We start from the raw sequence: 57,671 nt of genomic DNA on the forward strand, positions 1-57,671 counted from the left end.
CTCGGGAGTGGGTTTCGTTCCTTCGGCCGTAAGATCATCGTAGGTATAGGAAAAAGTTTCCCCGGTAGCTTTGTCATACCGGCGACGACGTCTTACGTGGAGATAAACAGGTTTACCACGCAGAGGAAAGTCCTGAATCATTTTCTCATCAGTAAAACCATGTGAGATCACGGTTCCACTCTTGTAATCTGAACGTTCCATGTAGTGTTTTTCATCAAGCCAGACTTCGATTTTGACAGAGTCGTCATGCCAACCGGAGATCTCGAAATACTCCATTAAAACTTCGGGGAAGATGACTCGTAGTAACTTATGTAGGTTGCGATTGGAAGGCATTGGACAGATGGTTTTAATTTGAACGCAAAGATAGTGCACTTTCGAGTATTAACATAACATACCAACAGGTTTTTGGGACTGACCCGGTTTTTGGACTGACCCCGAAAATCCACTGACCCCAAATCACCACAATAAACAAAAAAGTCCGAAGAAAAACCTTCGGACTCCTGCGCTTCAAGATGGGCTTGAACCAACGACCCCCTGATTAACAGTCAGGTGCTCTAACCAACTGAGCTATTGAAGCAGTGATTGCGCATCATTTCTGAATTGCGATGCAAAGGTAATGCGTTTTTCTGAAACACGCAAACTTTTCCGCAAAAAAATCGTCGAAACATATTATTTTTTTATAAAAAAGAAGCCAAACAGGTTGCTGTTAGAGTATAAACATGTAATTTTGCGCCAGCAAACATATATACTTAGTATAGTCATTCAATATAATAATGAAAATGAAAAAACGATTGTTTCTCATCATGCTCGCCTGTATGACACTAATACCGGGACAGGCACAGAAAGGCAAGAATCATAACTTCGAAGTGGCGAAGAACATAGATATATTCAACGCCATATACCGGAACCTCGACCTCATGTATGTAGACACGCTCGACCCGGCAATGGTAATAGGCAACGGCATCAACGCCATGCTGAACAGCCTCGACCCATACACAGAGTATTATCCTGAGAGCAAGTCGAAAGAATTAAAGATGATGCTCACCGGAAAATACGCGGGTATAGGAGCAGTGATACGCTACCATCAAAGATTGAAACGGGTGGTGATAGACGAGCCCTATGCCGGCATGCCGGCGGCTGAAGTCGGATTGAAAAAGGGCGACATCATACTTGCGATAGACGACAGCATCACGACAGACAAAAACGTGAGCTATGTCAGCAGCCATCTGCGCGGTGACGCAGGCACGAGCTTCGTACTGAAAATCGAGCGCCCGTCGACCGGCAAGGTGATGAAGTTTAAAATCACGAGAAAAAGCATCAAGATGCCAACCATTCCATACTACGGGATGATGGCTGACGGAGTGGGATACATCAACCTGAGCGACTATACTGAAAACAGCGCTAAAGAGATGCGCCGGGCGTTCGTTGACCTGAAAAGACAGGGGGCGGCCAAACTGCTGCTCGACCTGCGCGGCAACGGAGGCGGCTCGTTGCAGGAAGCCATCGACATATTAAATATGTGGATACCCAAAGACATAACCCTTGTGGAGACAAAAGGCAAATTGGCGAGAGCAAACAAAGCATACAAGACGAGAATGGAACCCACGGACACGGTGATGCCGATAGTCGTGCTCGTGAACGGGGAGACCGCGAGCGCGGCCGAAATCACATGCGGCTCGCTGCAAGACCTCGACCGCGGAGTGGTGGTCGGCACCCGGACATACGGCAAGGGCCTGGTGCAGGTGCCTATGGAACTGCCATACAACACAAACATGAAACTGACCACGAGCAAATACTACATACCCAGCGGCCGCTGCATACAGGCCGTGAACTACAAGCACAGCGGAGGAGGATATACCGAACGGGTGCCCGACAGCCTGACACACGTGTTCCGCACAAAAGCCGGACGCGAGGTTCGAGACGGCGGAGGCATAAAGCCCGACATAGAGTCGAAGCCCGACACGCTGCCAAACATTGCCGTATATCTCGACAGGATCGACACGATGGAGGTGATGTTCGACTTCGTGGTAGACTACATAGCCAAGCACCAGACCATCGCCCCCGCAGAGAAATTCACGCTGAGCGACGACGACTTCGAGGATTTCAAGCAGAGAGTGATAAAGAGTGGCTTCACATACGATCCCGTGACGGAAAAGAAACTCGACGAGCTGGTGAAGCTGGCCCGCTTCGAGGGATACTACGAAGATGCCAAGGATGAGTTTGACGCGCTCAAGGCGAAACTCAAGCACGACGTGGCAAAAGACATTGACCGCCACAAAGAAGTAATAAAAGAGATGATAGAGCGGGACATTGTGGCGGCATATTACTTCCAGGAGGGAACGATGAAAGCCGCGATGAGGTACGACAAACAACTGAAAGAGGCCGAGCGGGTGCTCAACGATGAAAAGGGATACCACCGGTTGCTCTCCGCACCGAAAGGCAACGCGCCAAAAGAGGAAAAGCAACAGGCGAGAACAAACCTGCAAGCAAGCACGGACACCCACCCGACACCGGCAGACAGGCCTTCAATCATGGCAGCCTGACGGTCTTACGGCCTGTTATACTGCATATTAATACATTTTTTCCGCCAAATACTTGGCAGATAACGGAATTATGACTAACTTTGCACCGTTCGGTGGAATGAGGGGCTTCTCGAAAGCTCCTCATTTTATTTTAATAACATCTATAATTATATGATAGATAAAAACGTAGTAAAGACGATTGTCGAAGAATGGTTGCAGGAAGGCGAGTACTTTCTTGTTGACGTGGTGATGACACCAGACTACCGCATAGTGGTAGAGATAGACCATGCCGACGGAGTGTGGATAGAAGACTGCGCGGCACTCAGCCGCTTTGTGCAGGAAAGACTGGGCGACGAGCTGGGCGACTACGAGCTGGAAGTAGGCTCGGCCGGCCTTGGGCAGCCTTTCAAGGTTGCTCGCCAGTATGTCAACCACATCGGCAAGGAGGTCGAGGTGCTCACGTCCGACGGCAAGAAAGTGCAGGGCGTGCTGACAAGCGTCGACGGCACGGCGTTCACCGTGACAGTGAAGGAGAAACAGAAAGTGGAAGGCAAGAAACGCCCCGTCATTGCCGACGTGGAGAAAGCTTTCGACATGAATGACGTGAAATATACAAAATACTTATTAAGCTTCAAATAGAATATGGCAACAAAGAAAGACGAGAAAGGTCCCAGCATGATAGAGACCTTCCAGGAGTTTAAGGAGACCAAAAACATCGACCGCACAACGATGGTCAGCGTGCTGGAAGAGAGCTTCCGCAACGTGATAGCCAAGATTTTCGGCAGCGACGAGAATTTCGATGTCATCGTAAACCCCGACAAGGGCGACTTCGAGATACACCGCAACCGCATCGTTGTGGCCGACGGAGAGGTGCAGGACGAGAACAAAGAAATATCGCTTACCGACGCACAGAAGATAGAACCCGACTATGAAGTGGGCGAAGAGGTCAGCGAAGAGGTGAACTTCACCAAGTTCGGACGCCGCGCCATCCTCAATCTTCGCCAGACACTGGCATCGAAGATACTCGAACTTGAACACGACTCTCTTTACAATAAGTATAAAGACAAGGTGGGAACGATCGTCAGCGGCGAAGTATACCAGATGTGGAAGCGCGAAGTCCTCATCGTCGACGATGAGGGAAACGAGCTGCACCTGCCCAAAAGCGAGCAGATACCGTCGGACAGCTACCGCAAGGGCGAGACCGTTAGGGCCATCGTACTACGAGTGGACAACGAGAACAACAACCCGCGCATCATCCTGAGCCGCACCAGCCCGATATTCCTCGAAAGGCTGCTCGAAGCCGAAGTGCCCGAAATCAACGACGGACTGATCACCATACGCCGCGTGGCCCGCATGCCGGGAGAACGTGCCAAGGTGGCGGTAGAGAGCTACGACGAGCGCATCGACCCGGTAGGAGCGTGCGTCGGAGTGAAAGGAAGCCGCGTACACGGCATTGTCCGCGAGCTGTGCAACGAGAACATAGACGTGATCAACTACTCGAGCAACGTGCAGCTGTTCATACAGCGTGCGCTGAGCCCGGCCAAAGTGTCAAGCATCACACTCGACACGGAGAACCACAAGGCCGAGGTGTACCTTCAACCGGAAGAAGTATCGCTCGCCATCGGCCGCGGAGGTATGAACATCAAGCTCGCTTCCATGCTCACAGAGTACACCATCGACGTGTTCCGCGTCGTGAATGAGGGCGAGGCCGACGAAGACATCTACCTCGACGAGTTCTCCGACGAGATAGACCAATGGGTCATCGACGCCATCAAGAGCATCGGACTCGACACGGCCAAGGCCGTGCTCAACGCTCCGCGCGAAATGCTTATCGAGAAAGCCGACCTCGAAGAAGAGACCGTCGAGCTTGTATTGCGGGTACTGCGCGCAGAGTTTGAGTAAATGGAACCGTGTGTGTGAATTACGAATTTGAAAATGTTGAATTCGTAACTCTCAATTCAGCATCGGGCGTCGGACCCGGCAATTCGTAATTTATAATTCGTAATTCAAAATTAAACAGAATGGGTGTCAGATTAAATAAAGTATTAAAAGAACTGAACATAGGACTTCAGACGGCTGTCGATTTCCTGAAAAACAAAAAAGATCTCGGCGAGATCAAAGAGGATGCCAATGTCAACACCAAGATAACGGTAGAGCAATACAACGCGCTTGTGAGTGCGTTTAAAGGCGACAAGGACATCAAGAGCGAAGCCGAAAAGATATTCGCCAAGAAAGCCAAAGACAAGAAAGCCGAGAAAGCCGAACGCAAAGCCACGAAAGGAGAAGAGCTGCTCGAACAGCGCCAGTCGTTCAAACCGCTGGGAAAAATTGACCTCGACAGTGTGGGCAAGCGCCCGGCAGCGCCAGTCACGGAAGAGAAAAAAGAACCGAAACAGGAAGAAAAGACCGTGGCTGAAACCAAAACACCGGAAAAGCAACCGGAAGTGAAGATCGAGCCGAAACCTGAAAAGCCGGTGACGGAAGCCCCGAAAGATGAAAAGAAAGTAGAGGCGAAAGCCGAACAGAAAGCCGTGAAAGATGCTCCGGCAGAAAAGCCCATAGAGCGGAAGCCTGAAAAGCCAGAGGCCCCGAAAAAGGAACAGGCAGCGAAACCGCAGCAAACACCGCAGCAGCTCAAAGCCGAGGAGCCGCAACAGCCTGCTACGGCAAGTTCGCCGAGCATCTACACGCTGAAAAGCGAAAACACCAAGGCACCGCAGGTGAAAGTGCTCGGCACGATAGACCTTGCCGCACTGAACCAAAGCACACGCCCGAAGAAGAAATCGAAAGAGGAACGCCGCAAGGAGCGCGAGGAGAAAGCCGCCCAGCAACGGCCGGCCGGCGACCGCAAGAAGCGCGTACGCATAGGCAAAGAGCGTGTGGACATAGAGGCCGCCGCCAACCAGCCGGGCAACAACCAGAACAAGAAAAACAAGAACAAAGGCGGTAATAACGGCGGCAACAACGGCGGAGCGAACAACAACCAGGCCGGAAACGCCGACAACCGTCAGGGCAAGCGCAACCGCAAGAACCGCAACCAGCCGAAGCCTCTGGAAGTGAACGAAGAGGACGTGGCACGCCAGGTGAAAGAGACTCTGGCCCGACTGACGAGCAAGAACCAGAACAAGAAAGGCGCAAAGTACCGCCGTGAGAAGCGCGACGCCGTGCAAGAGCGTCTCAACGAGGAGATGCGCTCGGAGCAGGCAGAGAGCAAAACACTGAAACTCACTGAGTTCGTGACCGTGAGCGAGCTTGCCACCATGATGAACGTACCTGTAAACAAGGTCATCGGCACGTGCATGAGCATCGGCATCATGGTGTCTATCAACCAGCGTCTCGACGCCGAGACCATCAACCTGGTGGCAGAGGAGTTCGGATTCAAGACCGAGTATGTGAGTGCGGAGGTAAGCGAGGCCGTGAGTGAGGAGGAGGACGATGAGAACGATCTCGTGCCGCGCGCGCCGATTGTCACCGTCATGGGTCACGTAGACCACGGAAAGACATCGCTGCTCGACCACATACGTAACACCAACGTGATCGCCGGCGAGGCGGGAGGAATCACCCAGCACATCGGAGCATACAACGTGACACTGTCCGACGGACGTGAGATCACGTTCCTCGACACACCGGGTCACGAGGCGTTCACCGCCATGCGTGCCCGCGGAGCCCAAGTGACCGACATCGCCATCATCATCATCGCGGCGGACGACAGCGTCATGCCCACCACCAAGGAGGCCATCGCACACGCACAGGCCGCCAACGTACCTATGGTGTTCGCCATAAACAAGATTGACAAGCCGGGAGCAAACCCCGACAAGATACGCGAGGACCTCTCGCAGATGAACCTGCTCGTGGAGGAATGGGGCGGCAAGTACCAGTGCCAGGAGATATCGGCGAAAAAAGGACTCGGCGTCGACGAGCTGCTCGAAAAGGTGCTGCTCGAAGCTGAGATGCTCGACCTGAAAGCCAACCCGAACCGCCGCGCCACCGGCTCCATCATCGAGTCGTCGCTCGACAAGGGCCGCGGCTACGTGTCTACGGTGCTCGTAAGCAACGGAACGCTGAAAGTGGGCGATATCGTCATCGCCGGAACGAGCCACGGACGCATCAAGGCCATGTTCAACGAGCGCAACCAGCGAATGGAGAAAGCCGGCCCGGCAGAACCCGCAATAATACTCGGACTCAACGGAGCGCCCACCGCCGGCGACTCGTTCCACGTGATGGAGACCGAGCAGGAGGCACGAGAGATTGCCAACAAGCGCGAGCAGCTCCAGCGCGAGCAAGGCCTGCGCACGCAGACACGCCTCACGCTGGCCGACATAAGCCACCGCATCGCCCTCGGCTCGTTCAAGGAGCTGAACCTCATCGTCAAGGGAGACACCGACGGTAGCGTGGAGGCTCTGAGCGACTCGTTCCTCAAGATGTCTACCGAGAAAATACAGGTCAATGTCATCCACAAGGCCGTGGGTCAGATTTCGGAGAACGACGTGACGCTGGCCGACGCGTCAGATGCCATCATCGTGGGCTTCCAGGTACGGCCGTCGTCGGCCGCACGCAAGCTGGCCGACCGCGACGGAGTGGAGATCAACACCTACTCCATCATCTACGATGCCATCGAAGACATACGCTCTGCGATGGAAGGAATGCTCGACAAGGTGAAAAAAGAGATCGTCACCGGCCAGGTTGAGGTACGCGAGGTATACAAGATATCGAAGGTCGGCACGGTTGCCGGAGCGCTTGTCACCGAAGGCAAGGTACACCGTGTGGACAAAGCGCGCCTCGTGCGCGACGGTATCGTGGTCCACACAGGAGCCATCAACGCCCTCAAACGCTACAAGGACGATGTCAAGGAGGTACCCGCAAGCTTCGAGTGCGGTATCAGCCTCGTCAACTTCAACGACATACAGCAAGGCGATATAATAGAGACGTTCACCGAAATAGAGGTGCAGCAGAAGCTGTAAACAATCCGGACGACCGCCAAAACGCGGCACGCCGGAACGGGAAGCACAAAACGTTCATGCCCCGGAGAAATATTCCGAACAACGACATAACGTATATAAACGGAGATACAGATAACGATATTCCAAAATCAGAAACCCTGTATCTCCGTATTTTATTGTAAAGTCACAATCCGTTCGGCTGCCATACCGGCATACTCATGCCCATATTACCATATTTTTGATTATAAAATCATCCTTCATTCGTCAGGCATACCGATGCGAACCAATCCATATCTTCATATTTTCATTATAAAATCACACTGTGAACAATATTTACAAAAAGAACTTTAAAACTGGCCCTTTTCAAAATTAAAATCCAATGGCCGGAAATAAACGGATTATGGACCGTTTTCCGCAAGTACCTGTGCATCAACTCAATACACCAATCATACCTATATCTCCGACCAACCCGACTCCACCTGCCAGAAATCTTCTTTCCGTTTAGCGCCCCGTTGGCCTGCGTTTAGCGTCTAAATGGAATGCAACGGGACGCTAAACGCAACGCGAACGGTAACCAAACGGCTTGCAACGGGCATCCCGTTGCAATAAAAACACCGATTTTCACTAATGGCGAAAAGCGGCATATCGAGTCACGTATATCGGTGTATATCGCCTTCGCTTTCTATTTCAACGGAAAACAATGTGCTAAATATGTGACTTTATTATTACAATATAGTTTTTGCGGAAATATTCGCAAGCAGATCAGTATTAAACCGCGGATTTCCAGGAAACAACAGGAGTAAAAGAAGCCTAATTCGGATTAAAGGTAAAAAAAGGACTTTTAAAGATATTTTTTTGCTCAAAGCACCATTATTTCGTAACTTTGCATTCTCAACAGCATTCCGGCCGTGCGCCGGCAAACAGTGAAAGAATGGCAACAGACATCAAGGATAATGACAAGGAGATGACAGACGGCGGAAAGAACCGGTTTGTCAGGGAAGTGGCCGACAAGAAATACGAGTTCGGATTTACGACAGACGTTCACACCGAGATAATAGACAAGGGACTGAACGAGGACGTGGTGCGGCTCATATCGGCCAAGAAAGGCGAGCCGGAGTGGATGCTCGACTTCCGCCTGAAAGCCTTCCGCTACTGGGAAAGCCAGACACAGCCCTCATGGGCACATGTGCACCTGCCCGAGATTGACTATCAGGCGATATCGTACTACGCCGACCCGATGGCAAAGAAGAAAGACGAGGGCAAGAAAGAGATTGACCCCGAGCTGATGAAAACATTCGACAAGCTCGGCATCCCGCTCGAAGAGAGGCTGGCACTGAGCGGCGTGGCGGTGGACGCCATCATGGACTCGGTGTCGGTGAAGACCACGTTCAAGGAGAAACTGGCCGAGAAAGGCATCATATTCTGCTCGATAGGCGACGCCATCAAAGACCACCCCGAACTGGTGAGAGAGTATCTCGGCACGGTGGTGCCATACCGCGACAACTACTACGCGGCGCTCAACAGCGCGGTGTTCAGCGACGGCTCGTTCGTGTATATACCCAAAGGGGTACGCTGCCCGATGGAGCTAAGCTCATATTTCCGCATCAACGCCCGGAACACGGGGCAGTTCGAGCGCACGCTCATCATTGCCGACGACGACTCATACGTGAGCTATCTCGAAGGGTGTACGGCACCGATGCGCGACGAGAACCAGCTTCACGCCGCCATCGTGGAAATAATAGTGAAGGAACGGGCTGAAGTGAAGTACTCGACAGTACAGAACTGGTATCCCGGCGACGAGAATGGACGGGGCGGAGTGCTCAACCTCGTGACCAAGCGTGGCGACCTGCGCGGAGCGGGCAGCAAACTGTCGTGGACGCAGGTGGAGACTGGAAGCGCAATAACGTGGAAATACCCGTCGTGCATACTGCGGGGCGACAACTCGGTGGCCGAGTTTTACAGCGTGGCAGTCACCAACCACCACCAGGAAGCCGACACGGGCACCAAGATGATACACATAGGCCGCGACACCAAGAGCACCATCATATCGAAAGGCATCTCGGCGGGCAAGAGCCAGAACTCATACCGCGGACTGGTAAGGGCGGCCGCCACGGCGGATAACGCACGCAACTACAGTTCGTGCGACTCGCTGCTTCTGGGCAGCGAGTGCGGCGCGCACACGTTCCCCTACATGGACATACACAACGACACGGCAATAGTGGAACACGAGGCCACGACAAGCAAAATCAGCGAAGACCAGCTGTTCTACTGCAACCAACGCGGCATACCCACGGAGCAGGCCGTCGGCCTGATTGTCAACGGATATGCGAAAGACGTGCTCAACAAACTGCCCATGGAGTTTGCCGTCGAGGCACAGAAACTGCTCGCCGTATCGCTCGAAGGCACGGTGGGATGACAGTAATACGGAAAAATAAATACAAAGGAAGAGTTAACAGAACGACGATATTATGTTAGAAGTAAAAGACCTTCATGCCAGAATAGGCGACAAAGAGATACTGAGAGGAATCAACCTCACGATAAAAGACGGCGAGACACACGCCATCATGGGACCCAACGGCTCGGGGAAATCAACCCTCAGCGCCGTGCTCGTGGGTAATCCGCTCTATGAGGTGACCGGCGGCGAGGTCGTTTTCAACGGCAAGGACCTGCTTGACATGGCTCCGGAAGACCGTGCCCACGAGGGCTTGTTCCTCTCGTTCCAGTACCCGGTGGAGATTCCGGGTGTGTCGATGACCAACTTCATGCGCGCCGCCATCAACGAGAAGCGCAAGTATGAAGGCAAGGAACCGCTGTCGGCTGGCGACTTCATAAAGCTGTCGAGAGAGAAGCGGAAAATCGTGGAGCTTGACTCCAAACTGGCGAACCGCTCCGTCAACGAGGGTTTCAGCGGGGGAGAGAAAAAGCGCAACGAGATATTCCAGATGGCGATGCTCGAACCCAAGCTGTCTATCCTCGACGAGACCGACTCCGGACTCGACGTGGATGCCATGCGAATAGTTGCCGATGGTGTGAACAAGCTGCGCACACCTGAGACGAGTTGCATCGTAATCACCCACTACGACCGCTTGCTCGACATGATAAAGCCCGACGTGGTACACGTGCTATACAACGGACGCATCGTCAAAACGGCAGGTCCGGAGCTTGCCCGTGAGATTCAGGAGCGGGGCTATGACTGGATAAAAGCAGAGGTGGAAGACTAAAACAAGGCGAAAACATGCAGAGCGAGAAACAATATATCGACCTTTACACCGATTGCCGGGAAATGATTTGCAGGCACAGCGCCGAGCCGATGAACGCTGTTCGCGACCGCGCGCTCGATGATTTCCGACGGTCGGGCTTCCCCACACGCAAGGTGGAAAGGTATAAATACACCGAAATGGCAAAGCTGTTCGAGCCTGACTACGGACTGAACATCAACCGACTCGACATCCCCGTAAATCCATACGACGCTTTCAAATGCGACGTGCCCAACCTGAGCACATCGCTCTACTTCATCGTCAACGACTCTTTCCATACCAAGAATATGCCGAAAAGCCAGTTGCCGGATGGTGTGATAGTTGGCTCACTGAAAGAACTGGCATCAAAAAAGCCCGATTTCATCGCCAGATACTACTCGAAAGCGGCCCGCACGGAGGATGACGCCGTGACGGCTCTCAACACGATGCTTGCCCAAGACGGACTCGTGGTGTATGTTCCGGAAGGTGTCAGGGTGGAACGTGCCGTGCAGGTCATAAATATCCTGCGCTCGGATGTAGACCTGATGGTAAACCGCAGGGTGCTCATCATCGTCGAGCCGAGAGCGGAAATCAAACTTCTATTCTGCGACCATGCGGCCGACGACCGCCGTTTTCTCACCACGCAAGTGGTAGAGGCGTATGTGGGCGAAGGCGCGGCACTCGACCTTTACTGCCTCGAAGAGACACACGAAAAGAACGTCCGCGTCAGCAACCTGTATATAGAGCAGGCTGCCGGCAGCCGGGTGAACCACAACATGATAACGCTGCACAACGGGACGACACGCAACCGCACCGATGTCACCATGACCGGACAGGGAGCCGAGTGCCGCATGAACGGCTGTGTGATAGCCGACCGGAAACAACGGGTAGACAATAATACGCTGATCGTACACCAAGCGCCGAACTGCAAGAGCAACGAACTGTATAAATATGTACTCGACGGACAGGCGACGGGAGCATTCGCAGGACGTGTTCTCGTGATGAAAGACGCACAGAAGACCGCCTCGGTGATGCGAAATCAGAACCTGTGCGCCACCAAGGAGGCCCACATGTATACACAACCGATGCTCGAGATATACGCGGATGATGTCAAGTGCGCGCATGGATCAACCGTGGGACAGCTCAACGACACAGCCCTTTTCTACATGCGCCAGCGCGGAATATCGCTCAAAGAGGCCAAGCTGCTGCTTCAGTTCGCCTTTATCAACGAGGTGATAGATTCCATACAGCTCGCCCCCCTGCGCGACCGCCTGCATCATCTCGTCGAGAAACGCTTCAGGGGTGAGCTCGCAAAGTGCGACGGATGCAAGTTGTGCAAATAATAATATACATTGAACTATGAGTTATGATTTAGCCGCTGTACGCGAAGATTTCCCCATTCTATCGAGAGAGGTGTATGGCAAACCGCTCGTATATCTCGATAATGCCGCCACGACACAGAAGCCGTTGTGCGTGCTCGACGCCATGCGCGACGAGTATCTGAACGTCAATGCCAACGTGCACCGTGGCGTACACTATCTCTCACAGCAGGCCACCGACCTGCACGAGGCGGCCCGCGAGAGGGTGCGCGGCTTCATAAACGCCCGCGGCACGAGCGAGATTGTCTTCACACGGGGCACCACCGAGAGTATCAATCTCGTGGTGTCGTCGTTTTGCGACGAGTTCATGAAAGAGGGAGACGAGGTGATTGTCACCGAGATGGAGCACCACTCCAATATCGTACCATGGCAACTGCAGGCCGCCAGGCGGGGCATTGCCATCCGTGTGGTGCCAATCGACGATAAAGGAGAGCTTGATCTCGATGAATTCGAGCGTTTATTGAATGACAAGACGAAGATCGTGAGCCTCGCCCACGTGAGCAACGTGCTCGGAACGGTAAATCCCGTGGAACGGATAATAAGTATCTCACACTCCCACGGGGTGCCGGTCATGATCGACGGAGCGCAAAGCACGCCGCATTTCAAGGTAGACGTGCGGGCGATGGATTGCGACTTTTTCGTGTTCAGCGGGCATAAGATGTACGGTCCGACGGGTGTCGGAGTACTTTACGGTAAAGAAGAATGGCTGGAGAAGCTACCCCCTTACCAGGGCGGTGGCGAGATGATAGAAAGCGTAAGCTTCGACAAGACAGTGTTCGGCAGCCTGCCGTTCAAGTTCGAGGCCGGAACTCCCGACTATGTCGCTACCCACGGCCTTGCCACGGCTATCGGATATATGGAACATATCGGTCTTGAAAACATAGCGGCGCACGAGCAAATGCTGACCCGATACTGCATGGATGAGATGAGAAAAATCGATGGAATGAGGCTTTTCGGCGAGTCTGAGCACAAGGACGCGGTGGTATCTTTCCTCGTGGGAGACATCCACCACCTCGACATGGGCACCCTGCTCGACCGTCTCGGAATTGCCGTCCGCACGGGGCACCACTGCGCCGAGCCGCTGATGCGCCGTCTGGGAATACAAGGTACGGTGCGCGCCTCGTTCGCGTTATACAACACAAAGGAAGAGATTGATGCCCTTGTGGCGGGAGTACGGCGGGTCAGCAAGATGTTCTGACACCGTCGTTCTTGCATTTCAGCAGTGCCGAGAGCAGCCAGAAGAGGAATAACAGGCGTACGACAAACGGGCACGTGACAGGCACTACGGTGCAGAAGAATGCCAGTTGGGCGTTTAACAGGTGCAGCATCCGGCGTATTCCTACGGGCTGTCCAAGTACGTATGAGTAATACTTGCATACCATACCGAGTGCTTTTACTGCCAATTTGGCCACTGTTGCGGTGTTTATAGATGCGCCTTGTGCCGCCGGGCGACCTGCCGTGAGTGTCATTTCATTTTTCATATAGCGTTGTTTTTAAATGTTGTGATACTTATTTTAGATGTTGTGATACTTGTTTTACTCTTACGTTAAATTACCGATTTCAATTCCCATGCCCTGTCGCTTGTGACAGGAATGTACCGATAAGCCAGATTATAATGCCTATTAACATCATGGTTCTTTATTTAAACTGTTTGTTATTTATATGCTATCTTATGCTGTTTACATCTGACATATTCAGGTATAAGCATCTGTTTACATTGCAAAGGAACGACCGTTTTGTGCACAAAGGGTTCACTATCGAAAATATATAGTTAACCATTCTTAAATATTAACATCCATTTAGAGATACGATCATGCTTGAAAGCCACTACCACGAAGGACTGATTGAAGCCGGATGCGACGAGGCCGGGCGCGGATGCCTTGCCGGAAGCGTGTATGCCGCGGCTGTGATATTCCCGCCGGATTATGTCAACGCCGACCTGAACGACTCAAAACAGCTCACAGAGCGAAGGCGCAATGAACTGCGGGAGGTAATCAAACGCGACGCAGTGGCATGGGCGGTGGGCATCGTCACGCCCGAGGAAATAGACCGGATAAACATCCTGAACGCCAGTTTTCTGGCCATGCACCGTGCCTTAGACCAACTGGACGTGCGGCCTGAGGCTGTAATCGTAGACGGAAACAGATTCAAAAAATACCGTGACCTGCCGCACGCCACCATCGTGAAAGGCGACGGCAAGTACCTGTCAATAGCTGCGGCAAGTATCCTTGCCAAGACTTTCAGAGACGACTATATGGCCGAACTGGCCCTGAAACATCCGCAATACGACTGGAAAAGCAACAAGGGCTATCCCACAAGAAAGCACCGTGAGGCGATAAAATCCTTCGGGATAACCCCATTCCATCGTAAAAGCTACAACCTGCTGGGCGACGGCCAGCTCATGCTCGACTTCCAAACAACGACCGACAATGCGACACAGCAACCTTGACAGAGAGCTATCGCTCATGCTCCTGATGACCGAAAACCGGGACTACACCGTGAAACAGATGTGCGAACGCCTCGGCATATCGCGCCGCACGCTATACTACTACATCGATTTCTTCCGCGACAGCGGCTTCACGGTAGAGAAACGTGGCACCTGCTACAGCCTCGACAAAAACTCCCAGTTCTTCACACGACTGTTCAAAAAAGTCCATTTCACCGAAGACGAGGCCATCACCATGCGCCGTTTGCTCGACCGTGCGAGCGACAACAGCCTGCATGTGCAACACCTTAAAAACAAACTGACCCGCCTATACGATCTCGACATTCTCGAAAACGTTACCTTACGCGAGCAGGACGCCGACAACGTGAGCACGCTCTACGACGCTATAAAGATGAAAAAGACCGTCATCCTGCGAAATTACTCATCGCCCCACAGCAACACCACCGCCAACCGCGTAGTGGAACCGTTCATGTTCATGGACAACAACAATGAGATACGGTGCTACGAGATCGCTTCCGGACAGAACAAGACATTCAAGATATCCCGCATAGAGTCTGTCATGATACTTGCAGATGACCAGATTCACGAGGCACGACACAAAAAAGTTTTCACCGATATATTCATGTTCAGCGGCGAGAAACGCCTTCCCGTCACGCTTCGCCTCGGCCGGCTGGCCCGCAACATAATGCTCGAAGAATATCCCCAATCGGCCGCCTTCATCACTCCCGACGACGCGAGCCACTGGATTGTGAGCCTCGACGTGTGCAGTTATCTGGGCATATCACGTTTCGTGCTCGGCCTCTTCGAAAGTGTCGAGATACTGGGCAGCGAAGAGTTCCGTGAGTATATACGCATGAAGATAGACAACATGAAAGTCGACGGATAGCATAAAGCCGCCGGGGTACATACAAAGACCGGAATAAAGACGGCGGCGATATAAGGACAGGCATAAATCGTATGAACGACACGGCCTCCATATTGAAACATCACGACGATGAAACGGGACAAAACAACGAAAACAAAATAACACACATACAATTTACATACTGACAAAACAACAAAACCATGCGACTCAACAGAAACCTAAAGAGCATTGCGATGAGCATCTTTCTGCTGGCTGCCACAACAGCATCGCAGGCGGCCGGAAGCTCAAAAAACGGCGATTTCACCGTCGGTAAAGGCACATTCCTGCTCAATGGCAAGCCGTTTGTGATAAAAGCGGCCGAAATTCACTATCCGCGCATCCCCCGACCGTACTGGGAACATCGCATCAGGATGTGCAAGGCACTGGGCATGAACACTGTTTGCATCTACATTTTCTGGAACATACACGAGCAACGCGAAGGCGAGTTCGACTTCACGGGCGGCAACGACGTGGCCGAGTTCTGCCGGATCGCGCAGAAAAACGGCATGTATGTCATCGTGCGGCCTGGCCCGTACGTGTGTGCCGAATGGGAGATGGGAGGCCTGCCGTGGTGGCTTCTTAAAAAGAAAGACATACGACTGCGCGAGAGAGACCCGTATTTTATGGAGCGGGTGCGGCTGTTCGAGCATAAGGTAGGCGAGCAGCTTGCCCCGCTGACGATACAGAACGGCGGCCCGATAATCATGGTACAGGTGGAGAACGAGTACGGGTCGTATGGAGAGGACAAGGCCTATGTGAGCGAGATACGGGACATCGTTCGCTCGGCCGGCTTCGACAAGGTGGCGCTCTTCCAGTGCGACTGGGCAAGCAACTTCACGAAAAACGGTCTCGACGACCTCACATGGACAATGAACTTCGGCACCGGAGCCAACATCGACGCCCAGTTCAAACGCCTTGGCGAACTTAGGCCCGACGAGCCGAAGATGTGCTCGGAGTTCTGGAGCGGATGGTTCGACAAGTGGGGAGCGCGCCACGAGACACGGCCGGCGGCCAAGATGACGGCCGGAATAGACGAGATGCTGTCGAAAGGCATATCGTTTTCCCTGTACATGACACACGGAGGCACATCGTTCGGCCACTGGGCGGGAGCCAACAGCCCAGGATTTGCCCCCGACGTGACGAGCTACGACTACGACGCGCCCATCAACGAGCAGGGTGCCGCCACCCCTAAATACCACGAACTGCGGGCCACCATGCGGAAATATGCCGACTGGAAGCTGCCTGCCATGCCCCGCCCGGCAGCCGGCATAATAAGCATTCCCAAGTTCACGCTCACCGAGTTCGCACCTGTCTGCCTTGGCGTAGACAGCACTGCGACCACCCGCAACACCGTCACCATGGAGGAGATGAACATGGGCTGGGGAGCGATGATATACGAGACGACGCTGCCCGGCATCACCACCCCGTCGCTGCTGACGATAGACGAGGCGCACGACTACGCCCAGATATTTGTAGACGGCAGTCACATAGGCACGATAGACCGGGTGAAGAAAGAACGCACGCTGCGCATGCCGCCCGTGAAACGAGGCAGCAAGCTGACGATACTCGTCGAGGCGATGGGACGGATAAACTTCGGACGGGCCATAAAAGACTTCAAGGGCATCACCGGCACTGTAACAATGACGGCCGAGACAGACGGACATGTGGTGACGCACGACCTGAAAAACTGGACCGTCAGCCGAATATCAGATGACTACACGACAGCGGTAAGGGCGCTCGACGCTGCCGCTAAAGCCCCCGGAAGCTCGAAAGCAATGGATCGGCGGGGATACTACCGCGGACACTTCACGCTCAAAAAAACGGGCGACACGTTCCTGAACATGGAAGGATGGGGCAAAGGACAGGTATATGTCAACGGGCATGCGCTGGGGCGTTTCTGGAGCATCGGCCCGCAACAGACGCTCTACCTGCCGGGATGCTGGCTGAAAAAAGGACGCAACGAGCTGATCGTGCTCGACATCACCAACCCGAAAGAGACGACATGCCACGGACAGACGACACCCGAGCTGAACAAACTCAAAGTCAAAAAGACGAAAACCGACAAGACCGCTCCTATGCTTAGCGCCATGAGGCCGGCCGCAACAGGAGCATTCGCATCAGGCAACGGATGGCAGAAAATAACGTTTGCGCAGGCTTCGGGCCGCTACATAGCCATCGAATGCCTCGATGCCCACGACAGCGGACAGACGGCGGCGATAGCCGAACTGTACGCCCTCGACAACAAAGGGCGGCGACTGAGCCGGGAGCCGTGGTCGGCGGGATACTGCGACAGCGAGGACACCGCAGGCGGAAACCACACGGCAGACAAGGTGTTTGACCTGCAAGAGTCGACATTTTGGAGCACCAAACCTACCGACAGGTATCCACACACGATAGTCATAGACCTCGGGACGCCGCGCGACATAACCGGAATAGAATATCTGCCAAGAGCCGAACAAGGTGCCCCGGGCAGCGTGAAGAACTACCGGATATACGTTTTTTAAAGGTAAAAAAGTAAAAAGGTAAAAGGGTAAAAAAGCCATGCGGATGGATAATGAATTAAAGAAAACAATCTGTAAATAATAAGTCCGCATGGCTTTTTTACCTTTTTACTTTTTTACCCTTTTACCTTTAAACGCCCTTTTTACGCAGATAAATGTAAAAATAAAATCATCAAATTAACACTTTGTTTTTCCTCGAAATAGAAAATTATCACTATACCTAAAGCTATACACAATGCGATAGAATATTTTAAAAAAATGAATAACTTCATCATTTCCCTGCAACGGGACGCCCGTTGCAGGGCGATTGGTTGCCGTTTGCGTCGCGTTCAGCGTCCCGTTGGCTTGCGTTTAGCGTCTAAATGCGAGGCAACGGGACGCTGAATGGAAAAAATATTTCAGGCAGGTGGAGTTGGTGTGGTATGGAAAGCAGATATGGTGGGTTTATCGGGTTGATATACAGGTGGTTGTGAAAAGCAGTTCATAACTCGTTTATTTCCGGCCTTTGGCTTTTAATTTTGAAACGGGCGAGTTTTAAAAGGCTTTTTGTAAACATTATTCGTGATTACCGCAAGTATTGTCTTTCTTTTATTCATTCTTTTATATTCACGCATTTTGCCAATCGCCCAAATATTATTACTTTTGCAAGTCGAACTCAACCTAATTTTAATAAGAAGAGTTTGACCGCGCCATTGACGGTCAACGCGCGTTACATGGCTGCAAGCCCATCTGCCGGTAACAAACCGGCCGGAATACCGCATACCGCAAAAAGACAAATATCATTTAAACAATAAATAAACTATGGCAAAAAAAGCGTTATTGATGATTCTCGACGGATGGGGAATCGGAAAACATGGCAACGGCGACGTGATATTCAACACGCCGACCCCGTATCTCGACTATCTCACGGCCGTCAGCTCACACTCTGAGTTGCAGGCTTCGGGAGAGAACGTGGGTCTGCCCGACGGACAGATGGGCAACTCGGAAGTAGGCCACCTCAACATCGGTGCCGGCCGTGTGGTATATCAGGACCTGGTGAAAATCAACCGTGCGTGCAAAGACGGTTCCATAATGCAGAATCCGGGTATTGTGGCGGCATACAGCTATGCCAAGGAAAACGGCAAGAAACTGCACCTGATGGGACTGACGTCAGACGGTGGTGTACACTCTTCGCTCGACCACCTCTACAAACTCGTGGAGACAGGCAGGGAATACGGTCTGACAAAGACTTTCGTGCACTGCTTCATGGACGGCCGCGACACCGACCCCAAGAGCGGCGCCGGCTTCATCAAAGAGCTGACAGACGTATGCGAGGCCAACGGCGCTGCCATAGCAAGCATCATCGGCCGCTTCTACGCAATGGACCGCGACAAGCGCTGGAACCGTGTGAAAGAGGCTTACGACCTCATTGTAGAAGCAAAGGGCAGACAGGCCGACGATATGGTGAAAGCCGTGGAGGATAGTTATGCCGAGGGCGTGACCGACGAGTTCATCAAACCGATAACAAACGCAAACGTCGACGGACGCATAGAAGAAGGCGACGTGGTGATATTCTTCAACTTCCGCAATGACCGAGCAAAGGAACTGACACAGGTACTCACACAGCAAGACATGCCCGAGGAGGGAATGCACACGATAAAGGGCCTGCAATACTACTGCATGACGCCTTACGACGCATCGTTCACCGGTGTCGGCATCCTCTTCCCGAAAGAAAACGTGGAGAACACCCTGGGCGAGTATCTCAGCAGCATGGGCAAGAAGCAGTTGCACACGGCTGAGACAGAGAAATACGCCCATGTGACATTCTTCTTCAACGGAGGCCGCGAGCAACCCTATGAGGGCGAAGACCGCATACTCGTGCCGTCGCCAAAGGTAGCCACATACGACCTCAAACCCGAAATGAGCGCATACGAAGTGAAAGACAAGCTCGTGGGGGCGATAAACACCCAGGAATATGATTTCATAGTTGTCAACTTCGCAAACGGCGACATGGTCGGCCACACCGGAATATACAACGCCATAGCAAAGGCCGTGCATGCCGTGGACAACTGCGTACGCGACGTGATAGAAGCGGCCAAGGCCAACGGCTACGAGGCTATAATCATAGCCGACCACGGCAACGCCGACAATGCCGTCAACGAAGACGGCTCGCCAAACACCGCGCACTCGCTCAACCCGGTACCGTTCATCTACGTGACGGACAACAACAGCGCGACAGTGAAAAACGGACGGTTGGCCGACGTGGCTCCTTCTATCCTGCACATCATGGGACTCGAACAACCCGCCGACATGACAGGCGAAAACCTTATATGCGACAACAAATAACCCTATAAAAACAATTAATCCATGAAGATGAAATCTATCAAGACGGCAGCATTGATGCTGCTGATGGCATGTGCCACACCGGCAATGGCACAATTCAATCTCGGCAAGGCGGCGAGCGGTGCGCTGAAAGCCGGCAAGGCGGCCACGCTGACAGACGAGCAGATGGCACAATACGTGAAAGAGTCGATAGACTGGATGGACAAGCACAACCAGGTATGTGCCGATGACGACCCGTATACCGTACGCCTGAAAAAACTGACCCAGGGACTGACAGAGGTCGAAGGTATTCCGCTCAACTTCAAGGTTTACTACGTCATCGACGTGAACGCATTCGCCTGTCCTGACGGAAGCGTGCGCGTATTCTCGTCGCTGATGGACATCATGACAGACGATGAGTTGCTCGGCGTCATCGGGCACGAGCTCGGCCATGTGGCACTGAAACACTCCAAAAAGGCGTTCCGCACAGCATTGCTCACATCCGCTCTCAAAGACGGCATCGCGTCAACAGGTGGCAAAGCCGCCCAACTGACCGAGTCGCAGCTCGGAAGCCTCGGAGAGGCGGTGCTGAACTCATCTTACTCGCAGAAACAGGAGAGCGAGGCGGATGACTACGGATATGATTTCCTCAAGAAGAACGGCAAGAACCCGTGGTCTATAGCCCTGTCGTTCGAGAAGCTCAAAAAACTTGAAGAAGAGGCCGGAGCAGGTAAGGGCAGCAAACTCGACAAGATGTTCTCATCACATCCCGACACGGCCAAGAGAATAAAGAAAATGGCCGACCGCGCAACGGCAGACGGTATAGCCCGTCCGGAAAACAAGATGCCGGAGAAGAAATAAGACAATGACGGGGCCATTCATACCCGCAAACAAAAAAACAGCCTGAGGAGCGATAATGCCCTCAGGCTGTTTTCATATCGTGACGAGACATGCGACATGCCTCACTTACCGACATATAACGAGCCGCACGGTATCAATGATACCAATATCCGGCCGCAACGGATATAAGCAGCCGGCCCCGACCGGCGGCCGCTCCTACTTGTTCCTGAAACGCTCGGCCTGCATACTTATCAGTTCCGCATCGTCGAAATAGTCGATCCGCATCGCGCGGCGCACCTCGTCCATGGTCTGTGCGGCCGTGTGGCGGGCCTGCTCGGTACCCTTTTTCAGTATGTTGTATATCTCGGGGATATCCTGCTCAAACTCATGGCGACGCACACGCATCGGTTCGAGCATGTTATTCAGGATAGTGTTAAGGAACTTCTTGCACTTCATGTCGCCCAATCCGCCACGGCGGTAGTGGTCTTTCAACTCCTCGAGATTGGCGTATTCGGGCCAGAAATCGGCAAAATCGGCATCTGTCGAGAATGCGTCGAGATATGTGAATACGGCATTGCCCTCCACCTTGCCGGGATCGTCGACACGCAAGTGGTCGGGGTCGGTATACATGGAGCGCACCTTCTGCCATACCTCCTCGGCCGAATCACTCAGATATATGCAGTTGCCGAGGCTCTTGCTCATCTTCTCCTTGCCGTCGGTACCCGGCAGACGGCGCGCCGTGGCATTCTCGGGAAGCATTATATTTGGCTCGACAAGCACCTCACTATACGTTGAGTTGAAGCGGCGCACCAACTCACGGGTCACCTCAAGCATCGGTTCCTGGTCCTCGCCGGCCGGCACTGTCGTAGCCTTGAACAGGGCGATGTCGGCCGCCTGGCTCACCGGATAGCAGAAAAAGCCGAGCGGGATGTTGGCCTCGAAGTTGCGCATCTTTATCTCGGTCTTCACAGTAGGGTTGCGCTGGACACGCGACACGGTGATAAGATTCATCAGATATGTGGTCAGTTCGGCAAGCTCCGGTATCTGGCTCTGCACGAAAAGCGTACACTTGGCCGGGTCGAGACCGGCGGCAAGATAGTCGAGCGCCACTTCGATGAGGTTCTGTCGTATCTTCTCGGGATTGTCGGCATTGTCTGTCAGTGCCTGTACATCGGCCATGAAAACAAACATCTGCTTGTAGTCGCCCTCATTCTGCAACTGCACACGGCGGCGCAATGAGCCTATATAGTGGCCGAGATGCAGTTTACCGGTGGGGCGGTCACCGGTCAAAATCACTTTTTCCATCTGTATTTTTTATTATCTTCGTTATCGTATGGATTCATGCCGCATAACCGTCCGTTGCACGACATGCCGCATTTACTGTCTTTCAGCGTTCCTGTTTCGGGCCGCACCACACAGCACGTTTGCCATCTTGCCAACCCTTGCCAGCCGCTTAAGAAAAGACCATTGTCCGGCCCGGCTTCTCGCATGCCGTATCGGCTTGCGGCCACAGCCATATTTTTGCAAAGTTAATAATTCTATCCGATATTCACAAATAAGTGAACGACAAAGTCACCGCCACTCATTCCGTTCTGTCTCTCTCTGCCGCGACGGCATCACTATCGGGTATTTCGGATGCTGCCACGCCAAGATAGCTTTTCGACGAGTCGATGGCGATGAGCACTCCGTCGGCAATGCCGGTCGCGTCTGTGTGTGAGCGGAACACGGCCATCCCTGATACATGCTCGCCGAGATACGTCAGCGCCCCGTTTGCCGGGTTCATCCACCACACGTTCTTACGCTTTCCGCTGATTTTACGGAGGTCGACGGTCATGTCACGCCCCGTGTGGTTGTATACCAGCAGATAGTCTTTGCCCCGGGTGGCGATGAGACGTTCGTAGCGGATACCGTTGCCCGATATGACACCCTGATCGGGAATACGGTCGAAATAAGGCAGGGCGAGCATCAGACGCTTGATGTACTTCATCTGGTTGAACCCCGGGTCGTCCATAGCCTTGTACCACGGTTTGACATTGCCGTCGGCGAAATATGCGCCGTTCACTCCCGGCTTGGCAAACTGCATGATTGAATTGTTGCCGTATGTGTGTCCGCATGAGCCGGCGAACACCGACCAGTAGGCATAGCGACGCACGTCGGCGGCCGTCCACCGCGGCTCACCGGCATCGTGCAGCCCCTGCGGTATGTCCTCATAGCTCGGCTCTCCGTCGATAACCGGTTTTACCGGCTTATACGACCACGCCGAATCGACATACATCCAGCTGTCCTCCTCCGTGCCGTCGGGAATGGGATAATATTTGTTTCCCATACGCTGACCGTAGCGGCGGTGACCGCTCTGGAACATGTTGAAGTCGAGCCATGCACGGTCGTTAAACCATCTTGCCGACGTGGTGCGGCCACGCGGATGGAAGGTCATCAGATGGCCGGTGTCTATGCTTTTTATCGTCGTGGCCAGCGCATCCCATACCCCGGTGCGGATGTCGCCCTGAATATCGCCGCCCATTATCCACACGATGTTCTTGCGGTTCTTGTATCGGTTGGCGAGAAACATTCCATAACTGCGCGCCTGAGCCTCGTTCATCTGTCCGGCCTTCACCATGCCGCCCCAAATGCATACCATGCCGACGTATATTCCGTGAGCGGCGGCACGATCGATGATGTAGTCCATGTGGTCCCAATAGCCGTAAACGCCCTTGCGATCGACAGTGGAGAAGTCGAAACCGGCGGGCATGGACATCTGTCCGTATACGTTGAAAGCAGGTATGCCGTTGATTACCTGCACCTGCACGACATTGTATCCGGCCGCCTCGCAGCGCGAGAGATAGTACTCAGCCTCATCACGGTTGAGCCGCTCGGGCAGCAGCCAGCCTGTGTCGCCGAGCCAGAAGAACGGCCGGCCGTTGTCGAACATAAGAAAACGGCCGTCGGCCGATACTCTCAAGCGTCCGTTATCCCATGGTCTCGCTGCGGCGTACAGGCGGCCTACAGCTGTAAACATCATGGCGGTGACCGCCAGTAAAACAATATGATGTCTTTTCATTGTGTCTTTTTTTGATTTGTTTTCAAGATTGTCTTTATTTCACAAAGGTAGCGAAATCATATCAAAAAAAACGTATTTTCATACTGTAATTCACATGAAGCCGACAGAAACGACATTGAAAAACAACTCAACAAATTCGTTACATACAAATCAAGAACCGGAAAAATCGGGTCAGTAGAAAATTAGTGTGGATAAGCGTAAAGGTTTGCTATACGGAACAGGAAGAACTTCTTGTCAGCAACACCCCTAAGGTTTGCCCTGAATAGTTTTATCTTGGCATTGAATGATTCAGCCATCGCATTGGAATCACGGTTGTTGTAGAATTTCAATATTTCATCATAATGCTCATAGAAGGTTGCGGCGATGACGTTAAAGGAATGGAATCCTGCTTCTTCGACCTTGCTATACCACTTTGCCATAGACAAACGTGCGGCATCCTTGATTGTGTTTTTTGAAAAGATCATCCGCAAGGAATGGCACAGGCCGTATGCCGTTCTGATATCCGGATACTCTTCGAACAGAATGGCGGCACGCTGTTTCTGCCTGCCGGTCCATTTCTCGGCTGATTTGAACAGGAGATACCGTGAGCGTATGAGCAGTTCTTTGCGGGTATCACCATTGGGAAACCGGAACGGCACATAGTCCTCACCGTTCAGCTTGGCCTCTTCCATCTCGTCGTTTGCCTGCTGTATAGCTTCCCAACGGTGCTTGACCCGCAATTCCTGTACGGCGTCGCAGGCAAGCTTTTGGATGTGGAACCGGTCAATGACACGGCTCGCTTTTGGAAAAACCGACCGGACGATCTTGCGCATGGAATCAGACAGGTCGAGTGTGACCTCCTTCACTGCATGACGACGCTCATCATCAATGCGTTCCAGCACAGCGATGATATCCTCTGATTTTGTGCCTGCCACGATGGCAACCAGGGAGCGTTCACGTGTGCGGGCGTCACGGTTGGTCACAAACGTGTACAGTTCGCCGTTGGAGAGTGAGGACTCGTCGATTGCCAGCTTCGGACCGATATTCTCCGGAAACAGCAGCCATTTGTCGGCATGCCACAGTTGATCCCACTGCCGGAATCCGCTGGGCACTTCCTTATACCGCTTCTCGAACGTGTGGGAGTCAATATTGTAAAATTCCTCAAGCGTACGGCAGGTCACCGGGGACGTCTCCATACGTCTCTTTTAAAAAAGCTCCAAATTCCTTGGAGTAATGCGTGCCCTTGGCGACCACGTCAAGGGCTATCGGGATGCTGAAACTCTTGCCGGTCCTGATGTCTGTCCAACGCCTCCGCCGTATCCGAAGAATCACCTTGTGGCCTCTTATCGGAAAGTCCGTCACGCTTACAGGCTCCATAAAGCCTTTAGACTCAAAATGGACATCCGAGGACAGCTCTGAATCCATTTTCTCATCAAGATTAATGCGTATCTCTGTGGAGGTCTGAGATACACCGGAGATGGTGAAATAATCAAGTATCTGCGCCGGAAGAACTATTTGTGCCAATATTTGCAAGTAATCATTTTCCATGCTCCAAAGTTCGATATAACTTCTTTGGTATGAAAATTTTATCCCCACTAATTTTCTACTGACCCATAATTGGTGCTGACCTTAGTCGAAACTTCCACTTTGATTGAGTCATCCCCATCACTAAGCCGAGATGTTACTTTACTTGATGAACCGCACGCAGTAATTAATGTTCCTGCAAAAAAACAAGGTTGCAAGATTGGCTGTTTTTCTTATATTCATATTTTTATTTTGTTTAAATGACTGTTTTTTATCTTAATAGTAAATATAGGGGGTACGTATTATGCTGCTTGTTGTAAAGATAACGGTTTGTTTTTGTACTTACGGGAAAAAGTCGTATTTTTGCAAATCATTAACAATCAACCGATATGAATGTAAAGATAGAAGAGTCATGGCGCCGGCATATAGGAGATGAGTTTGATAAGCCGTATTTCGCCGGGCTTACGGAGTTTGTGCGTTCAGAATACACAAGTACCACATGCTATCCTCCGGGCAGTCTTATTTTCAACGCTTTCAACCTGTGTCCTTTCGACAAGGTGAAGGTTGTCATCATAGGGCAGGACCCGTATCACGAGCCAGGGCAGGCACACGGCCTCAGTTTCTCTGTCAACGACGGAGTGCCTTTCCCGCCATCTCTTGTCAATATTTTCAAGGAGATACAGCTCGACCTCGGCACACCGATGCCGGCGAGCGGCAATCTTACACGGTGGGCGGAGCAGGGTGTGCTTCTGCTCAATGCCACGCTCACGGTGCGTGCCCGTCAGGCGGCGAGCCATCAGCGGAGAGGGTGGGAGCGGTTCACCGATGCCGCCATACGGGCGCTCAATGCCGGCCGTGAGCACCTCGTGTTCATCTTATGGGGTGGCTATGCACGCAGCAAGGCATCGTTCATCGATACGTCACGGCATCTTGTATTGCAGTCTGTCCATCCGTCGCCGCTGTCTGCCAACCGTGGCGGATGGTTCGGAAACCATCACTTTTCCAGGGCGAACGATTATCTGGCTGGCAACGGTATAGAGCCGATAAGGTGGTAGCAAGCCTGCATGTGCTTGTACGGATGCATGCACTGGGAGAAATAAAACGATATAGCGTAAACATAAAAGGATGACAATAATATGGAAGACAGACTGCCGTCGATAATAGAAGTGGGTGACGTGCTGGTGTCGATAGACATATTCAGGGAGAAATTTTGTTGCGATCTCGATGCCTGTCACGGTGAGTGCTGTGTGGAGGGAGATGCCGGCGCACCGGTGACGATTGACGAGGTGGCAGCGATCGAAGATGCGGTAGAGACGGTGTGGCCCGGCCTCACGGCATCGGCACAGGCGGTGATAGACCGTCAGGGGGTGGCTTATACCGATGAGGAGGGCGACCTGGTGACGAGCATTGTGGGCGGAAAGGACTGTGTTTTCACATGCCATGAGGGCGGATGCTGTTTCTGCGCTCTCGAAAAGGCATATCGCGAGGGCAGTATAAAGTTTTGCAAACCGATCAGTTGCGCTCTTTACCCTATCCGCGAAGTGGCGTTGGGCAATGGCACCGTGGGGCTTAACTATCATCAGTGGGATGTATGTCGAGCGGCGATGGCCAAAGGTCGCGAGACAGGTATGCCGGTATACAGATTTCTTAAGGAGCCTCTTATACGGCGTTTCGGTGCCGGTTGGTACTCTATGCTCGAAGAAGCGGCCGACGAACTGAAGCGGATGGGGATGATATAAGGTTACCGTTTGCTTGCGTAGAGATACTTGCGGCTGTCCTATCGGAATGCCGCCATGAGGATGCCCGGCAGTTGCCGGGCATTATCTGTTGATGTCCTGTTGGCGGACTACGATTTTCTGTATTCCGACGGAGACATCCCCACATGCTCCTTGAAGTATTTGCCGAGAAAAGACTGGTTGGGGAAACACAGGTCGGTGGCAATCTCTTTTATACTCTTGGTCGAGTTCCTGAGCAGTATCCGGATTTCGAGTGTCACATATCGGTCTATCCATTCGTTCGGTGTGCGTCGGCTGACGTGCTTCACCGTCTCCGAAAGGTATTTCGGAGTGATACATAGCTGCTCGGCATACCAGCCTACACGGCGCTCGGTCTTGTAGTTGTCTTCGACGAGAAGGATGAATTTCGTGAAAATAGCGTCGGCCCGGTTCTGTTTCTTGTCGCTCTTTTTCTGCACCCGGTATATCACGTTGCCCATGTCGTAGAACATCGCCAGTACCAGCGTCCTTGACAGTTCGCGTCGGAATTGGTTTTCCGTGTCGGCGATTTTGCCCTTCAGCATGTCGCAGTAGCTTCTGAAGATGTCGGCTTCTTTCTGTGACAGGCTTACCACATGGTTGTTTCTCGAAAACATGAACAGTGTTGAAATGTCGCTCACGTTGCTTACCGTCTCGTAGAAAAATCCCACGGAAAGGACTATCAGCATGCCCTCGGCATCGTCGCTCGTGTGGTAATGTTCCACGATGTGGCGGTCTGATATGATTATGGCGTCGTTGGTTTTGGCGGTGTATCTTTGCGTGTCTACCGTAAATCCTATTTCCCCTTTAGTGCATATCGCCAGCAGTATGAAGTTCATCCGGTGGGGCTGTCCCGTGGTGGGAGCCAGGTTTATCTTGTCGGTAATGATGATGTCATTGCCGATGAAGTTTGTGGGAGTCCATTCTTTGATAACCTGTATGTTGGTATCCTTTATATGTTCTTTGTCCATTAATCCGTGATTTGGCACCGCAAATTTAATATAAATATTTGATGTTGTGACATAAAAGCATGATGAAATTATTTTGGTGACCTGATAAAAGCCCGATAAAAGCGGCGGCGGCGCTTAAAAACTCAAATCGGTTTCTCGGTTTTTATGCTACTTATTCGTATCTTTGCATGGTTAAATCACGGAATGTTTATATGCGGATACTGTATTTCATTATTCTTTGTGCTGTGCTTGCCGGATGTAAGGGATGGTTTGATTATCATCCGTATGATGCCCGTTTTGACGGAGAGCGCGATATAAACGCGCGAAACATGGAGCGGATAGAGCGTGCCTGCAAGGACAAAGACACTCTCCGTGTGGCGTTTGTCAGCGATACTCACGGCTGGTACGGCGACACGAAAGATATGGTGGAAGACATAAACGGCAGGGACAGCATAGACTTTGTTATTCACGGCGGAGACCTGACAGACTGCGGGACGACGAAGGAATATTTGTGGAAGCGCGACATCCTTTCGGCCGTTCGTGTGCCGTATGTGGCCCTGATAGGCAATCACGACTTCCTCGGCACTGGCGACGATGTGTATTCCGTGATGTACGGGCCGGCCGATTTCAGTTTCATCGCCGGCAGGGTGAAGTTTGTTTGCCTGAATACCAATGCCACCGAGTACGACTATCTGGCGGCTGTTCCCAACTTCGACTTCATGGAAAAGCAGATCGTCGAGGACGGAGAGCTTTTCGACCGTACTGTGATATGCATGCACGCACGGCCATACTGCGAGCAGTTCAATAATAATGTGGCAAATGCTTTCGAGCATTACGTGCTTCGTTTTCCCGGCATCATGTTCTGTCTCAACGGTCACGACCACTGTTTGCAGACAGAAGATATATACGACGACGGCCTTGTATACTATGGAGCGCCGAACATAGAGAAGCGCAGTTATTTTTTGTTTACCATCACTCCTGGCGGTTATGACTATGAAATCATACATTTTTAAGTTCTGTTTGCTGTTTGTCGCGATGTCTGTTTTGTCGCCGTTATGCCGTGCGTCGGCATCGGATGCCATGATGCCTTTGAGTGCAGGACCACATGCCGCGGACAGTGTGGAAGGTGGCGGGAAAGAAAACGCGCCGACAAGGTATGATATCAGGGTGGAGAGATACCGCAGGATGTGGAACTTTCTCATACCTACGCAGATTATAGTCCAGTATGCCGGCAATATGGGTATGATGTCGTTGGGTGTCGGGTGGAACTACGGTAACAGACGGCAGTATGAGACCAATCTGCTTTTCGGCTATCTGCCGCGTTTCAACAGCGAGCGTGCCAAGACTACTATGACGATAAAGCAGAATTATATTCCGTGGAGGATAGACCTCGGTGGTGATTTCAATGCCGAGCCGTTATCGTGCGGCATATATTTCAATACTGTTTTCGGGCATGAGTTTTGGGGGCGTGAACCGAAGCGGTATCCCGATAAGTACTATCAGTTTCTCAGCACGAAAGTGCGAGTGAATGTCTTCGTGGGGCAGCGTGTGACGGCTGTCGTGCCCCGCAACAAGCGCAAGTTCATCAAGAGTGTCACGGCATTTTACGAAGTGAGCACGTGTGATATATACCTGCGTGCCATGATTCAAGACGGCAATGTGAGCCTCGGAGACGCATTCGGGTTGTCGCTCGGACTTAAGGTGCAGATGTTTTAAAAGGCTGTCATTGAGGAGGTGGGTAGTAAGGAGATGAGTAGTAAGGGATAAGTGGTTGTATGGTAAGCGGTAAATGGTAAATGGATTGGCGGTAAGTCTGTATATATGTTGTGGAAATATATGCGGTGGGTATTGTGTGTTGGATGTGTCTTTAAATTCCATCCGGAGTTTGCGGGCGATAGTTTCATCGGTTTATTTAACTCCCGGTAAGATTTTCTTTAATCTCTGATATACTTTTTGTCTCCTGAATAAAACGTCTTTTTATTGCTGATAAGTAAAAAGCCGGCGTTGAGCCGGCTTTTTGGTTTTATGCGTCGATGTTTGCGTATGTCGCGTTCTTTTCTATGAATTCTCGTCTGGGTTCCACGTCGTCGCCCATCAGCATTGAGAAAATCTCGTCGGCTTCGGCGGCGTTTTCTATGGTTACCTGTTTCAGCAGGCGTGTCTCCGGGTTCATGGTTGTCTCCCACAACTGTTCGGGGTTCATCTCGCCGAGACCTTTATAGCGTTGCGTGTGGATGTTTTTTCCATCGTCTGTCCCATCGCCCCATTTGTCTATGAATGCCTGTCGCTGTTGCTCGGTGTAGCAATATTCCTTGGCTTTGTTCTTGTATGTACACTGATATAGCGGCGGCGTGGCGATGTACAGATGTCCGTCTTGTATCACTTTCGGCATGAACCGGTAGAACAGTGTCATTATCAGCGTGTCGATGTGTGAGCCGTCGACATCGGCGTCGGTCATGATTATGATTTTGTCGTAGCGCAACTTGTCGATGTTGGCTTCCTTGTCGGCCTCGCCGTCCACACCGAATCGTACACCGATGCTCTGTATGATGTTCATCACAGACTCGCTTTCGAATACCTTGTGCCACATAACCTTCTCCACGTTGAGTATCTTTCCTCTCAGCGGCAGTATGGCCTGAGTGTACCGGTCGCGGCCTTGTTTTGCAGAACCGCCGGCCGAGTCTCCCTCGACAAGGAATATCTCGCATACCTTCGGATCCTTGTTGGAGCAGTCTGCCAGCTTTCCGGGCAGTCCGCCGCCTGTCATCGGGTTTTTGCGCTGCACGCTTTCCCGTGCTTTTCGTGCCGCAATGCGCGCCGTGGCGGCCAGTATCACCTTGTCGCAGATTTGCTTTGCCTCTTTGGGATGCTCTTCGAGATAATATGCCAGCGCCTCGCCTACTGCCTGCTGCACGGCTCCGGCCACCTCGCTGTTGCCGAGCTTGGTCTTTGTCTGGCCCTCAAACTGCGGCTCGCCCACCTTTATCGATATTACGGCGGTGAGTCCCTCGCGGAAGTCTTCGCCCGCAATCTCGATTTTCGCTTTCTCTATCTGCTTTGAGATTACCGGGTCGGCATCGGCATATTTCTTCAATGTGCGTGTCAATGCCATGCGGAAGCCTACGAGATGGGTGCCTCCCTCGATGGTGTTGATATTGTTGACATACGAGTGTATGTTCTCGGCATAGTCGGTATTGTACATCACGGCTACCTCAATCGGTATGCCCTGCTTCTCGGTTTTGAGGTATATCACGTCGTCGAAGAGGTGTGTGCGGTGACGGTCCACGTAGCGCACGAACTCTTTCAGTCCGTCTTTTGCGTGAAACACCTCGCTGCGTGTGTTTCCTTCATCATCGGGGCGCATGTCGGTCAGCGTTATTGTGATTCCGGCGTTGAGATAGGCCAGTTCGCGCATGCGCTTCGCTATGATGTCATATTTGTATTCCGTGGTGGTGAAGATGTTGCCGTCGGGCCAGAATTGCTGGCGTGTACCACGCTTGTCGGTCTCGCCCACGACCTTGACAGGATACATGGGCTTGCCGCTTTCGTATTCCTGTTGGTATATCTTGCCGTCACGGAACACCTGGGAGAGCATGTGCGTGGAGAGCGCGTTGACGCAGCTCACGCCCACGCCGTGCAGTCCGCCGCTGACTTTGTAAGAGCCTTTGTCGAACTTTCCACCGGCATGCAGCACTGTCATCACCACTTCCAGCGCCGACTTGTGGAGCTTCTCGTGCTCGTCTACGGGTATGCCTCGTCCGTTGTCCTGTACTGTTATCGAGTTATCTTCGTTTATCGTTACTTCGATGTGGGTGCAATAGCCGGCCATGGCCTCGTCGATAGAGTTGTCCACCGTCTCGTTGACGAGGTGGTGCAGACCTTTCTCGCTGATGTCTCCTATGTACATCGCGGGGCGCTTGCGCACGGCTTCAAGTCCTTCGAGGACCTGAATGTTACTCGCGGAATAATTGCTTTCCTTGGTTATGTCTTCTGCCATATTTCCTTTTAGGGTTATTACCATGCAAAATTAATAAAAAAAAACGGTTCGGCGAAAGATTTTCACCACATTTACAGATGTTTGCAACGATAAAGGAATTTTAAATGCGGTGTGTCCCGGCAGGTTGGTTTGCGGCGTGTCGTTTTCCTGTTGTGCCGTCATTGTTTTGCGGTAGTGTTTCCTATGTTTGGCTGCTGGATGCCGGCTGCCGGCTGTTGCCCTCTCTTGTTATTGGATTATCTTCGTTTATCGTTACTTCGATCTTGGCGTGGGCAATGATGTGGGCGTGGACAATAAAAAAAGCTGCGGTTTCCATACGGAAACCGCAGCCAATAAATATAATCTATTGGGTCTTATTATCCAAGTTTGTTGATATGCATAGCCAGCTTAGACTTCAGGTTGGCCGCCTTGTTCTTGTGGATGATGTTGGTCTTAGTCAATTTGTCCAGCATCTTCTGCACCGTGGGATACAATTTCACAGCCTCTTCTTTGTCTGTAATAGCGCGCAACTTACGAACAGCATTGCGCATAGTCTTTGCATAATATTTATTGTGCAGAGCTCTTTTCTTCTCCTGGCGGATTCTCTTAATTGCTGATTTGTGGTTTGCCATTTTAATTATGTTCTTTTATTTATTGGTAGTCCCTAGGAGAGTCGAACTCCTCTTTAGAGAATGAAAATCTCTCGTCCTAACCGATAGACGAAGGGACCATAGCTTCGTTTTGCGGGTGCAAAGTTATGACTTTTATTTAATATCACAAAATTTTTTCGTGGAAAAATTCATTTTGGGCGCAGTTTTTATGTGAAAAAGCAATATCTTTGCATAAAACAAGCTGCGTCTCAGCAATTTGGAACACGTTCCATTGCGTTCGACTTGCATTGTTTTTGCATAAAACAAGCTGTATGAGAGCGGCTTAAAGCGGGTTTTGTCTCATTTCTTCGCGTTATGCGCGTTCTTTTAATCTGTGTTTTCCAGTATGTTGATAAAGACCGAAGCAGTTGTGTTGCACACCGTTAAGTACGGCGACAATAAAGTGATAGTTGACATGTTCACCGCCGGTTATGGCAGGATGGGCTTTGTGGTTGGCATACCCAGGTCGGGCAGGTCCGGCGTGCGCAAGCAGTTGTTTCAGCCTATGGCCTTGCTTGAGGTGGAGGCCGACATAAGACCGAGGCTGAAGTTGCAGAAACTGCGTGCCGCAAGGCTGGCATATCCCATGACGACGGTGCCTTTCGAGCCGGTGAAGTTATCCATGGCTCTCTTTACCGCCGAGTTTCTTTATTATGCCCTGCGTGGCGAGCAGGAGAACCGACCGCTTTTCGATTATATATCCGGCAGTATGCAGTGGCTCGACCGCCGTGAGGGGCGGTATGCCAATTTTCACCTCGTCTTTTTGATGCGCCTTTCACTCTTTCTCGGTTTTTATCCCAATCTCGAAGGTTATCATGACGGTTCATGCTTTGATCTGCGTGCCGGATGTTTCTGCGCCGGCGTGCCGCCGCACGGCGACTTTCTCGCCCCTCAGGAAGCGAGGCTTATCGGTGTCCTTATGCGCATGGGTTTTTCCACGATGCACTTATACAGGATGTCCCGCACGGAGCGTAACCGTTTTATAGAGGTGATCATCACATATTACCGCATTCATATTCCCGATTTTCCGGAGTTGCGCTCGCTTGCAGTGCTGCGCGAGCTGTTTGTCTGATTTATGGCCGTGCGCGGTTGTTGTGCTTTCCATGTCTGTTTGTTTATTTTGTGTTTTTGATGCCATAGCTTTGTCTGTGCCATGATGTGTGAATGTGTAATAATAAAGTCACGGATTTAACACTTTGTTTTCTGCTGAAATAGAAAACAAAGTCGATACGCACCGCTATATGCAATACGATATGCCGCTTTTCGCCATTTACGAAAAGCGGCGTTTTTCCGCAACGGGACGCTCGTTGGAGTGCGTTTGGTTGCCGGTTGCGTCGCGTTTGGATACCCGTTGGCTTCCATTTAGACGCTAAACGCAAGCCAACGGGACGCTGAATTTAAAAAAATAGTGAGGGTAGGTGGGTAGGTTTTACTGAGGATGTAGGTGAGGTAGGCGTATTGGGTTGATGTACAGGTGGTTGTGAAAGGCAGTTCATAATTCGCTTGTTTCAGGCCTTTGGGTTTTAATTTTGAAACGGGCGAGATATAAGCGGCTGTTTGTAAATATTGTGTCAGGCATTTTTGGCAAATGCTTGTCCGTGCTATGCGTATGTCGGCACGGTTGTGTATGGGGGGATTGTGTGTCGACTGCACCGGTGTCTTTACGGTATGGTGATGTGCGGGATGTGGAATAATGATGTTTTTCACATTATTCATGGCGGAGCGCCGGTATTATGAGAAAGCTCCCCGGAAGGCATGTCTTCCGGGGAGCTTGGTGTCTCGGTGATTGTCTCAAGGTGTGGGACTGTGCGGTTTATTTAAGCGAGAATTTGGGAGCTTTGTTGAGTTTGCGTGCCGCCGGCATGTTATTCTTGCTTGTGATATGCTTCTTGGCGGCAGATGTAGCCGGTACGTTGATGTTCTCATTTATCGCCCATTGCGAACCGTCGAGGTGCGCGTGGAAGTTCATGCGTGTCACGGTTGTGCCGTCCTCGTTCTTTGCCATGATGAGCAGCGACATCCATTCGTTGGGAACTTCGTTGTTGGTGTATGTGTATTCACCGAATTTGTTTATGTCGGATGTCACGTCGGTGGCATCGCCGCCGGCAGCGAGGTCGGCCAGCGTGTATCCCATGTTCAGCCTGTCGTCAAGGTTTGTCTCGTTCATCAGGCGCACGTAGGCTTCGGTCACGTTGCTCGGGGTTATCTCGAAATTGACGCTTACCTTGCCTTCGCCCTTTGACTTGGAGAATATGGAGATCTTCGGGCCTTCTTTTTCCTGGGCTATGGGAGTGATTCTGGCGAACGTCTCGTCTTTCGCCCAGTCGCCGTTGGCGTCTACTCCGAGTATATACATGGCGTAGTCGGTCTCTTCGTCTACCTGCCATCCGTTCGGATCGTTCTTCAGCTCATCGAGAGTCCATACCTGGCCGAATGCGAACATCGTATATTCGTAGCCGTAGATCTGGATGAATGCCTCCATGACATCCTTATGTCCGTAGAGTGTGTATATGCGCAGGATATCATCGCTTCCGTTGAAGTCGAACATGGCCTGGCCGGCCTCGTTCTGTCCCTTGTAGCTTACGGATACGTTGCCGGCGCTCACATCGGCCTTCTTAGTGGCCGTGTCCGTGATTTTCATTGTCTCGCCGAGTGTGTCGTCGTTGTTCAGCTCGCATACGGCGAGATAATAGTTCAGTCCGGCTACGATGTTGAACTTATGTCCGGAGCCGTCGTCCTCGTTGTCCTGCATGCGGTATGTGGCGTTGCCTTGTCCGGCATATCCGAAATGCGTCATGCACATTCTGAGGCATGCTTCGAGCACTTCGGGAACAACCTGGTCTATGGTCGTGTCGTAATATGATTGCAGGAAGATGTTGAGAGTGGGCTCGTCAATTACCATGTGTGCGTAAGTGGTGTTCTGGTTGGCCGTGGTTACGCTGTATGTGATGTAGTTCTTTCCTGTCTCGTTGACTTCGATGGCCACTTTCTCCTGGTCTTTCACTCCGTCGGGCAGTTCGAACGATATGTAGTCTACGTCTTCCGCGTTCATCTTGGCAACCACTTTGTCGCCCTTTATCATGTATATGGTCTCCTGGGCGCTGGCTGTTGCCACCATGCCGGTGATGATCATTATCGCTAAAAGTAATCTTTTTATCATCGTATCAGTGATTTTTTGTTGTTTGTAATGTTGTTTCCGGTTATTATCTCTTTATGAATTTGCGTGTCGTTCCGTCGGTCTTTATTATGTATGTGCCGGTGGGGTAATTACCTACGTTTACCGTTCCGTTGCCCTCACTGCATGTGGCGCGGCCGACAATCCGTCCCGCCGCGTCGTAGATCTCTATATTGGCGTCTGCCGTAGCGCCGGAGATACGTATGCTGTTGCCGTCGGCCTTTATGCTCAGTGTGTTGCCGTTGACGGCCGTTATGCCGTCTGTGATGTTGCGGTCGTCGAGCACGATTTTCGCGATATCGCTCATCCGGTGCTTTGCGGGAGTGCCGCTTTTCGGGACGACAGTGACAAATCCTTGGCCGATTTCGATTTTGTCTATTTCCGACTTGGACATGGCATGGTTGCTGTTGTCCTGATACAGCACGTTGACATATTGGGTCTGTGCTTTCATGCCGATAGACATTCCCGCCAGGGCCAATATTAACAATGTGTACTTTTTACTCATGTTGGGTTGTTCTGATGTTGCAAGCTCTGTGTCGAATATTAACATGACAGCCGGCATCAGAGCTCTCAATGCGGCTGTCATGTTGTATTTTGTGGCGCTGCTGTCAGGCGAGCAGCTTTTTCACTATGTCTGATATGGTCTTGCCGTCGGCCTTTCCGGCGAGCTGTTTGCTTGCCAGGCCCATCACCTTACCCATTTCCTTGATGCTTCCGGCGCCGGTCTGGGATATTATTTCTTTTACTGCGGCCTCAATCTCGGCCTCGGTCATGGGTTGCGGCAGGTAGCTTTCTATCACTTTCACCTGTGCCAGTTCGGCGTCGGCGAGGTCTTGGCGGTTCTGGCTTACGTACAGGTCGGCTGCGTCATGGCCTTGTTTTGCCAGCTTTTGAAGTATTTTCATGGCAGCCGCGTCTTCGAGAGTGTCGTTCGCTCCGGGTGCCGTCTTGGCCTCGATGAATACTTTCTTTATGTTGCGGAGGGCTTCAAGGGCAGTTTTGTCCTTGGCCTTCATTGCCGCAACGATGTCTTTGCTTACTTGCTCGAATAGTGTCATATCTGTTACTGTTAGATGTTAAACGTGAGATGTTGGATATTTAATTTAAAATTTCTGGTGCCACCCGTTAGGGCATGAGGCACTCTAAAGCCGCAAGGTAATGGCATTTTTTTTACGGTTTGGGGCCGTTCGTTTTGTGTCTGTGCCCGATTGTGTGCCTTGTCTGGACGTTCCCGTGTGTCCCCGTGCCCGTCTATGCGAATACTATCGTGCCCTGCACGGCGTCTTTCGGGTCTTCTTTGGTGTCGCTTACCATTTCTTCACCGCATGCCTGGCTGTGTATGCTGTCGAGGATTTCCCTTGTGCGCTTGTATGTAGGCGTGGACTCCACTGCCGAGATGACATTGTCGTTGTCGAGATCTTCGGGGCGGAAGAAGTAGATGTTCGGCCTCCGCTTGTATTTCTTGTTGCTGTTGTCGCTGCCGTAGTAGTGCCCGCGGCGCTCCATCAGTTTGGCCTCTTTTTCCTGTGCGGCGGCTATGAGGTTGGCTTCTTCCTGGGTATGGCGCTTCATGTGCATGTCCATTCCGTCTATGTTGGTCATGCCGAAACCTGTGGCGAGTATCGTCACCTTCACTTTTTTGCCCAGTTCGGGATCCGTGGCGAGTCCCCATTTGATTTCAAAGTCGCTTCCGAACTTGGCCATGAAGTCGTTCACGTCGTTCATCTCCTCCATCATCAGGCTGTCTTTTCCGTCTTTCTGTCCGCAGAACGATATGCTGAGAAGTATCTTTTTGGAGTTGAACACATCGTTGTCGTTGAGCAGCGGCGAGTTGAGCGCGTCGTCGATGGCTTTCTTCACGCGGCCCTCGCCCTCTCCGTAGCCTGTGCTCATGATAGCCACGCCACCGTCTTTGAGCACTGTTTTGACATCGTTGAAGTCGAGGTTGATGAGTCCGTGCACCGTGATTATCTCGGCGATGCTCTTTGCCGCCACGCTCAGTGTGTCGTCGGCCTTGCCGAAAGCGTCGAGGACGGTGAGGTCGGGATATATCTCACGCAATCTTTCGTTGTTGATTACGAGCAGTGCGTCTACGTGTTTCGACATCTCCTCGACACCGTCCAGGGCCTGGTCTATCTTGCGGCCGCCCTCGAAGCGGAACGGGATTGTGACGATACCGACCGTCAATATGCCCATCTCCTTGGATACCCTGGCTATCACCGGTGCGGCTCCAGTGCCGGTGCCGCCGCCCATGCCGGCGGTGATGAAGGCCATGCGGGTGCCGTCGCTGAGCATGTTCTTTATGTCGTCGAGGCTCTCTTCGGCTGCCTGTTTGGCCTTGGACGGCTTGTTGCCAGCTCCCAGTCCCTCCTTGCCGAGTTGCAGGTGTACCGGTACCGGTGAGTCGTTGAGTGCCTGGTTGTCTGTGTTGCAAAGCACGAACGACACGTCGTGTATGCCTTCGCGGTACATGTGGTTCACGGCGTTGCCTCCGCCGCCACCCACTCCGATGACCTTGATGATGCTGTGCTCTTTCTCCGGCATGCCGAAGTCTACTATATCTATGTTGCTGTTGTTCTCTGTCATACTCTGATGTTGTTATGTTCTCGGGTTGTTACCTTTCTGTTCTCACTACTGTTGCAGGGCATTATTCAGGCTCTGTCAGCTTGGTTGCCATCTTTTTGAACCATTTCAAGCCCTTGTTTATCGGGCTGTTCTGCCTTCGTTCCTCTTCAAGGCGGCGCTTCTCTTCCTCTTCTTTCTCTCGGGCTATGCGCTCTTCCTCTTCTTTGCGGCGGCGTTCTTCTTCTTCGGCGGCTTGCTTTTCGGCAGCCGTGAGTACCACGCCCGACGGTATGTCGGCCACGCTTCGGGGTGTCTTGACCCTGTTGTCGCCTGCCGACGGCTTCTCCGTCTTGCTTCCGAAGAGGTCACCGTTTGGGTCAACTTCTTCTCCCGCGCAGTTCACGTCGCCTTTGGCGAGCAGGCCAAGCACGGTGTTCATCATTCCGTTGCGCGCGTTGATGTCGTTGTTGGTCGAGTTTATGGTCTGGGTGACGAACTTGGCGATGCGTATTTTCTCGGCGTGCGTGTAGTTGACAAACGCTTTCTCGATATTCTTCATGTTCGAGCCGCCGCCCGTGAGGATGATGCCGCCCAGCAGTTTGTCATAGTATTCGGACGGTATCTGGTACCATACGTTCTCTATTATCTCTTCGAGACGGCCCTCGACAATCTCTATGAACTTGCGGCTTTCGATCTGCCTGTCGGTGTCTATCGACAGTTTCAGCGAGTTGTCGATGTCCGCGTTGTCGGTATATGCGCTGCCGTATTTGAGTTTCATCTTCTCGGCCTCGCTCTCTTCCATGTTCAGTGAGGCGATGTCTTTGGTGATGTTGTTGCTTCCGAGCGGGATTACGGCAAGATGGCGCAGTATGTTTTTGCTGTATACGGAGACGGTGGTGGTGTCTGCCCCGATGTCGACGAGAGCGCAGCCGGAGCGTCTTTCGGCTTCGGTCAGCACGCTGTCGGCCAGCGCGAGCGGTGCGAGGTACATCTCGGCGACATTTATTCCGGCAGTCTCGAAGCACTTGTTGAGGTTCTTGTAGAATGCCTTGCGTTCGAGAATGTTTAGGAAGTTGCCTTCAAGCCGGCCGCATTGTATGCCTACCGGATCGAGTTGCAACTGCGAGTCAACCTTGTATTCCTGTACTGCGGCGTCGAGGATTTCCTGGTCCTGGTATTTCCAGTTGCGGTTCATGTCCATCAGTTCGATGACCATGTCTTGCGTTATCTTGGTGTCGATTGGCAGGTCTTTCGCTATCGAGTTTCTCACGCTGCGTATCGACTGGCCTCCGACACCCACATAGACTTGCGTAATCTCGGTTTTGAGCTGTGCCTGTAACTTATTTATAATATTGGTAAGGCACAGTGCCGTCTTGTCGATGTTATACACAACACCCTTTCGGATGAAGGTGGAAGAATCTTCCTTGACTACGGCAAGCACGTTGATGCTGCCGTCGAGATTTTTCTTTCCCGCGATGCCGGTCATCTTGGATGAGCCGAGTTCTATTGCTACAATGAAATCCTTTGCTGCCATCTTTATAGTAATGTCTTTATCGTAATATCGTTATTGTTCTGTTTTCTGTCTCTCTTCCTGTGCGTTTGGCTGTCCGTCTGACATGTCCGGTTGCCGTTCCGGTTCTGCCGGTGTTGCCGTCACGGGGCGGCTGTGCGGCTGTGAGTCACGTTTCTTGCATATAATCTGGTTGTCGAACTCTACGTTTATGCGCGAATACTTGTTCCAGCCCACTTTGTTCAGTCCGTATTTGTAGAATTTCTCCACTCTCGTGAGCTTCCCGGCGATGTTTTCCGGTTGTCCGAGATATATGATGTGCTCGCCCACCCGTGGTACAATCTCGATGGACTTGTCGGGCAACACGTTGAGTTGCACAATCTGGTTGTGCCAGAACTTGTCGTTCACTATGTGGTTTCCGATGTCTGTGAGCACTTGGGCGGCATACTTGCGGCTGATGTGTCCCGTGGCCACAACAATGTCGGCGGTGAAACGCGCTCCGTTCATTATCTTGCCGCGGTTGTCTATGTAATAGCTGTCCCCGTTGTCGGCGAGCACTCTCATCACCGGCATGTGCTGTGCAAGACTGATGCACACGTGTCCGCCCGGTGTCTTGTAGCACTGCGCGTTCTCGATGAACGGATGCCCGGTCAGCGTCTCTTCAATCTCCCGCACGTCGACGGCGGCCAGTTGTTTGCCGAGCGGATACAGGTTTGCCCGCACGAGGATGGTCTTTATCTCATCGGCGTTCAGAAAGCCCTTGACTACGCTTTCGCTTATGTCTATCTTCACTTGCGTGCATACCTTGCCCTTGATGTCCGGCTCGTTGAACGCCGTCATCGCAAGCAGCAGATACACGCCTATGGCGATATTGGCCGCTATTATGCTGTATTTTTTCCAGTCGAGCGTCATTATTGCGGTGTATGTCCGTGTCTGTTATCTGTCCTTCAATATGTCGGTAAGTTGCGGCATATAGTTGTCGAGGTCTCCGGCGCCGAGTATCATGAGCACGTCGATGTCGTGGTTTCTCACAAAGTCCGGTACATCCTCTTTACGTATCATCTTTTTGGATACTCCGTCGTGAAGGTTGTCGTATATCAGTTTCGACGTCACTCCCTCGATGGGAAGTTCCCGTGCCGGATATATTTCGCATAGAACGACCTCGTCGAGCAGGCTGAGTGCGTCGGCAAAATCCTTGTAGAAGTCGCGTGTGCGGGTATAAAGATGCGGCTGGAAAATGGCTGTTATCCTTCTGTCGCTGTACAGTCTGCGTATGCTTAAGGCGCTTTGGTAAATCTCTTTCGGATGGTGCGCGTAGTCGCTGAGCAGCACCGTACGGTCGTTCTTTATCTTAAAATCGAACCTGCGGTCCACTCCGGCGTATGTGCGCATGCCTTCCCTCAGTTCGTCGGCGGTGCATCCGCCGAGTTGGGCCATTGCCATTGCCGCTATGCCGTTCTCGATGTTTATAGGCACGGGATGTCCGAGAGTCACGTCTTTGACGCACTCTATCGGCGATATGAAGTCGAACGTAATCTCGCCGTTCGCTATCCTGATATTCTCGGCGTGGAAGTCGCCTTCTGTCTCGCTGTATTCATATCGGCGCACACCATCCTGCAATCGCTCTCTCATTTCCAATCCCTTGCGTATTATGAGGGCGCCGCCCGGTTGGATTAGCGATGAATAGTGGGCGAAACTTTCCAGATAGGCTTCTTTTGTGCCGTAGATGTCGAGGTGGTCGGGGTCTGTCGAGGTGATGACGCTGATCCAAGGGCGCAGCCGGTGGAACGAGCGGTCGAACTCGTCGGCTTCTATCACCACGCAGTCACTGTCGCTCAATATGTAGTTCGTGCCGTAGTTCTTGGATATTCCGCCGAGAAACGCGTTGCAGTCGACATGGCTTTGGTGCATGATATGGGCGCACATGGTCGACGTGGTGGTCTTGCCGTGCGTGCCGGCCACGCACATACCTTTGTGCGATCGTGTCAGCGTTCCGAGCACCTGGGCACGTTTCTGTATCTCAAAACCGCCTTGCCTGAAAAATACCAGTTCGCTGTGCTCGGCCGGAATGGCCGGTGTGTATATCACAAGACACGACTCCTTGTCTTTGCATTCGGCCGGTATCTTGTCCGTATTCTCGTCGTAGTGTATCAGCATGCCCTCTTTTTCAAGTTGCAGCGTGAGGGGGGTCTCCGTCTTGTCATAGCCTGCCACCGTGAGGCCGCGCCCCATGAAATAGCGCGCCAAAGCACTCATGCCGATGCCTCCGGCACCTACGAAATACACTGATTTTATGTCTTCAAGTTCCATTTGTTTCTCTTCCTGTTATGCGGCGACCGTCGTGCGGTGCCTTTTGTCATTTCCTTTCGGCCAGCCTTATTACCTCTCGCGCTATCCTTTCAGCCGAGTCGGGCAGTGCGAGCTGCCTGATATTTGCCGAGAGGGTGTCGAGCCGTGCGCTGTCGGCCACCGTCGCAAGAGCCGTTTCGAGCAGTGTAGCCGCTGCGTCGGCGTCTTTCACATATATTGCCGCCTGTCTGTCCACGAGAGCCATGGCATTTTTTGTCTGGTGGTCTTCGGCAACGTTCGGGCTGGGTACGAGCACCACGGGCTTGCCTATCAGGCAGAACTCGGAGATGCTGCTTGCTCCCGCACGGCTGACCACGAGGTCGGCCGCGGCGTATGCCGTGCCCATGTCGGCTATGAAGTCGGTCACCGTAAGGTTGGCGGGCTTGCGGCCTTTCAGCCGTTCGGTGATGTCGGCGTTGTAGTATTTTCCTGTTTGAAGCAGGAACTGCGTGTCGTCGGCGCTCTTCACCATGTCGAGGTGCTGCATCACGCTTTCGTTTATAGTGCGTGCCCCGAGGCTTCCGCCCACAAGCACAATCGTCTTCTTGTCGGGGTCGAGGCCGAGTGCGGTGCGTGCGTCTTCTTTCGACATGCCGTTGTCTATGAGAGACTGTCTCACAGGGTTACCTGTCTTTATGATTTTATCCGCCGGGAAGAAGCGCTCCATGCCGTCGTAGGCCACGCAGATACTGTCGGCACCGGCCGCCAGCATCTTGTTGGTCACCCCGGCGTATGAGTTCTGCTCCTGAATGAGGCAGGGAATGCCCATTGCGTGGGCCGCTTTCAGCGTGGCCGCACTGGCATATCCGCCCACACCCACGGCCACATCCGGCTTGAAGTCCTTGATGGTTCTTCTCACCATGCGCTTGCTCTTCATGAAGTCGAGCAGCACGCCGATGTTCTTCGGCGACCACAGCGGACGTATCAGTCCCCTTACCGGAAGTCCCACTATGTCGTACCCTGCCTGTGGCACACGTTCCATCTCCATTCGGCCGAGTGCTCCGACGAAGAGAATGTCGGTGTCGGGGCGCAACGTTTTTACGGCGTTGGCAATGGATACGGCCGGGAATATGTGGCCTCCCGTGCCTCCTCCGCTTATGATGATTTTCAGTTTGTTGTCCATGCGTTTTGTTTCCGGCATGCGGCCTGTGCGACCGCACCGTCCCGGCGGTTTATTAATAATGTATATCTAACTTTGCAAAATTAATAAAAATCTATCGTACGCACTAATTTTCAGTGCTCTTTTTTGATTGAACGCCGGAAAAATAGAGGTGTGTCAGTCTACCCGTCGCACGGCATTATGCGTGCGTGAGTTGTGGCGGTTTCACGACAATGCAAAGTAATATCGGATTGTTGTTCTTTGAATAAATCATGGATTATTGTGATTTAACAGTGACTTTGGTATAAGGAAGAAGGTATTTTAAAGGCAAAGAAAGAAGATGTTGAGGGCAAACGGGTAACGGGAATTTTTCCATTGTGTATGTTTTCCTGTCAATGATTTGCGTTGAAAGGGATTTTGTATGCGATTTGCTGTTTTGCCACATGACGGCGGTTAAAGGTTAAAAGATAAAAAAGTAAGCGGGGAAGGAAGAGTGGTTGTGAAACGACGGCATTCCCGTCATCTTGTCATGTGGCGCTAAACGCAGGCAAATTAGTCGTCTATCACACATCGATTGGATACAGAATGTGATGCAACGGGATACCTTATGCAGAAAACAGGGTGGATAAAAATACAAATCAAGGCGTTGCATGCCATATATGGCAGAGACGCCTTGATTGTATTGGTTGTGTTAAAAGGTTTATTCGGCAAGCAGTTCCTTGACATTTATATTGGGCTCCCTCCTTATTTTCCCCTGCCTGTCCACATGAACGACAAACGGAATGCCTGAAAAGTTGAATTTTTCCTGTAAATGTGCCCATTCGGAACGTGATATGAAGATATGCTCACCCTTGATGTTGTTTGGTTCGAGGAAACTGCGGCAGTGTTCCTCTGTGTCGTAAGTGATATAAAGGTATTTGACGGGCTTGTCTTTGTTGGCTTCCACTTCATCGCGCATGTCGAGCATTCCGGCTCTGCATGGTCCGCATGACATGCTCCAAAAGTCAACATAGAGCACGTTGCCTTTGTATGGTTCGATTATGCGTTGGAATAAGGAGTCTCCTTTTGAAGCGGGCTTATTGTCGATACAGCTCTGTTGGTCTTCCTTTATGTAGTCGTGGTAGCCCAATATGGCGAGGCGTAGCAGCTCTTGGTTCGTTATGTACGGGGCGACGGAAGCGATTGCTTCAGCCTTAATCTCTTCATTGTCGAAAAAGCCGCATTGGAACGAGGAGAATACATCCCGTATCATGCACATTTGCGATGTAAAGTCGTTGCTGCTTAGATGTAGCTCGTCGTTAATCTGTTGCAGTCCTTTTGCAATTGCCGTGTGAAGTGATTGCAGCGAGTCTCCGAATACAAATGTCTTTTTCCTATGTGACATTATACTCATTTTCTTTTGTATGAGAGGCCGGAATGCGGTATACTCGAGCCGATTGAAGAAGAACATGTCGGCGCTTACCATTAGCAACGGATTGTCCAGCAGATACTTTTCACGTGGGGAAAGGAAATCAAAGTAGTTGCGCCAAAGGGCTTGGTCGGAACTTATATCTCTTGGAGCAATAAAGTATGGACTGGTTATCATCTGGAGATGCCATGCAAGGATGTGGGTGAGGACAATATCGGAAGCAAGCGGCGAGCATCCTTTAAGCTCCGGAAGCCCGCGGTTTATTTTTGCCACCATGCTGTCCATGCGCCCTATCTGTACGTTACGCCATGTCATCAGCGAATCAATTTGCTTTGCGTCTTTAATATCGTAGGACGAATAATTGTTGCAATATGCCTTGTCGACACTTGTTATAACCCGGTTTATTTCACCGCTCAGGCCGGTTCCTCCAATGTTAAATCCCTTTTTATTTGTCTTTATCATGCCATCCAAAACAAAATCTACGGTATCCCCGGGACACATGTAAAGATTGCAAAAAGGAAGCAATGCCACGAACATCGGATGGGGAATATGGATTTTCGTGTTAAAAGTGCAGTCGTCGTTGAATGTAATGGCGAACACATCTGTCTTTTTTGTTATTGGATCTCTCACTTCAATGCATGGGCCGATACTGTTTAACAGGCTTGAAAGCTTTTTAAGGCCGGCGGCCTGTTCCTTTAATTCGTTGCCGACCGTCGGCATGGAAATGCTCCCCCTCAGCATCACATCTCCTCCTGATATACGGGAGATTGTTAATGTCTGTACTCGGGAAGTTAATCATTTGCGGCACTACCGTTTTCTTTGCTTTCTTTTTCGCTTCCATGTTTATCGGGCAAAAAAGCATTATAAAGATGCTTAAAAATGTTACTGGAAATCTCATAATTCTATTTTATTAAATTTATAATGAAGAAAGTCCTGTGTTGTAAGAGACTTTCAAGAGCTGTATGGTTGGATGTTTACGGTATTATCGATGATAATCAATAGGCTACATAATAACATGTTTTTCCATGATGCCTACAAATTTAATAAAAATTCCTTATACAATTGCTTGATTTTACGAATATTTTGCCCATCCGAATGAAATAATATCAGTGTCAGGTAAGCATTGCCCAGAACCGTAACTGGATTTATGCTAATCGCTGTATTTGTTTCGGAGGGGCAAATATTCGTATGCTATTGCATTCAATACATCTTTTACGATTGAAGTGAATAGAGAGTCAATCAGTTGAATGTGTTTTATTTCCGTAAGTAACTTGTGAGATGCTTATGTATTATCCGATTTTGTTTTCGCTGTTTTCCGCTTTTACTTTCTTCTTTGCCGAGCGGCTCACGCTCAATATCGCGCCGATGTAGGCACAGTTGATGATAGTGGATGTACCGCCCTTGCTTATTAATGGCAGCGGCTGGCCGGTCACAGGGACGAACCCCACGGCCACAGCCATGTTGAACGTGGCCTGCACCACGAGCAACAGTGCCAGTCCCATGGCGAAAAAGGCGGGGAAGTTGTTTTCACACCTGTTGGCTATCTGCGCCGTGCGGAACAGAAGGATGATGTATAGCAGCACCACAAATCCCGCTCCGATGAGTCCCAGTTCTTCTATGATGATGGCGTAGATGAAGTCTGAAAACGCCTGTGCGAGAAAGTCGCGCTCTACCGAGTTTCCCGGACCTTTGCCTATATAGTTGCTCGATACGATGGCAATGTTGGCATGAGCCACCTGTGCGTCTTTATCAAGGTCGTAGTCTTCGGGTGCCACCTCCTTGTCGTTTGTGAAGTCGATAATTCGCCTTTTCCACGTGTCGGCACGGTGGAACATCTTCTCAATCGTGCCGCGCTCTTTCTTTTTATGCTCCGTCTGCTCGGTTTTGGCCAGAGTATCATCTTCTTTCGGTGTGTCGTGCCCGACGATCATGATAAACGAAATGATGCCCGTCACTCCAACCGCTATCCATCCGAGCAGCTTGCCTATCTGCTTTCCAGGCACGCGGCCTATAATCATCATCAGGAAGACAACAAAGCACAGCAGGGCGGCTGTAGACAGGTTCTCGACCATAATCAGCAGGGCGATAGGCACCGTGAGGCACATTATGTACTTGAATGCTTTGCGGGCGGCTCCGTTTTCCTGCTGCATGGCGCTGAGAATCTGTGCCACGGCGAGAATCAACGCTCCTTTGGCTATCTCGGACGGTTGCACGGACAGTCCGAGCAGCGACATCTGGCGGCTCGCCCCGTTGGCCTTCTCGCCCACGAACAGCACGAGTACCAGCAGCATGAACGACAGCATGAGCAGCAGCGGTGTCATGAGCTTGAAGTAGCGGCACGGTATGTTGAGTGTGGCAACGACAATGAGCGCGCCGAATATCAGTGTTCCCGAGTGCTTTATTATGGGCATGATGAAGTTGTTGCTTTTGTATGTCAGGCCGCTCGACGCGCTGAACACCTCCACGATGCTTATCACGCAGAGGAAGAAGAACACCATCCAGATGACTTTGTCGCCCTTGAAAATGTTGTTTATCTTTTTGTTCATTGTTTGTTTTACGTTATAGGTTTTTCACCATTTCCTTGAACTGTTCGCCTCGGTCTTCCATGTTTTTGAACAGGTCGAAACTGGCACAGCACGGACTGAGGAGTACCGTATCGCCCTCTTTCGCCATCTCGCGGCATGCTTCCACGCACTCACGCATCGAGTGGGTGTCTCGCACGGGGATGCCGAGGCTGTCGAAATTGGCGTGTAGCTTGGAGTTGTCGGCTCCGAGGTATACGAGAGCGGAGCACTTTTCGGCCACGAGACTCTTTATCGGCTCATAGTCGTTGCCTTTGTCTTTGCCCCCGATGATGAGCACCACTTTCGTATTCATGCTTTCAATGGCGTACCGGCAGGCATCCACATTGGTGGCCTTGGAGTCGTTGACGTATTGTACTCCGTGTACTGTGCCCACTTTCTCAAGTCGGTGCTCAACGCCGGGGAAGTCGCCTAGGCTCTTGCGTATCACCTCCTTGTCTATTCCCGCAATGTTTGCGGCCAGCCCGGCGGCCAGACTGTTGTACAGGTTGTGACGCCCGGTGAGGCTCAGTTGTTCCTGTGGCATGGAGAGACAGTCGGGATATTCAATCTTGTATTGCCCGTCTTCTGTATATCCTGCCATACCCGGAGCCTTATGTTCGGAAAACGGGTACAACTTGGCGTGTATGTCGTATTTCGCAAGTTCGCGGCTTATTATCGGGTCGTCGTTCCAATATATGAAAGCGTTTTCTTCCGTCTGGTTTCTCGTTATCCGCATCTTGGCGTCCGTATAGTTCTGCATCACATTGCCGTAGCGGTCGAGATGGTCGGGCGTGATGTTCAGAAGAACGGCAATGTCGGCCCTGAAGTCATACATGTTGTCGAGCTGGAATGAGCTTAGTTCTATGATGTAGTACTCGTGCGGGTCTTCCGCCACTTGCAGGGCGAGAGAGTTCCCGATGTTTCCCGCCAGTCCGGCATCGTATCCGGCATTGCGGAATATGTGGTATATTAGCGATGTTGTTGTCGTCTTGCCGTTGCTTCCGGTAATGCAGATCATCTTTGAGTCGGTATATCTGCCGGCAAACTCAATCTCGCTGATTATGCGTATGCCTTTCTCTATGGCCTTTGCCACGATGGGTGCGGTATCAGGGATGCCGGGACTCTTTATTATCTCGTCGGCATCGAGTATGTCGCTTTCGGTATGTCTCTTTTCCTCCCAGCGTATGTTTCTGTCGTCGAGCATCTTCTTGTACTTGTCGCTTATTGCCGACATGTCTGACACAAAGACATCAAATCCTTCTTTTTTTGCCAGTGCGGCGGCTCCGGCACCGCTCTCTCCGGATCCGAGTATTGCTATTTTCTTCATCTTTTCATTGTTTGTTTGGTGGTGGGTTGGAATAGTTTTTACTGGAGTTGTTGGAGTTAAGGAAGTTAAAGGACAATAGCTGCAGCTTTCTGCATATGTCTTCCTTATTCTCTCTTATTCCCTCTTTGTTCTCTTTTATTATTCCTTATTAGTTTTCTTTTTACTCCTTTCTAATAAGCTATTGTCCTTTAACTTCCCCTAATTTCTTTAACTCCTCCTGGCTTCCTTAATCTCAATATATTTCCTTTCTAAAACCACTATCTTATTTTCAACGTTATAATCGTCATTGCCGCCAGGATGATTGTCACAATCCAGAACCGTATGGTGATTTTAGATTCGTGGACGACATTCTTGGGACCTTTTATAAGGTACTTGCAGTCGGGTAGCAACTGACTGTCTTGCGTGCGGAATGTGTCGTGTATAGGCGCGCGGCGGAAGATTCGCTGTTTCACTCCGCGGCGTTTGCCGAGTTTGTAGTACCATACCTGCAACATGACGCTGAGGCTCTCCACGAAGAATATGCCGCAAAGGATTGGCAGCATGAGTTCTTTGTGTATTATGATGGCGCACACGGCGATGATGCCTCCGATGGTAAGTGAGCCGGTGTCGCCCATGAATATCTGTGCCGGATAGGCGTTGTACCACAGAAATCCGATGAGTGCTCCGACGAAAGCACATATAAATACCACAAGTTCCTGGCTGCCGGGGATATACATTATGTTCAGATAGGCGGCATATTCGATGTGGCTCGACACATAGGCGAAGATACCGAGAGCCACACCTATTATGGCCGATGTGCCGGCACACATACCGTCCATGCCGTCGTTGAGGTTGGCTCCGTTTGACACGGCGGTGACGACAACGATGGTCATGACGACAAACAGTATCCAGCCGGCGGCTTCCTTGTATTTCCCGAAGACTGACATAATGTTTGAATAGTCGAGATTATGCCCTTTGACAAACGGGATGGTGGTCTTCAATGACTTGGTGGCCTCGCTGCGGTGCTTCACCACGAGTTCCTGAGTCTGTTGTTTCTCTATAGCCACGTTCTCGCGGATCATGGCATCGGGACTGAGGTATAGCACGATGCCCACTATCAGTCCGAGTCCCACTTGCCCCACGATCTTGAACTTTCCTTGCAGTCCTTCCTTGTCGTGCTTGAATATTTTGATGTAGTCGTCAAGTCCGCCGAGAAAGCCGAGCCATACTGTCGTTATGATCATCAGTATGAGGTATATGTTTCTCATGCGGCCGAGCAACAGGATGGGAACGAGCGTCGCCACGATGATGATTATTCCGCCCATGGACGGTACGCCTACCTTTTTCGTTCCGAACGGGTCTATTGAGGCGTCGCGCTGCGTTTCGGTGATTTGTTTCCGTCTGAGATACTTGATGAATTTCTCGCCGAACCACGCCGAGATAAGCAGCGACAGCATCAGGGCGAGCAGTGCCCTGAACGATATGTAAGACCAGATGTGCGAACCGGTGATGCCGAATTGGTCTAAGAACCGAAATAAATAGTATAGCATTTTTTATTGTAAGTTATTCGTGGGGTGAAATCTCGGTGGTATTATGGCCTCTGTTTGCGGTGCTTACGGATTGGATGCGGAGAACAGTTCTCTTACCACCTCTTTGTCATCGAAGTGGTGTTTCACTCCCTTTATTTCCTGATAGTCCTCGTGCCCCTTTCCGGCGATGAGTATCACGTCGCCTTTCTCGGCCATCATACATGCCGTGCGTATTGCTTCACGGCGGTCTACGTTAGTCATTACCTTCTTCATCTGTTGCGGGTTAAGCCCGGCGAGCATGTCGTTGATGATGTCTTGCGGCTCTTCGAATCGCGGATTGTCGCTCGTTATTATTACCCGGTCGCTTTGTTTCACCGCTTCGAGAGCCATGAGCGGCCGCTTGCCTTTGTCACGGTTGCCGCCCGCTCCGCATACGGTGAATACCCGTCCCTTGCCGTCGAGCACCTCATGAATGGCATTGAGCACGTTTTCAAGGGCATCGGGAGTGTGCGCATAGTCCACTATTGCGGTGTAACCGTCGGGCGAACGCAGCGGTTCGAGCCGTCCGCTTACGCTTTTCAGAGTGCTCAGGGCCACGAGGATATCTTCCGGCTGTTTGCCGAGCATCACGGCCGTGCCGTATACAGCGAGCAGATTGCTTACGTTGAACTTGCCAATGAACTGCACGCCAACTTCTCGGCCGTCTATCTCCAGGTACATGCCTTCGAAGTGGCATTCTATTATCTTGGCCTTGAAATCGGCCATGGTGCGTGTCGAGTACGTCTTGACTGTCGCCTTGGTGTTCTGTGTCATTACCATACCGTTCTTGTCGTCGGCGTTCGTTATGGCGAAAGCGTCTTTCGGTAGACTGTCGAAAAAGGCTTTTTTCGCGTCGCGATAGTTCTCGAAAGTCTTGTGGTAGTCCAGGTGGTCTCGGGTCAGATTGGTAAATATTCCGCCGGCATATCTCAGGCCTCCTATTCTTTTCTGCGCTATGGCATGGCTTGAGCATTCCATGAACACGTATTCGCAGCCGACTTCCGCCATCTTGGCGAGCAGTCGGTTCAGTTCTATCGGGTCGGGCGTGGTGTGGCTTGCGGGCACTGCTTCTCCTTCTATATAGTTGCACACGGTGGAGAGCAGTCCGCAACGGTGGCCCAGTTTGCGGAACATATCGTACAACAGGGTGGCAATCGTGGTCTTACCGTTCGTACCGGTCACTCCGATGAGTTTCAGCTTTTTCGACGGCTCGCCGTAAAATATGGTCGCGACGCTGCCCACAGCGTCTTCCGTGGAGGCCACTTTGACGTATGTCACGCCTTCTGCCATGTTATCGGGCATAGTCTCGCATAGTATGGCTGCGGCTCCGAGACTTGCCGCTTTGTCCATGAAAGCGTGTCCGTCAGTCTGTGTTCCCTTTATGGCGACGAAGAGATGGCCTGGTTCCACACGTCTGGAATCGATGTCGACTCCCGTTATCTCAACCCCGGCATTACCTTCAATGGCCAGAGGTCTTATGGTTTTGAGCAACTCGTTAAGTTTCATATATCTGTTGTTTTCTTGTTCGTTTATATGGCGTTGTCCGTTTTCAGTATTTCCGCATGCTGGCTGCCGGATAATATTTGCTTGCAGCTTCCGTTTCCGTAGGTTGACGTCGGTGTTGCCGCTGACGGCCAGTCATCCTTCCGTTTCTTGCCTGCCATGTTCTTTCGGTAGGTTTCTCGGTATGCGGTCATTCCATCGTGAGCACGCACTCTCTGCCTCTTACAGCCGCTTTTCCCGGAGCTATGCTTTGTCTTTTTACTTTGCCTGTGCCGTTTATTCTTACTTTCAGTCCTCTGCTTTCGAGCAGATAGAGAGCGTCGCAGGCTCCCATGCCGGTCACGTCGGGAACCGTGTTGCGGTGTGTCTTTGTTTTGGTGAGCGCCACTTCGTCTTTTTTGCTGTCGGCACGTCCCCATACCGGTATGCCGTATGGCTTGCCGTCGCTCCATGGTGATGTCTTTCTCACTCCGAGTCTGCCAAGCACGAAGTCGGCCGCGGCGATGTTCCCGCTTTTCACATCGGGTATCACTACCGAGTTGGTGTCGCACGCATCGTCGACACTCAACTTGAGGTTGCGCGCCATTACGCCTTCCGCTATATGGTGGAACACCACTCCGCTCATGCCGCCGCCCGAGGCGGGAAGGCCGCTTTTCTGTATGCAGACTATGCAACTGTATTTCGGATTGTCTGCCGGGAAATATCCTGCGAAGCTCAGCCAATAATCTACAACGCCGCTTTTATATCCGGCCGCACCTTTAGACACTTGCGCAGTGCCGGTCTTTCCGGCTACCTTGAACATCTTTGAGCCGGCTTTCTTTCCCAATCCCTGGCTCACTACGTGTTCGAGAATGGTCTGCATTGTCTTTATGGCCTTGGGCCTCGCTATCTGTTCGTTCAGCACCTCGGGATGAAATTCGGCTATTGTCTCGCCGTTTTTCACTACTTTCTTCACAAATCGCGGCTTCATCATTTTTCCGTCGTTGGCTATTGCGTTGTAAAATGTCACCGTGTTTATTGGAGCTATTTGCGTCTCATAGCCGATGCTCATCCACGGCAGCGCCGTCTTGCTCCAGTTGTCGTACTGGCCGTGCCTGTTTTTGCGCGGCATGCGGATGATTGGCGGCGCGTAGCCCACGAGCGGCAGGTTGAGGTCCTCGTGTATTCCCACACGATAAAGCCCCTCCACGTATTTCTCAGGGTTTGCCCCGTAAAACTTGTCTATCACATAGCTCACGCCTATGTTGCTGCTCACTTCGAGCGAGCGTGCCATGTTTATGTCCTGATAGCCGCCCCGTCGCCAGTTGTGGTCTTTCATGTCGCGGCCGTGCATCGGCATTACGCCGCTGCCGGTGTGTATCACGTAGCTCGTGTCGGCCACCCCGTCATCGAGTGCCACGAGAAACGATGCCACCTTGAATACAGAACCCGGCTCGCACCTGTGGCTGATGGCGTGGTTCATTATTTCGTGATAGCGCCCGTCGGCACATTTTGTCATGTTCACTATAGCCTTCACATCGCCGGTCTCCACTTCCATCAGTATGACAACACCCATGTCGCCGTTCACGAGTTTCAGCTCGTCGATCAGTGCCCTCTCGGCAAGATCCTGCATGCTTACGTCTATTGTGGTGACAATGTCGGCTCCGTTCTCCGGCGGCATGACGGGGATGTTCATGAACCTGTTCAATATCTTGCGGCGGTGGGTGATGCCGTTGCTGCCTCGCAGTATTGAGTCGTAAGACAGTTCGAGGCCGAACCGTGCCGTATCTTTCGAACCGAACATGTCGCCTACGGTGCGTTGCGCCAGCGAACCGAACGGACGCCGGCGGGCGTTGAACTCCTCCCAATGGAAGCCTCCCTTGAATTTCGACATGTTGAATACCGGCAGTTTCTTGACTTCCGTGTATGTGTTGTAGTCTATCCGCCTTTTCCATATCGGCCAGTTGCGGCTCATCTTCCTGTGTCCTTTTTCGAGGTGGCGTTTGAACTCGGCTGCCGACATCTGCGGGAATATCTTGTTCAGACCTTCGCATATATGGTCTATGCTGTCGTTCCAGATTGAGTCTTTTTCTTCTCCGCCGGCCTGGAAGTCCATGTATATTTTGTATTCCGGCAGACTGCTGGCCATAAGTTGCCCATCGCAGCTCAGTATGTTGCCGCGACTGGGTTTCACGCTTACGCTGTCTCGTTTGAGCCTTGCCGCCACGTCTGTCCAGTATTGTTTCTTTGCGGTCATGATATATGCCGCACGTCCGATTACGGCTATGCCGATGAACGTGAACACCAGCGCTATGGCGAAATAGCGCGGCATGACCTTGTTGTTGTCGAACTTACTCATTTCCTTGTCTCCTCGTCTACATTACTTCTTTTTGCCATCGGCAGCGTTTCCGCATGGTCGCCGTTCCCCGCCGCCTGGCTTCTCATTCTTCCGTTATTATAATATACGGTGGTTGCTCGGCGATGTGCAGCAGGCTGTCTTTGTTTTGTCTGAGCAGTTCGAGCACGCGGCTCTCCCTATATCGCTCCGTGAGGGTACTCGAACTCGACAATGCCTTGTATTTGGCATCTTTCAGTTGGGTTTGCAACTTGTCTATCATTATCATGTCCTGTTGGCATTGATAGCGGAAAGCCACATATATTATGGTGAACAGCACAATCAGCAGGAAAGCCCAGATCTGGCTCCTTACCAGCTCGGCGTAAAGGATGTCGCCTCCTATTATCTTCCGGAGCGTGAGCGTCGGCGACGGCTTGGGGTCGTCTTCTGTGGCATGTTTCTTCAGCTGTTGCAGCCTTGTCTCTTTCTTTTCCGCCTTGTCGTCGCCTTTGTCGGTTGTGTCTGTGGCGCCGGTCCTTTTCGCTGTCGTCCTGCCTTTGTCGACATCCGTATTTTCGGCTCCGGTCCCTTTCTCTTTCGTTTCTTTATTGTCTGTTTTCATCCTGTTGCCCTTCTTTGTCAATACATAGCTTTGTCATGTGACTTTCATTCCGCGATTACATCTTCAAGCCATTGCTCCTGAATGCCTGCTCACTGCGAGTGCCCGATCTTTTCAGCCACTCTCAGTTTTGCGCTGCGGCTTCTCGGGTTGGCGGCCTGCTCCTCCTCTGTAGGAACAATAACCTTGTTGCTTACGGGTCTGAGCGGCGTTTCCGTACGTCCGAAAAAATCTTGTTTTATGTGTCCGTCGGCGTTGCCTGTCTTCATCACGTTTTTCACTATCCTGTCTTCGAGCGAGTGATATGTGATCACGGACAGCCTGCCTCCGGGCGCGAGCAGTTCGGTGGCCGCGGCAAGCATCTCCCGCAGGGCGTCCATCTCGTGGTTTACCTCTATGCGCAGCGCCTGAAACAGTCTGGCCATGTCTTTTTTAGCCCTTTCTTTCGGCATTATATGCTCTACGGCGGCCAACAGGTCGGTCGTGGTGCATAACCGTTGCGCCTGCCTTTTTCTCACAATGGCCGTGGCGAGCTTGCGTGCTGTTTTCAGTTCGCCGTACAGATACAGTATGTCGGCAATCCGTTCCTCGGCATATTCGTTAAGAATGTCTGCCGCAGTCGTTCCGGCCCTGTTGTTCATTCTCATGTCGAGCGGCGCGTCGAAGCGGAAAGAGAAGCCCCGGCTCTCGTCATCGAGGTGATGGCTCGACACTCCGAGGTCGGCCAGCAGGCCGTCTATTCGTTCAATACCGTGGTATCTCATCCAGTTTTTCAGGTATCGGAAGTTGCTTCGCACGAAAGTGAATCGGTTTTTTGAAGACGCCCCGTCTCCGGCAGATGTGTTGGCCTCGGCATCCTTGTCCTGGTCGAAGCCGAAGAGCCGGCCGCCTTGCGCCAGTCTTGACAATATCTCGCGGCTGTGGCCGCCGCCGCCGAAAGTGACGTCTACGTATGTTCCGTCGGGACGGATGTTCAGCCCGTCGATGCTCTCGTGCAGTAGCACGGGTATGTGGTATGTGGGTGCTTTCGTTGCCATAAATGTTGTTTTGTGAAACTGTTTGACGCCGGAGTGTGTGCGGCGGTGTTATTTCGGGGAGTGGGAAGCCTGGAGAGACTGGTTTCCGGAATTTTCGTCTCCCATTACCATCTCCAGTTCACGGCCGAAGTCTTCCGCCGTTATCGTCGGCATGTCATTGCTGTCGTTGCTCCATATCTCGATGGTGTCGTCCATCCCGATGAACCTGATGTCCTGTCGTATGCCCGCCATCTGCTGGAAACGCTTCGATATGAGGAAGCGCCCGTTGCCGTCGAGGGTTATTGGCTCGACCTCAGCCACAAACCGGCGGAAGAGTTCCCTGTGGGCTTTGTTCCACTTGTTGAGGCGCGCCTGCAACTCGTCCATCTGCTCGTTCCATACGCTTTCGGGGTAAAGAACGAGACACGGCTGGAACACATCCTTGCGCAGCATCATCCGCTCCTCGCCTGCACTTTGCAGCATCTTGCGGAAAGCTGCGGGAAGGAAAGCCCTTCCCTTGGCGTCTGTCTTTGCTTCGATGGTTCCTAAAAATCGCATACGGACATTAATAAAGGCATTTCGCCGTCAAAATTACATATTTTTCCCCACATTCACCCACTTTTCTCCATACTTTTTGAAGGTTGATTTTAATTTTAATATTGTTAATTTTATAAATCGTTGACAATCAGTGATTTTGCTGTTTGGTATTAAAGGCCGTTCCAGGTGGGGCGGCGTGTCTTTAAATGGTATGTTCCTCCGGCTCGCAGCGGAGTGTGCCCACTGTGTTGCCGTGCCGTATTGTCATTCCTGTCTTCGTCCGGTGTATCGAGTAATGTATAGTGATGAGGCTTGCATTCCCGGATGTTTTGTTGTAAATTTGTAGCAGACAAAACGATATGCGGTTATGAAAATGATGAATAATATTTACAAACGTCTGCGGACTTGTCTCTGTCTTTCTTCTTGCCGGCAGTAGGCCGATATCCGCTCAGACTTTGATTTTTGAGATATTTTATTAGTGTCGGCCTGCGCTTGCATGCCTGAAAAGATATGTACGTGTCTTTTCTGTTGCCGGGCGTCGAAAAACAGGCCGTCTTAAAAGTGCACAATGGGGGCTTCGCCATGTTCTGGCGAAGCCCCCATTGTGTTTTGATACCACAGAAATCCTTTGCAACGGGCCGCTCGTTGCTCTGCATTCGGTATCCCGTTGCGTTCCGTTTAGCCGCTCGTTGCATTCCGTTTAACCGTCCGTTGCAATGTGACGGGTATCCCGTTGCAAAACAATCGTCTGCCGGCATTGATATAACGATGATATTATCATAATTCAAGGTAAAAACGGCGGCTTTTTGTCATGATTTATACTGTTTGTTCACTTGGAACCATCCGCTGACGGATGAGATATTTATACCAATTTATTTTACAAATATATATCTTTTTGTCATGCTATGCCCGTGATAAAATGATACATGTTTTTTTACGAAAAAAGTTTGTCAGTGTAAAAAAAATATTCGTATATTCGTGGTGTATATAATTCTAATAATAATCTTTAAATTAAAAACTATGACTATGTGGAAAACATTTATTAAAATCATTTTATTAATGTTTGTTATGTGTGTTGATACACATGCACAAATTCGAGGGGCGCGTTCTGACCGGAAAATTGTTGAGATAAAGAAAATCGTAGACTTGACAAGAAACCAGGAAACGGCTATAAGACA

Annotated in this window: 46 protein-coding genes and 2 tRNA genes (1 of these 48 running past the window's edge); 19 read left to right on the forward strand and 29 right to left on the reverse strand. The window is 51.6% G+C overall.

Features of this window, described 5'->3' with window-relative positions:
* On the reverse strand, positions 1-333 hold a 333-nt coding region (locus HPS53_RS08665; RefSeq protein WP_253942863.1), incomplete at its 3' end, for a transposase family protein.
* A 170-nt stretch (positions 334-503) separates the two neighbouring features.
* Positions 504-577, reverse strand: a tRNA-Asn gene (locus HPS53_RS08670).
* Positions 578-779: 202 nt separating this feature from the next.
* Here HPS53_RS08670 and HPS53_RS08675 point away from each other — a divergent pair.
* From HPS53_RS08675 to HPS53_RS08710, 8 genes are all read left to right on the forward strand, one after another.
* The gene (locus HPS53_RS08675) at positions 780-2,543 is read left to right on the forward strand and encodes a S41 family peptidase (protein WP_172205703.1); all 1,764 of its coding nucleotides are present in this window, start codon (positions 780-782) and stop codon (positions 2,541-2,543) included.
* A 150-nt stretch (positions 2,544-2,693) separates the two neighbouring features.
* Positions 2,694-3,161, forward strand: coding sequence for a ribosome assembly cofactor RimP (gene rimP, locus HPS53_RS08680; protein WP_172205705.1), 468 nt, complete (start codon positions 2,694-2,696; stop codon positions 3,159-3,161).
* Between the two features lie 3 nt (positions 3,162-3,164).
* A complete protein-coding gene (gene nusA, locus HPS53_RS08685) occupies positions 3,165-4,424 on the forward strand; it encodes a transcription termination factor NusA (protein ID WP_104368406.1) in 1,260 nt (419 codons plus the stop codon).
* A gap of 119 nt (positions 4,425-4,543) precedes the next feature.
* Positions 4,544-7,483 carry a translation initiation factor IF-2 gene (infB, locus tag HPS53_RS08690; protein ID WP_172205707.1) on the forward strand — a complete coding sequence of 980 codons (2,940 nt, stop codon included), beginning with the start codon at positions 4,544-4,546 and terminating at the stop codon, positions 7,481-7,483.
* A 943-nt stretch (positions 7,484-8,426) separates the two neighbouring features.
* Entirely contained in the window at positions 8,427-9,878 is a 1,452-nt protein-coding gene (sufB, locus tag HPS53_RS08695) for a Fe-S cluster assembly protein SufB (RefSeq protein ID WP_104368958.1), read from the forward strand.
* 52 nt (positions 9,879-9,930) lie between these two features.
* Entirely contained in the window at positions 9,931-10,683 is a 753-nt protein-coding gene (gene sufC, locus HPS53_RS08700; protein WP_172205709.1) for a Fe-S cluster assembly ATPase SufC, read from the forward strand.
* 14 nt (positions 10,684-10,697) lie between these two features.
* The gene (sufD, locus tag HPS53_RS08705) at positions 10,698-12,041 is read left to right on the forward strand and encodes a Fe-S cluster assembly protein SufD (protein WP_104368948.1); all 1,344 of its coding nucleotides are present in this window, start codon (positions 10,698-10,700) and stop codon (positions 12,039-12,041) included.
* 16 nt (positions 12,042-12,057) lie between these two features.
* On the forward strand, positions 12,058-13,275 hold the full coding sequence (locus HPS53_RS08710) for an aminotransferase class V-fold PLP-dependent enzyme (protein ID WP_104368949.1): 1,218 nt from the start codon (positions 12,058-12,060) through the stop codon (positions 13,273-13,275).
* On the opposite strand, the gene HPS53_RS08715 is transcribed toward HPS53_RS08710, so the two are convergent.
* A complete protein-coding gene (locus HPS53_RS08715; protein ID WP_172205711.1) occupies positions 13,259-13,558 on the reverse strand; it encodes a hypothetical protein in 300 nt (99 codons plus the stop codon). The two genes, HPS53_RS08710 and HPS53_RS08715, sit on opposite strands and share 17 nt — an antisense overlap.
* 332 nt (positions 13,559-13,890) lie before the next feature.
* Here HPS53_RS08715 and HPS53_RS08720 point away from each other — a divergent pair, with 332 nt between their 5' ends.
* The 5 genes from HPS53_RS08720 to HPS53_RS08740 all read left to right on the forward strand — a co-directional run bounded on the left by HPS53_RS08720 (position 13,891) and on the right by HPS53_RS08740 (position 21,090).
* On the forward strand, positions 13,891-14,526 hold the full coding sequence (locus HPS53_RS08720) for a ribonuclease HII (protein ID WP_172205713.1): 636 nt from the start codon (positions 13,891-13,893) through the stop codon (positions 14,524-14,526).
* On the forward strand, positions 14,507-15,409 hold the full coding sequence (locus tag HPS53_RS08725) for a YafY family protein (RefSeq protein ID WP_172205715.1): 903 nt from the start codon (positions 14,507-14,509) through the stop codon (positions 15,407-15,409). The genes HPS53_RS08720 and HPS53_RS08725 overlap by 20 nt, the downstream gene beginning before the upstream one ends.
* Positions 15,410-15,588: 179 nt before the next feature.
* Positions 15,589-17,931: a beta-galactosidase gene (locus HPS53_RS08730; protein ID WP_253942864.1), complete on the forward strand. Its 2,343-nt coding sequence runs from the start codon at positions 15,589-15,591 to the stop codon at positions 17,929-17,931.
* A gap of 798 nt (positions 17,932-18,729) precedes the next feature.
* A complete protein-coding gene (gene gpmI, locus HPS53_RS08735; protein WP_104368953.1) occupies positions 18,730-20,253 on the forward strand; it encodes a 2,3-bisphosphoglycerate-independent phosphoglycerate mutase in 1,524 nt (507 codons plus the stop codon).
* Between the two features lie 21 nt (positions 20,254-20,274).
* Positions 20,275-21,090: a M48 family metallopeptidase gene (locus tag HPS53_RS08740; protein WP_104368954.1), complete on the forward strand. Its 816-nt coding sequence runs from the start codon at positions 20,275-20,277 to the stop codon at positions 21,088-21,090.
* Between the two features lie 195 nt (positions 21,091-21,285).
* Here HPS53_RS08740 and trpS read toward each other — a convergent pair whose 3' ends face one another.
* The 4 genes from trpS to HPS53_RS08765 form a co-directional block, all read right to left on the reverse strand.
* Positions 21,286-22,374: a tryptophan--tRNA ligase gene (gene trpS / locus HPS53_RS08745; protein ID WP_104368955.1), complete on the reverse strand. Its 1,089-nt coding sequence runs from the start codon at positions 22,372-22,374 to the stop codon at positions 21,286-21,288.
* 277 nt (positions 22,375-22,651) lie between these two features.
* Positions 22,652-24,127 carry a glycoside hydrolase family 140 protein gene (locus HPS53_RS08755; protein WP_172205717.1) on the reverse strand — a complete coding sequence of 492 codons (1,476 nt, stop codon included), beginning with the start codon at positions 24,125-24,127 and terminating at the stop codon, positions 22,652-22,654.
* Positions 24,128-24,309: 182 nt separating this feature from the next.
* Positions 24,310-25,302, reverse strand: coding sequence for a transposase (locus HPS53_RS08760; protein WP_172205719.1), 993 nt, complete (start codon positions 25,300-25,302; stop codon positions 24,310-24,312).
* Complete coding sequence (locus HPS53_RS08765) at positions 25,268-25,654, reverse strand: hypothetical protein (protein ID WP_172205721.1); 387 nt, start codon at positions 25,652-25,654, stop codon at positions 25,268-25,270. Before HPS53_RS08765 ends, HPS53_RS08760 begins: the two co-directional genes overlap by 35 nt.
* A 365-nt stretch (positions 25,655-26,019) precedes the next feature.
* Between HPS53_RS08765 and ung the strand changes: the two genes are divergently transcribed.
* A complete protein-coding gene (gene ung, locus HPS53_RS08770; protein WP_104368293.1) occupies positions 26,020-26,685 on the forward strand; it encodes a uracil-DNA glycosylase in 666 nt (221 codons plus the stop codon).
* Positions 26,686-26,766: 81 nt separating this feature from the next.
* A complete protein-coding gene (locus HPS53_RS08775) occupies positions 26,767-27,369 on the forward strand; it encodes a DUF3109 family protein (RefSeq protein ID WP_172205723.1) in 603 nt (200 codons plus the stop codon).
* Positions 27,370-27,476: 107 nt separating this feature from the next.
* Here HPS53_RS08775 and HPS53_RS08780 read toward each other — a convergent pair whose 3' ends face one another.
* On the reverse strand, positions 27,477-28,355 hold the full coding sequence (locus HPS53_RS08780; RefSeq protein WP_104368291.1) for a helix-turn-helix domain-containing protein: 879 nt from the start codon (positions 28,353-28,355) through the stop codon (positions 27,477-27,479).
* A gap of 191 nt (positions 28,356-28,546) precedes the next feature.
* Here HPS53_RS08780 and HPS53_RS08785 point away from each other — a divergent pair, with 191 nt between their 5' ends.
* Positions 28,547-29,347 carry a metallophosphoesterase gene (locus HPS53_RS08785; RefSeq protein WP_104368290.1) on the forward strand — a complete coding sequence of 267 codons (801 nt, stop codon included), beginning with the start codon at positions 28,547-28,549 and terminating at the stop codon, positions 29,345-29,347.
* A complete protein-coding gene (locus HPS53_RS08790) occupies positions 29,328-30,050 on the forward strand; it encodes a hypothetical protein (protein ID WP_104368289.1) in 723 nt (240 codons plus the stop codon). The genes HPS53_RS08785 and HPS53_RS08790 overlap by 20 nt, the downstream gene beginning before the upstream one ends.
* 307 nt (positions 30,051-30,357) lie before the next feature.
* Here the strand turns inward: HPS53_RS08790 and gyrB are convergent, their stop codons facing one another.
* From gyrB to HPS53_RS08805, 3 genes are all read right to left on the reverse strand, one after another.
* Positions 30,358-32,331 (reverse strand): DNA topoisomerase (ATP-hydrolyzing) subunit B, encoded by a 1,974-nt coding sequence (gyrB, locus tag HPS53_RS08795; protein ID WP_172205727.1) that lies wholly within the window; start codon positions 32,329-32,331, stop codon positions 30,358-30,360.
* 356 nt (positions 32,332-32,687) lie between these two features.
* Positions 32,688-32,942 (reverse strand): 30S ribosomal protein S20, encoded by a 255-nt coding sequence (rpsT, locus tag HPS53_RS08800; RefSeq protein WP_104370088.1) that lies wholly within the window; start codon positions 32,940-32,942, stop codon positions 32,688-32,690.
* Positions 32,943-32,965: 23 nt separating this feature from the next.
* Positions 32,966-33,040: transfer RNA gene (locus HPS53_RS08805), tRNA-Glu, on the reverse strand.
* Positions 33,041-33,306: 266 nt separating this feature from the next.
* Between HPS53_RS08805 and HPS53_RS08810 the strand changes: the two genes are divergently transcribed.
* Positions 33,307-34,032: a DNA repair protein RecO gene (locus HPS53_RS08810; protein ID WP_172205729.1), complete on the forward strand. Its 726-nt coding sequence runs from the start codon at positions 33,307-33,309 to the stop codon at positions 34,030-34,032.
* A gap of 741 nt (positions 34,033-34,773) precedes the next feature.
* On the opposite strand, the gene HPS53_RS08815 is transcribed toward HPS53_RS08810, so the two are convergent.
* The 18 genes from HPS53_RS08815 to mraZ form a co-directional block, all read right to left on the reverse strand.
* Complete coding sequence (locus HPS53_RS08815) at positions 34,774-36,120, reverse strand: hypothetical protein (protein WP_172205731.1); 1,347 nt, start codon at positions 36,118-36,120, stop codon at positions 34,774-34,776.
* 43 nt (positions 36,121-36,163) lie between these two features.
* Complete coding sequence (locus HPS53_RS08820) at positions 36,164-36,640, reverse strand: T9SS type A sorting domain-containing protein (protein WP_158249603.1); 477 nt, start codon at positions 36,638-36,640, stop codon at positions 36,164-36,166.
* A 103-nt stretch (positions 36,641-36,743) separates the two neighbouring features.
* A complete protein-coding gene (locus HPS53_RS08825; RefSeq protein WP_172205733.1) occupies positions 36,744-37,193 on the reverse strand; it encodes a GatB/YqeY domain-containing protein in 450 nt (149 codons plus the stop codon).
* Positions 37,194-37,386: 193 nt separating this feature from the next.
* Complete coding sequence (gene ftsZ, locus HPS53_RS08830; protein WP_104370083.1) at positions 37,387-38,721, reverse strand: cell division protein FtsZ; 1,335 nt, start codon at positions 38,719-38,721, stop codon at positions 37,387-37,389.
* 61 nt (positions 38,722-38,782) lie between these two features.
* Complete coding sequence (gene ftsA, locus HPS53_RS08835; protein ID WP_104370082.1) at positions 38,783-40,234, reverse strand: cell division protein FtsA; 1,452 nt, start codon at positions 40,232-40,234, stop codon at positions 38,783-38,785.
* Between the two features lie 30 nt (positions 40,235-40,264).
* Positions 40,265-41,122: a cell division protein FtsQ/DivIB gene (locus tag HPS53_RS08840; RefSeq protein ID WP_253942865.1), complete on the reverse strand. Its 858-nt coding sequence runs from the start codon at positions 41,120-41,122 to the stop codon at positions 40,265-40,267.
* 24 nt (positions 41,123-41,146) lie between these two features.
* Positions 41,147-42,520 (reverse strand): UDP-N-acetylmuramate--L-alanine ligase, encoded by a 1,374-nt coding sequence (gene murC / locus HPS53_RS08845; protein WP_172205735.1) that lies wholly within the window; start codon positions 42,518-42,520, stop codon positions 41,147-41,149.
* 46 nt (positions 42,521-42,566) lie between these two features.
* Positions 42,567-43,682 carry an undecaprenyldiphospho-muramoylpentapeptide beta-N-acetylglucosaminyltransferase gene (murG, locus tag HPS53_RS08850; protein ID WP_172205819.1) on the reverse strand — a complete coding sequence of 372 codons (1,116 nt, stop codon included), beginning with the start codon at positions 43,680-43,682 and terminating at the stop codon, positions 42,567-42,569.
* Between the two features lie 676 nt (positions 43,683-44,358).
* Positions 44,359-45,696, reverse strand: a complete 1,338-nt coding sequence (locus tag HPS53_RS12795) for a redoxin domain-containing protein (protein WP_216651913.1) — start codon at positions 45,694-45,696, stop codon at positions 44,359-44,361.
* A 659-nt stretch (positions 45,697-46,355) separates the two neighbouring features.
* Positions 46,356-47,612 (reverse strand): FtsW/RodA/SpoVE family cell cycle protein, encoded by a 1,257-nt coding sequence (locus HPS53_RS08865; RefSeq protein WP_104370079.1) that lies wholly within the window; start codon positions 47,610-47,612, stop codon positions 46,356-46,358.
* Positions 47,613-47,625: 13 nt separating this feature from the next.
* Entirely contained in the window at positions 47,626-48,957 is a 1,332-nt protein-coding gene (murD, locus tag HPS53_RS08870; RefSeq protein WP_172205740.1) for a UDP-N-acetylmuramoyl-L-alanine--D-glutamate ligase, read from the reverse strand.
* 257 nt (positions 48,958-49,214) lie between these two features.
* Positions 49,215-50,486 (reverse strand): phospho-N-acetylmuramoyl-pentapeptide-transferase, encoded by a 1,272-nt coding sequence (locus HPS53_RS08875; RefSeq protein WP_172205741.1) that lies wholly within the window; start codon positions 50,484-50,486, stop codon positions 49,215-49,217.
* A gap of 63 nt (positions 50,487-50,549) precedes the next feature.
* Positions 50,550-52,010: a UDP-N-acetylmuramoyl-L-alanyl-D-glutamate--2,6-diaminopimelate ligase gene (locus tag HPS53_RS08880; protein WP_172205742.1), complete on the reverse strand. Its 1,461-nt coding sequence runs from the start codon at positions 52,008-52,010 to the stop codon at positions 50,550-50,552.
* 23 nt (positions 52,011-52,033) lie between these two features.
* Complete coding sequence (locus HPS53_RS12710; RefSeq protein WP_256372912.1) at positions 52,034-52,168, reverse strand: hypothetical protein; 135 nt, start codon at positions 52,166-52,168, stop codon at positions 52,034-52,036.
* Positions 52,169-52,197: 29 nt separating this feature from the next.
* A complete protein-coding gene (locus HPS53_RS08885) occupies positions 52,198-54,345 on the reverse strand; it encodes a penicillin-binding protein (protein WP_172205743.1) in 2,148 nt (715 codons plus the stop codon).
* 82 nt (positions 54,346-54,427) lie between these two features.
* Entirely contained in the window at positions 54,428-54,943 is a 516-nt protein-coding gene (locus HPS53_RS08890; protein WP_253942866.1) for an FtsL-like putative cell division protein, read from the reverse strand.
* 89 nt (positions 54,944-55,032) lie between these two features.
* The gene (gene rsmH / locus HPS53_RS08895) at positions 55,033-55,977 is read right to left on the reverse strand and encodes a 16S rRNA (cytosine(1402)-N(4))-methyltransferase RsmH (RefSeq protein WP_172205744.1); all 945 of its coding nucleotides are present in this window, start codon (positions 55,975-55,977) and stop codon (positions 55,033-55,035) included.
* A 48-nt stretch (positions 55,978-56,025) separates the two neighbouring features.
* Positions 56,026-56,514 (reverse strand): division/cell wall cluster transcriptional repressor MraZ, encoded by a 489-nt coding sequence (mraZ, locus tag HPS53_RS08900; protein WP_172205745.1) that lies wholly within the window; start codon positions 56,512-56,514, stop codon positions 56,026-56,028.
* A 1,005-nt stretch (positions 56,515-57,519) separates the two neighbouring features.
* On the opposite strand from mraZ, the gene HPS53_RS08905 reads away from it, so the two are divergent.
* On the forward strand, positions 57,520-57,671 hold the beginning of the coding sequence (locus HPS53_RS08905) for a hypothetical protein (protein WP_172205746.1). It continues 298 nt past the right edge of the window; 152 of the gene's 450 nt are visible here — the first part of the coding sequence; the start codon lies at positions 57,520-57,522; its stop codon lies off the right edge, out of view.

Origin of the sequence: Prevotella sp. PTAC (assembly GCF_013166535.1) — a bacterium.
Taxonomy (GTDB): domain Bacteria; phylum Bacteroidota; class Bacteroidia; order Bacteroidales; family Bacteroidaceae; genus Prevotella.

What these genes read in the sequence shown, in the direction of transcription:
- HPS53_RS08675 (WP_172205703.1), top strand. Translation starts at nt 780, where the DNA reads ATGAAAAAACGATTGTTTCTCATCATGCTCGCCTGTATGACACTAATA.
- rimP (WP_172205705.1), top strand. Translation starts at nt 2,694, where the DNA reads ATGATAGATAAAAACGTAGTAAAGACGATTGTCGAAGAATGGTTGCAG.
- nusA (WP_104368406.1), top strand. Translation starts at nt 3,165, where the DNA reads ATGGCAACAAAGAAAGACGAGAAAGGTCCCAGCATGATAGAGACCTTC.
- infB (WP_172205707.1), top strand. Translation starts at nt 4,544, where the DNA reads ATGGGTGTCAGATTAAATAAAGTATTAAAAGAACTGAACATAGGACTT.
- sufB (WP_104368958.1), top strand. Translation starts at nt 8,427, where the DNA reads ATGACAGACGGCGGAAAGAACCGGTTTGTCAGGGAAGTGGCCGACAAG.
- sufC (WP_172205709.1), top strand. Translation starts at nt 9,931, where the DNA reads ATGTTAGAAGTAAAAGACCTTCATGCCAGAATAGGCGACAAAGAGATA.
- sufD (WP_104368948.1), top strand. Translation starts at nt 10,698, where the DNA reads ATGCAGAGCGAGAAACAATATATCGACCTTTACACCGATTGCCGGGAA.
- HPS53_RS08710 (WP_104368949.1), top strand. Translation starts at nt 12,058, where the DNA reads ATGAGTTATGATTTAGCCGCTGTACGCGAAGATTTCCCCATTCTATCG.
- HPS53_RS08715 (WP_172205711.1), bottom strand. Translation starts at nt 13,558, where the DNA reads ATGAAAAATGAAATGACACTCACGGCAGGTCGCCCGGCGGCACAAGGC.
- HPS53_RS08720 (WP_172205713.1), top strand. Translation starts at nt 13,891, where the DNA reads ATGCTTGAAAGCCACTACCACGAAGGACTGATTGAAGCCGGATGCGAC.
- HPS53_RS08725 (WP_172205715.1), top strand. Translation starts at nt 14,507, where the DNA reads ATGCGACACAGCAACCTTGACAGAGAGCTATCGCTCATGCTCCTGATG.
- HPS53_RS08730 (WP_253942864.1), top strand. Translation starts at nt 15,589, where the DNA reads ATGCGACTCAACAGAAACCTAAAGAGCATTGCGATGAGCATCTTTCTG.
- gpmI (WP_104368953.1), top strand. Translation starts at nt 18,730, where the DNA reads ATGGCAAAAAAAGCGTTATTGATGATTCTCGACGGATGGGGAATCGGA.
- HPS53_RS08740 (WP_104368954.1), top strand. Translation starts at nt 20,275, where the DNA reads ATGAAGATGAAATCTATCAAGACGGCAGCATTGATGCTGCTGATGGCA.
- trpS (WP_104368955.1), bottom strand. Translation starts at nt 22,374, where the DNA reads ATGGAAAAAGTGATTTTGACCGGTGACCGCCCCACCGGTAAACTGCAT.
- HPS53_RS08755 (WP_172205717.1), bottom strand. Translation starts at nt 24,127, where the DNA reads ATGAAAAGACATCATATTGTTTTACTGGCGGTCACCGCCATGATGTTT.
- HPS53_RS08760 (WP_172205719.1), bottom strand. Translation starts at nt 25,302, where the DNA reads ATGGAGACGTCCCCGGTGACCTGCCGTACGCTTGAGGAATTTTACAAT.
- HPS53_RS08765 (WP_172205721.1), bottom strand. Translation starts at nt 25,654, where the DNA reads ATGGAAAATGATTACTTGCAAATATTGGCACAAATAGTTCTTCCGGCG.
- ung (WP_104368293.1), top strand. Translation starts at nt 26,020, where the DNA reads ATGAATGTAAAGATAGAAGAGTCATGGCGCCGGCATATAGGAGATGAG.
- HPS53_RS08775 (WP_172205723.1), top strand. Translation starts at nt 26,767, where the DNA reads ATGGAAGACAGACTGCCGTCGATAATAGAAGTGGGTGACGTGCTGGTG.
- HPS53_RS08780 (WP_104368291.1), bottom strand. Translation starts at nt 28,355, where the DNA reads ATGGACAAAGAACATATAAAGGATACCAACATACAGGTTATCAAAGAA.
- HPS53_RS08785 (WP_104368290.1), top strand. Translation starts at nt 28,547, where the DNA reads ATGCGGATACTGTATTTCATTATTCTTTGTGCTGTGCTTGCCGGATGT.
- HPS53_RS08790 (WP_104368289.1), top strand. Translation starts at nt 29,328, where the DNA reads ATGAAATCATACATTTTTAAGTTCTGTTTGCTGTTTGTCGCGATGTCT.
- gyrB (WP_172205727.1), bottom strand. Translation starts at nt 32,331, where the DNA reads ATGGCAGAAGACATAACCAAGGAAAGCAATTATTCCGCGAGTAACATT.
- rpsT (WP_104370088.1), bottom strand. Translation starts at nt 32,942, where the DNA reads ATGGCAAACCACAAATCAGCAATTAAGAGAATCCGCCAGGAGAAGAAA.
- HPS53_RS08810 (WP_172205729.1), top strand. Translation starts at nt 33,307, where the DNA reads ATGTTGATAAAGACCGAAGCAGTTGTGTTGCACACCGTTAAGTACGGC.
- HPS53_RS08815 (WP_172205731.1), bottom strand. Translation starts at nt 36,120, where the DNA reads ATGATAAAAAGATTACTTTTAGCGATAATGATCATCACCGGCATGGTG.
- HPS53_RS08820 (WP_158249603.1), bottom strand. Translation starts at nt 36,640, where the DNA reads ATGAGTAAAAAGTACACATTGTTAATATTGGCCCTGGCGGGAATGTCT.
- HPS53_RS08825 (WP_172205733.1), bottom strand. Translation starts at nt 37,193, where the DNA reads ATGACACTATTCGAGCAAGTAAGCAAAGACATCGTTGCGGCAATGAAG.
- ftsZ (WP_104370083.1), bottom strand. Translation starts at nt 38,721, where the DNA reads ATGACAGAGAACAACAGCAACATAGATATAGTAGACTTCGGCATGCCG.
- ftsA (WP_104370082.1), bottom strand. Translation starts at nt 40,234, where the DNA reads ATGGCAGCAAAGGATTTCATTGTAGCAATAGAACTCGGCTCATCCAAG.
- HPS53_RS08840 (WP_253942865.1), bottom strand. Translation starts at nt 41,122, where the DNA reads ATGACGCTCGACTGGAAAAAATACAGCATAATAGCGGCCAATATCGCC.
- murC (WP_172205735.1), bottom strand. Translation starts at nt 42,520, where the DNA reads ATGGAACTTGAAGACATAAAATCAGTGTATTTCGTAGGTGCCGGAGGC.
- murG (WP_172205819.1), bottom strand. Translation starts at nt 43,682, where the DNA reads ATGGACAACAAACTGAAAATCATCATAAGCGGAGGAGGCACGGGAGGC.
- HPS53_RS08865 (WP_104370079.1), bottom strand. Translation starts at nt 47,612, where the DNA reads ATGAACAAAAAGATAAACAACATTTTCAAGGGCGACAAAGTCATCTGG.
- murD (WP_172205740.1), bottom strand. Translation starts at nt 48,957, where the DNA reads ATGAAGAAAATAGCAATACTCGGATCCGGAGAGAGCGGTGCCGGAGCC.
- HPS53_RS08875 (WP_172205741.1), bottom strand. Translation starts at nt 50,486, where the DNA reads ATGCTATACTATTTATTTCGGTTCTTAGACCAATTCGGCATCACCGGT.
- HPS53_RS08880 (WP_172205742.1), bottom strand. Translation starts at nt 52,010, where the DNA reads ATGAAACTTAACGAGTTGCTCAAAACCATAAGACCTCTGGCCATTGAA.
- HPS53_RS12710 (WP_256372912.1), bottom strand. Translation starts at nt 52,168, where the DNA reads ATGGCAGGCAAGAAACGGAAGGATGACTGGCCGTCAGCGGCAACACCG.
- HPS53_RS08885 (WP_172205743.1), bottom strand. Translation starts at nt 54,345, where the DNA reads ATGAGTAAGTTCGACAACAACAAGGTCATGCCGCGCTATTTCGCCATA.
- HPS53_RS08890 (WP_253942866.1), bottom strand. Translation starts at nt 54,943, where the DNA reads ATGAAAACAGACAATAAAGAAACGAAAGAGAAAGGGACCGGAGCCGAA.
- rsmH (WP_172205744.1), bottom strand. Translation starts at nt 55,977, where the DNA reads ATGGCAACGAAAGCACCCACATACCACATACCCGTGCTACTGCACGAG.
- mraZ (WP_172205745.1), bottom strand. Translation starts at nt 56,514, where the DNA reads ATGCGATTTTTAGGAACCATCGAAGCAAAGACAGACGCCAAGGGAAGG.